We start from the raw sequence: 57,671 nt of genomic DNA, 5'->3' as shown, positions 1-57,671 counted from the left end.
CGGAATAACAATACCTAGTTCTAATGCTAGCTGGCGGCGAATCATGACAACCCGATCTAATAAATCTCCACCTTGTGAAGCATCTACGAGTGGAATTAAGCCGTAGCCAAATTCAAACTCAATTGGATCGACATTTAATAAATTAACAACATTCTCGGGACTTTTCATCGTATCTGTTGCAACTTCTTCCTCTAGTTCAAGCAGCTCTTCTGGGCTTTCCTCCTGTTTACGATCCATTAACCAAGCACCAATCGCTAATGCGCCAGAAATTGGAATCGTAATCCAAAATGGAATTGGCGTAAATAAGCCAAGTAAAAAAATAGTAGCCCCTGCTACGTAAAGCAATTTAGATTGTGCAAATAATTGCCTTGTAATATCCTCGCCTAAATTGCCATCAGATGCTGCACGTGTTACGACAATACCTGTTGCAGTTGAAATTAACAGTGCTGGAATTTGCGATACAAGACCATCCCCCACCGTTAATATGGAGAATTTATTTGCTGCTTCACCAAAGCTTAAACCTAAATTAAGTATTCCGATAATCATCCCAAATAATAGGTTGATAAATACCATAATAATCGAGGCGATCGCATCCCCTTTTACGAACTTTGTGGCACCATCCATCGCTCCGTAAAAGTCCGATTCGCCAGCCACTTTGTCACGTCGTTCACGTGCTTCCTTTTCAGAAATAATGCCAGCATTTAAATCAGCATCAATACTCATCTGCTTACCAGGCATCGCATCCAATGTGAAACGTGCTGCAACTTCAGCTACACGCTCTGCCCCTTTTGTAATAACAATAAATTGAATAATAACTAACAGCATGAAAATAACTAAACCGACTAAAATATTTCCACCTGTTACGAAATTACCGAAGGTTTCTACTACCTCACCGGCATCACCATTCGCTAAGATGGCACGTGTTGTAGAAACACTCAACCCTAAACGAAATAGCGTTAATAACAAGATAACGGATGGGAAAATAGAAAAATCTAAAGCTTCCTTCATATTCATAGCGGTTAATAGCACGAGTAGGGCAAGCGTTATATTAATAATAATAAGAAAGCTTAACAACCACGTTGGTAGAGGGATAATGAGCATCGCTACTACTAAAATAACCGCAGCTAAAACCCCTATATCGCGAATTTTCATTACTTTCCCTCCTGAATCGGTACTTAAATTTTGCGTTTAATACGGTATACGTATGCTAAAATTTCTGCTACTGCTTTAAAAAACTCTTCTGGTACGGCATCACCAATTTCTACTTGGTCATACATCGCACGTGCCAATGGTCGATTTTCCACCATAATGACATCATGCTCTTTTGCAATCATTTTAATTTTTTGTGCTACAAAATCAGTTCCTTTTGCAACAACCCTTGGTGCATCCATGCTATCTTCATCATATTTTAATGCGATAGCATAGTGCGTCGGGTTTGTAATGACGACATCCGCTGATGGTATTTCCTGCATCATACGACGCATCGCCATTTCGCGTTGTCGTTGCTTAATTTTCGATTTAATTAAAGGATCACCTTCACTATTTTTATGTTCATCTTTAATATCTTGCTTAGACATTTTTAACTGCTTTTCATATTCATATTTTTCGTACATATAATCAAGCAATGCGATAAAGACAAGCATTAATGCAGCCGCAAGACCCATAATCCCAGTTAAGTAAGCAACTGTCCCTAAACTTTCCCAAGGGCTCTTAAAAGCTAAAGATAATACTTTTTCTAAATTCATCCAAATTACAATTGTTGTAACAGCACCAATAAAAGACACTTTTAGTAACGATTTAATTAAATTGATAATCGCCCTTAAAGAAATAATTTTTTTTATCCCTTTAATTGGATCCATTTTTTTTAAATCTAATTTTAACGTTTCTGTTGTGAATAACAAGCCAAATTGGAAATAGTTAGCTCCAATACCTGCAACCATCGCAGCTAGCATGATTGGCAAAACAATTTTTGCCATTTCCTTTAAAGATTCGACAAACATCTCCATTGCCACATCTGCGGTTAGTGTATCAATTAATAAGTTACGCTCAAATGTTTGGTTTAAAAAATCGACTAAACCTTTAAACATAGATGGTGCAGCAACAAATAAAAAAATGAACATCAGAAGCAATAAAACTGCAGCTGTTACATCCTGACTTTTTAATACTTGTCCCTTTTTTCTCGCATCTTGCCGCTTTTTAGGGGTCGCTTTCTCCGTTTTTTCACCTGCAAAAAATTGAAGGTCCAACGTTATATAAAGTTTCATGTTAGCCACCACCTAAAAGAACCATTAAATCTCGTAAGTGCACAACCATCATCTCAATCAGCCTTTGCATAACGCCTACCATAACGCCCATCGTCACAATTAACACGATGAAGCCAACTGCAATTTTAATCGGGAAACCGACGACAAAAATATTCATTTGCGGTACAGTTTTTCCTGTTATACCAAGTGCTACTGTAACTAAAAATAATGTTGCAATTATTGGAGCTGACATTTGAAAGGCAATAGCAAATACAGCTGTAAATGTTTTTAAAATAAACTCCACCGTCGCCTCACTGCCGAAATTAGGGAAAAGCTGATCCATTGGTATAAACTGATAGCTATAAAAAATACCATCTAGCAATAGGTGATGCCCATTAATAGCTAACATCGTCAACAAGGCTAGGAAGTTAAAAAATTGACCCATTAATGGACTTTGGGTACCTGTTTGTGGATCAATAATATTGGCCATTGCAAAGCCCATTTGAAAATCGATAAATCCTCCCGCAATTTGGACTGCTGACATAATCATATAAGCGATTAAACCGAGCATTAATCCAATAATTGCTTCTTTTAATACAAGTAGTATGTAAGTACCATCAAATGCAATTGCCTCATTTGGAAATGTATAATACATAATTAATGATAGCGCAAACGCTAAAGCAATCCTCATTTGAGGTGGTATTGTGCGATATGAAAATAACGGAATAGATACAAAAAAGGCAGAAACACGAACAAAAATTAACAGCAGGACAGTTATTTTAGGAACTAATTCTACCATCTTTTATCCTATAAAACGAACTAAATTATTTAAAATATCATGGAAATAATTCGTCATTTGTGAAATCATAAATGGTCCAAAAAAGATAAGTGCGACAAATACAGCAACGATTTTTGGTACAAAAGCTAATGTTTGCTCCTGAATCGATGTTGTTGCTTGGAAAATACTAACTAGCAACCCTGTCGCTAACGCAATTAATAATAGTGGTCCTGAAGTAATCAAGATAACAAACACTGCTCGCTCTGCAACTGAAATGACCATTTCTTGTGTCATTATGTATCATCCCCTAAAAACTTTGAAGTAATGATTTCATTACTAAATACCAGCCATCTACCAATACAAATAATAGAATTTTAAATGGCAATGAAACCATAACAGGCGGTAACATCATCATCCCCATCGACATCAAGGTACTTGCTACAACCATGTCGATTACTAAAAAAGGAATGAAAATCATAAAGCCCATTTGAAATGCTGTTTTTATTTCACTTAACGCAAAGGCGGGTACTAGCATTGTAAGTGGTATTTCCTCAATTGTTGCTGGCCGCTCTGCTTGATTATATGAAATAAATAATTCTAAATCCTTCTGCCTCGTATGCTCTGCCATAAACTCTTTAAAGGGCACTGCGGCACGATCGTATGCTTCCTCAAGCCCGATTTCCTCATTAAACAACGGCTGTAAAGCTTGATCATTCACTTCTTGGAAGGTAGGTGCCATAACAAAAAATGTTAAAAATAACGCTAACCCAATAATTACTTGGTTTGGGGGCATTTGCTGTGTAGCCAGTGCAGTTCTCGTAAAAGATAAAACGATGACGATACGTGTAAACGATGTCATCAAAATTAAAATACTAGGTGCTAAAGACAGTACAGTTAGTAAAAGAAGTAATTTGACGGACGTCGAGACATTTGCTGGATCAAAATCAGAGAATGCAGTAATTAATGACATCATTGCTTATCATGCTCCTTTTCTTTCCATTGCTCTAGTCCATTACTACGTTCTTTTTTTATTTCTGATAGTTTGCTATCAAATATATTGCCAAAGCTTTGTGCTTGTTGCTCCGTTTTTTGCTTTTGTTCCGATTTCCCTTTAAACAACTCTACAATATAAGGCACTGTTGATATCGCTGTTTGTTTCTCATCATAGTGAGATAAAATTTGTTCAATCTCCTCTTCATCTGACACCTCTTTTAAGAGTTGCACATTTTCACCAACACCAACCATATAAAGGCGGTTGCCAACTTGAAGAATTTGAACAGATTTTTGTGCGCCAACAGATATTCCACCAACATTCCGCACAACACTATTTTGTTGATATTTGACATTGCGCTTATTTAAAAATTTGAGCACAGCAATGAGTAGAGCTAATACGAAAATAAAGGCTAAAAATACTTTGATAAACCCCCATAAACTGAAAGATTCAGATGCCGGAGCAATTTCATTCGTATCGGCATCTGTTTCAGTATTATTTATATCCTTATCCTTCTTCTCATCATTTATAGATGGGTAGTTGTCTTTAACAAATCCCTCTACAGCTGCATGTGCTTCAATCGGTATAAAAACGGCAATCAATACAAGCAGCATCACAAAAAAATACGCATGTAATGATTTGTTTTTTAGCATTCTATCAACCTAAAGCTTTTTGGATTGCTTCAATTACACGGTCAGCTTGGAATGGCTTTACGATGAAATCTTTCGCACCAGCTTGAATTGCATCAATTACCATTGCTTGTTGTCCCATTGCAGAGCACATAATAATAATAGCATTTGGATGTGTTCCTTTAATTGCTTTTAGTGCCGCAATACCGTCCATTTCAGGCATTGTAATATCCATTGTTACTAAATCTGGACGTAATTCATTGTATTTCTCTACCGCTTGCGCACCATCCGCTGCTTCTCCTACTACTTCATAACCATTTTTCGTTAAAATATCTTTAATCATCATACGCATGAAAGCAGCATCATCAACAATTAAAATCTTTTTAGACATAATTAATTCCTCCAATTTAAACTATCGTAAGTTATTCAAGCGATCTGCTTGACTTAAAATATCTGTAATACGAACACCGAAATTCTCATCAATAACAACAACTTCACCTTTCGCAATTAAGCGACTATTTACTAAAATATCAACAGGTTCACCTGCTAATTTATCTAGCTCAATAATAGAACCACTTGAAAGCTCCAAAATCTCCTTAACAGAACGCTTCGTTCTTCCAAGCTCCACCGTTACTTGTAACGGAATGTCTAACAGCATATTTAAATTATGCGCCTCTTGCTGTGATAAATTTGCTTGCTCAAAGCTTGCAAATTGTGCTGGCTGTACATTTACCGGTGGCATTTGGTAAGCAGGTTGTTGATACATTGGCTGCTGCTGTTGTACCGGCTGCTCATACATAGGTTGCTGTTGCATCGGCTGCTGTTGTTGTACTGGTTGTTGCTGTACTGGTTGCTGTTGCTGTGCTGGTGTAGAAGCGGACGATGGTGTGGGCTGAGCTACAGCTTCCACTGCTGTCGATGCTTCTTCATCAGTTTCCCCCATTAATGACTTTACTATTTTCTTACTAAAATTTAAAGGCAATAATTGCATAATGTTCGAATCAATTAATTCACCAATGCGTAATTTAAAGGATACACGCACTAATAAATCATCATCAGGCAAATTATCCTTTCCTTCATTTTGAGAGATATTCATTAAATCAATTGTTGGTGGTGAAATATCTACTTTTTGATTAAAGATTGTTGACATGGATGTTGCCGCTGAGCCCATCATTTGATTCATCGCTTCTTGCACAGCACTTAATTGAATTTCACCAAGCTCTGGCTTCGGATTTAATCCATCGCCACCGAGCATCAAATCTGCAATAATTGCTGCATCTGATTGCTTAATAACAAGTAAGTTCATTCCGATTAGACCAATTGTATACTCTACTTGTATCGCTACATAAGGATGAGGAAATTCCTCCTCTAAACGGTTGCGATTAATCATTGAAATGCTAGGTGTTGTAATATCTACTTTTTGACCAAGCAATGCAGATAATGCAGTGGCTGAGCTCCCAAACGAAATATTTCCAATCTCACCTAAAGCATCCTGCTCTATCGGACTAAGATAATCCTCTATTTTAACTTCCTCTGATGCTGCAATGGCATCTTCTGATGTCTCGCTTTTATTTTCTAAAGTTTCACCTCTTAACAAGGCTTCAATCTCTTCTTGGGAGAGCATTTCATCACTCATCTTCGTCTCCTCCTTCCACAGGATCTATAATTTGAGCAGCCATCTTTTTCCCTAATTTACCAGGCTGTATCGTGAATTTCGGTATATCGCCGACCTTCAACATGAGAGGCTCATCAATTTTTTGTTCTAATGGTATAACATCCCCTAGCTGCATTGTTAAGAAATCCTCAACTGAAATTGTTGTGTTCCCAAGCTCCGCTATAACTGGTAATGTCGATTGCTTCACACGAGTTTGTATGAAATTTGTTTGTTCAGGCGAATTTTGCTTCGTATTTGCTTGCATCCAATAGCGTACTGATAAATTAGGTACGATTGGTTCAAGCACAACGTGAGGTAAACAAATATTAATCATCCCGGTCGTTTCACCAATTACAGTATTTAATGAAATAACAACAACCGTCTCATTTGGTGAAATCATTTGTAAAAATTGCGGGTTTACCTCTAATTCAACAAGCATTGGATCAATTTCTACAATGCTTTCCCATGCCTCACGCAAATTGTCAAATGAGCGCTCAAATAGGTTTGTCATAATTTTCGTTTCAATTTCAGTTAAGTTATCTACATTACTATGGCTTGAACCTGCTCCCCCCATTAAACGGTCTAACATCGAATAGGCGATGTTTGGATTGATCTCCATTAAAATATTACCATCTAATGGCGGTACTTCAAATACATTTATTAATGTCATATTCGGTATTGAACGAATAAACTCCTCAAAAGGTATTTGGTCAACAGATACAACTGTGATTTGAACATAGGTTCTTAGCTGTGCAGAAAACGATGTCGTTAATAATCTAGCAAAGTTTTCATGTATTCGGGTCAAACTTCGGATTTGATCTTTTGAAAAACGAAGTGCACGTTTAAAATCATAAACTTTTACTTTTTTCGTTTCATCTTCCTTTTTCATATCATCCGCTGACATTTCACCTGTTGATATCGCCGATAACAGCGCATCAATCTCTGATTGGGATAATACATCTCCTGCCATTTGCCCACCTCCATTTCAAAAGATGTTTCTTTAATTTATTGGCTGATGTAGGCAGTTAGATAAACTTTCGTAACCTCACCATCTTGCATCAATTCATTAACTTTAGTCTTCAATATGTTGCCAAATGCTTCTTTTCCTTGCGAGCCTTCTAAATCTTTTAGCTCCATATCAGATAATTCTTGAATCGCAATATTATTTACTTGGAATAAACGCTTCTCTAATTCGGCAGCTGCTTCTTTACTATCTGTTGTAAGCTTCATTTGCATGATAACAACGTGCTTATCCTTTAAATTGGTTCTAATTTCTGGTACGTCAATAGATGCTTCAACAATTTCATCAATTGTCGGCCCCTTTTCTACAGAGTCTTTATTTGCATTCATATAAACAACAAATAATATTGCTCCTACCAAAATAATCGCTACTAAAATAATAATCATAATCATCAACAGCTTATTACTCTTCATCTTCTTCACCTCGTAGATGCGGATTGGATAATATTTGTATATGTTGATAAAAGGCTTTCACCTTTTGTCGCACTTGCTCTTCATTCTCTAAAACAATTAATTTACTACCAGTTGTTAAGGTAATCGTCGTATCTGGAAAAGATTCGACGGTTTCTATGTATAATGCATTTAATGTGAATCGTTTACCATTTAAACGAGTAAGTTCAATCATTGAATTAGGGCCGGACAAACGAAGTGCCGGCCCGACCCTCCCTTACAATGAATTCCCCCTACTACTTTTAGAAGTAGGAGATTATTGCTAAATTAAATTAACGCTTCAAGTTTACTAGCTCTTGTAAAATCTCATCCGATGTCGTAATAATACGCGTATTCGCTTGGAAACCACGCTGTGCGACAATCATCTCTGTAAACTCTTCAGATAAGTCAACATTGGACATTTCTAAACCACCTGATACTGTTTTACCAATACCAAAGCTAGACCCAGCGCCAAACTGTGTTTCACCAGAGTTAGCTGACACTTGGAAATAGTTATTTCCCATCTTCGTTAATCCTTCAGCATTTGGAAATTTGGCAACCATTATTTGTCCAGCGAATGTTAAAATACCATCAGCACTTACATATGTTACTGTACCATCTTCCCCAATTGAAATTTCCTGTGCATCTGTAGGGATTAAAATACGTCCACCTGCAACATCTTCTCTTTGCAATGCATCTTCAGCCCATTTTAAGTCGGAAATTTCAACTGCATCATCACCTTGTAAAGGAGAATGTGTAATAATTGCACCATCTGGATTTACCATTCCATCTGTAATACCATCTGGCAAATCGCCATCTTCTTGCATCCAACCAATTACATAATCGCCGTTACTGTTTACAAGGAAACCCTCTCGGTCCATGTAGAAGTTACCTGCACGAGTATATGCTGTACCTGTAAATCCTTCAATTAAAGTTTCATCTACATCATCCCCTGCTAGTTTACCAACTACAAAGAACCCTTCACCTTCCATAGCTACATCAAGTACACGACCTGTATTTTGACGAGAACCCGTACCATGAATTGTATCGATTGTCGCCAGTGTTGAACCTAAACCTATTTGTTTTGCGTTCACACCACCAGCGCCCATTGAAGGACCTGAAGCACCTGCTTGTGTTTGAGACATTAAATCTTTAAAAATAACACGACCTTTTTTAAAGCCATGTGTATTTACGTTAGCGATGTTGTTACCGATAACATCCAGCTTAGTTTGGAAGTTTCTTAAACCTGAAATACCCGAGTACATTGAACGTAACATATTGTTTTGTTCTCCCTTCGTCTTCTTAATTTCTCTACTTGCGGATGCCACTTCAATCAGTCAGTAGCATCAATAGGCCTCCTTCTTAGGTCCAGCCTATAATATAATAGTGCCATCAATATTTGTAAAAATTTGCTTTTTTGCTTCTAAACGATCCATTGCTGTAATTACTGTAGCATTTTTAGCGTTAACAATTAATGCTGCTTGTTCCATTAAGACTAATGGCTGACGAACACCTTTGTCATGTGCCTCAAGTACGCTATCTGTCACTTGTTGCCATTCTTCATCAGAAATTAGAATATTTCTTTCTTGTAAACGCTCTGTTGCATGTTTACTTATTTTTAAATGTTGCTTACCAACCGCCGCTTGCAATTGCTCGATAAAAGATGTCGATGTTGCTTGCTTAACTTGCTTTGTCGGCTGCAATGGTGGATGATATGGAATGCGCTGAATCGAATTCATCTGTTTCATCTACACACCACCTTATTTGCCTTCATTTGTAGATTCTTCTTTATCTACTGACTCATCTTTTGATTCTTCCACTACTTCAAACTGATCTTTCGTTAATCGCGTCCCATTATTTAGCAAATAAACAATAGAGCCGTTTTTCATTGTAATCGCTTCAATTAAAGCTTCAATTGCTTGCCCATCAACTTCATAGCGAACAGTTTGTCCAATTAATTTACTCGCCTCTGCAAATGGATTACCTGTACCAGATAAAGAGCCATTGCCAGTAATTGAAGAAATATTCCCTGCTGAAATTGTTTTACCATCATCTAATATGAATTGTGGTTGACCATCAACAAATTTCAATTCAACAATCGTGCCAGCACCTTCAACAGCAATTGGCTTGCCCGTCTCATCTAATTTATCTGTTAACTCATGCCATTTTACCTCTTTACCAATAAAAGTAGTATAGGACATTAATTGTGTTTGTTGTTGTGATTCCACTAGGACCTCTATGGCTTTTGTCATATTCTGCATCTGTTCTAAAGATGAAAATTGAGCCATTTGAGCTATAAACTCGCGGTCGTTCATTGGATTTGTTGGATCTTGGTTTTGCAATTGGGTAATTAGTAGCTTTAAAAAGGCATCTTTCCCCAATGCACTATTTCCAGTTTCTCTGACAGGTGCTTTATAGCTTGAGTAATAAAGATCGTCTGTAACTTTACTTGAAGCGGTATTTGTAGTTGGCGTTGTCGTCATTTTTACACCTCCTCATTTAAAAACTCACTAAATGACTTTTTATCATCATTTTCTTCATCTTTTTGAGCTTCTTGCTCCTGATTTTGCTGTTTAAAGAAGTTATTAAAGAAGCTTTGGTCACGCATATTACGTTCTGCATCTTGTAAAGCCTGTGATACATCAAGACGCTCTACTTGGATGTTTTGAGCAGCAAGCCCTGCTTTTAATTGCTGTAAGTTTGAATCAAGCAATTCTTTCCCTGCTGTAGTTGTTGCAAGTAATCTTGCTGTTAACATGCCATCTTTTTGCATAATTTCGATACGGATAGAGCCCAAATTTTCTGGATAAAGCTTTAGCATTAACTTCATAGTACCTTGTGTGCTAGACAGTTGACTACGATTAATTAAATTTTGTATTTCTTTTATCAATGCCTCTGATTGCGCTGGACGCTCAGCTGGTAACGTCACTGTTACAGTTTTTACAGCTGCTGATGATTGCTGTGATGTAATTGGCGCTGGCTGTGTCGCGTCTGTTTCCTGCTTATTTACTGGCACTTGCTGCAAGACTGCTGCTTTAGGTGCTTGTTGTTGCACTTGTACAGTTTGCTGAAGCTGTGTAGCAACTTGTTGGAATGCTTCTTTTACTTGTATTAACTGAACTTCCTGTGTATAAACAGTGTCTGTTTTAGTAGCAATAACTTCAGCTAATTTTAGTACAGCGATTACTTTTTCAGCTTGCTGTGGTGGCACTTGATGCTCACCTTGCAATGCGCTCATAATTTGCGCTAGTAAATTTGGTGCTTGCTCAAATAGAGTCCAAATATCCTCGATTGGCATTTCTTCTCCAAGTAGCTGCTCAATAAGTGTTACAAGCTCCTCTTTCTCCATGCTTAAAGCTGCTGCTAAATCCTCGAGATTCATCATGTCTTCAACAGCAATTGCATCACCTTCAACTTCAATAAATAACAATGCTGCATCATGAGGAATGCCCAGTATCTCTAATACTTCCTCTAACGAATCTGCTGAAATCAGCTCTCCCACTGCATTTAAATCTGTTGCAGCTGGGGCATTTTGCTGTGTCGCTGGTTGATTTGTTGTTGCTAAAATTTTGTTAAACACAGAGCCGAATTTTTCTTGACTTAGCTGTTCATTTTTACCTGCTGGCACAGTCTGCTTTGGCACTTCCACTTTTGGTGCTAGTTGTTGCATCATTGCGATATTCATTTTTTCACCTCCTCTCAAATTACTGTTGTGCTAGCAATTCTGTATAACGTGCCGCATCCGCTGGCGGCATTTTTGAAAAAATTGCTGCAAGAATGTCTGGCTTCAAATTCGACATAATGCGAAGTGCCTCTTCATCATTCATGTCAATCAAAATAGGTGCTGCTACTTTTGCAGACATTTTCTCATAAGTAGATAAAATTTCTTGGAAATCTTTTTTTATGTCTTCTTGTTCACGCTGTAGTTTCTCAATTTCAAATTGTAATTTCTCTTGCTCTATTAACAATTCATTATTTGCTTCTTTTGAGGCATCAATTTCAGCTTGTAATTGCTCAATCTTCGCTTCTTTTTCTTGAAGCTCTGCTTGTAATGTAACGATTCTTTCCCCTGTCATCGTTGGGTTTTCTGAAGTTCCCTCTTCTTTTTTGTCAAGGAATGGGATTTTTTCTTTCATACTATCTGCAAATTGAAACACGTTTGTATTTGTAAAATAACTTACAATTAATACAAGTGTAACGATAAATAATAATGGGATAATAAACAGCATAAAGAATTTTTGAAAAAACCCCGGCTTCTTGTCATCAAGCTCTTCTGCATTTACATTTTCAACTTGTTTTTTCGCCATGACATCACCTGATTTCTCTTTTGTTATATGCAAGCGATGATAGTTCATCTAATTGCTTTGCTTCAATGCGATTTTGCTCTTCTCTAAAGGCATCGAAGTCTTTTTCACGCATTTTTTCAAACTTGCGAACCTCTAAGTTTTTTTCCAACAGCTTTTGTTCATGCCAATTCATTTTCGAACGGGCTTGTACAACCTTTTGTTGAACATCTGCAATTGTCTTTTCCATACTATCTATGAAATTAGCATAATGACTAATTTCATCAATAGAAGCACCTATAGATAAGCGCTCTTGTTGGTAGACTAGTAAATCTTCTTTCTTTTTTAATAAGTCATAGAGCTTTGTAGCAATTTCCTCAAAGACACGTACAGACTCTTTATAAGCGATTTCAGATTCATTTTTCTCTTGCTCACGCACAACTAATATTTTTTCAAACCGATATGTGTATTGCATTATGATGATACACCACCATTTGCTAGAGTAATTAATTCATTGACAGCTTGCTCGATAGATACATAGTCTTTGTAGCCTTGCTTTAAATATGCTGTAATTAGCGGCTCATATTGAATCGCTTCATCGATTTCACGCGATGTACCTCGCTTATATGCACCAATGTTAATCAAATCCTCAGATTTGTCATACGTATAATACAACTCTCGTAAGCGTTCTGCTGCTTTTACATGCTCAGGTGCTGCAATATGATTCATTAAACGACTGACACTTTTCAAGACGTTAATAGCTGGGTACTGCCCTTTATTCGCTAAAGTTCGATCTAAAACGATATGTCCATCTAAAATACCACGTACAGTATCTGCAATCGGCTCATTCATGTCATCCCCATCTACTAGCACCGTATAAAAGGCTGTGATAGACCCTTTTAAATTCGTTCCTGTACGTTCTAACAATGAAGGGAGAATGGCAAATACAGAAGGCGTATAGCCTCGCGTTGCTGGTGGTTCACCAACGGCTAAACCTACCTCTCTCTGTGCCATTGCAACACGCGTTACAGAATCCATCATTAACATGACATTCATTCCGCGATCTCGGAAATACTCCGCTATTGCTGTTGCAGTAAATGCGGCTTTAATGCGCATTAAAGCCGGTTGATCACTCGTTGCTGCAACAACTATCGAACGACTTAAACCTTCTGGTCCTAAATCTCGTTCAATAAACTCTCGAACTTCTCGACCACGCTCACCTACTAGTGCAATGACATTTAAATCAGCCTTTGTATTACGAGCAATCATCCCAAGTAGCGTACTTTTTCCGACACCTGAACCAGCGAAAATACCAACCCTTTGTCCTGTACCAATTGTCAGCATACCATCAATCGCCTTTACGCCGACTTCCATTCGTTCACTAATAGGTGGACGTGTCATCGGGTTAGGCGGTTGTCGCTCTGTTTGTACAGACACAAGACCTTTTGGTAATGTATAGCCATCATATGGATTGCCCATTGAATCGAGTATTTTTCCAATTAGCTCAGGGCCAACCTTTACTTCCAGCGGTTTTCCAGTTCCTTCGACTAAACAGCCAATTGAAATTTCACGCAACGAGGAGAATGGCATCAAAACAACAATCTCATCTCTGAAGCCTACCACTTCAGCAAGTATTGTTTGCTGTCCATGCTGCACCGTTTGCACATGTATTTTACATACATCTCCTATTGAACTTTCAGGACCCCGTGACTCAATCATTAAGCCTACTACTCTCGTGACGCGTCCAAATTTCTTAAAAGTATTAAGGTTTGGTATTTGTTCAATTAATTGAGTCGCTTTCATCCGTATCAGTCCTTGCTTGTTAAAATTTCATTTAGCTTCAAACGTAGTTCATTGAGCTGTTCATCAATCGATACAACAATACGTCCATGATTCGTTTCAATATAGCTTTCTGTGCTATTTAAATCTTCATTTACAAAAAACAGTAAAGGCACATCTGGTGGGAACATCTCAGCTAGTTCATCATAGTTTTTGGTAATGAGTTGATAATAGGCTGGTGCAACATATACTTTGATTCCTTTCATTTCTCGCGCTTCTTTTAAGCCACGTTTGACGATTTCAGTAAATAGTTCATTGTCTCGTTCAAGTGCTACACCAATAATTCGTTCAGCAGCAGTTAAAGCGAGCTCTAATACAACAAATTCTTGATCATCAATATACTTTTTCGCATTTTGCTGCGCCTGTGTGATTGTTTCATTGGCCATTGTAAGCGACTGTTCCATCGCAGCATTAGCTTTTTGTATCCCTTCTTCATAGCCAGCAGCAAAGCCCTCTTCATGCGCTTGTTGCTCAAGCATGAGCTTTTCCTCTTGCCAAATTTGCTTCAATTGCTCGATAGCTTGTAATTGCTCATCTCGATATTGCTCTAGCTGTTGACGCTCGAACTCAATTTGTTGTCTCGCCTCAGTTAAATACATTTCCCGCTCTGCCTGAATATTTTCTAATGTTAAATTTTCAAGTTCTCCTGCCTGAGCATCTGTTTGAAAAGCTGTTGGCTGAAAAAAATCTTTAATTTCGATTTTAACGCCCTGCTCTGCTTCAGTTGACTGTGCTTGTATAGAGCGAATAATTCTAGACAATGACGTCATCTCCTCCACCGCGAGCTATAATGATTTCTCCAGCATCTTCTAAGCGTCGAATAACCGCTACGATGCGAGACTGTGCGTCCTCTACATCTCGTAAGCGTACTGGCCCCATAATTTCCATCTCTTCTTTAAACGTTTCTGCCATACGCTGTGACATATTACGGAAAATAATATCTTTTACTTCATCAGAAGAAACTTTCATTGATAATAGTAAGTCTTCATTTTCGCAGTCGCGAATAACACGTTGGATTGAACGGTTATCAAGCGTAACGATATCTTCGAATACGAACATGCGCTTCTTGATTTCTTCTGCCAATTCTGGATCTTGAATTTCGAGTGCATCCAAAATTGTTTTTTCCGTTTGACGGTCCACTCCGCTAAGTACTTCTACGACAGCGTCAACGCCACCAGTTTCAGTGTAATCTTGCGTTACAGTAGAAGATAGCTTGCGCTCTAAAACAGATTCAATTTCACTAATTACTTCTGGTGATGTTGAATCCATCATTGCAATACGCTTTGCAATATCCGCTTGGACCTCTTGAGGTAATGAAGATAAAATAATTCCTGCTTGCCCTGCTTCTAAATAAGATAAAATTAAAGCGATTGTTTGTGGATGCTCATTTTGAATAAAGTTGAAAATTTGAGCTGGATCTGCTTTACGTGCAAAATCAAACGGTCTCACTTGAAGCGATGACGTTAAGCGATTTAAAATTGCTTGCGCTTGGTCACTGCCTAATGCTTTTTCTAAAACTGTTTTTGCATAGCCAATACCGCCTTGTGTAATGTAATCTTGCGCTAATGCAATATTGTGAAATTCCTCAATAATTTCTTCCTTCATATGTGACTCTACTTTTTTAACACTGGAAATTTCTAAAGTTAAGCGTTCAATTTCCTCTTCACTTAAATGTTTATATACTGAAGCTGACACTTCTGGTCCCAATGAAATTAAGAGTAGGGCAGCTTTTTGCTTCCCTGATAATTCCTTGTCTTTCTTAGACATAGCCACCCCTCCAATCAATTACGCCTCGGCGTAATTGCGTCCAGATTTTTTCGAGTGAGCCGTCACACCCTGTGACAACGGTTAACTGGCCTGCTTAGTGCAGGCCTCTCTTCAAAATCTATGACATCCGCCGGAGGCTTTATTTTGATTCAGTGAGCCTTCGGATGCCCACTGAATTACATGCTACTTAAATATTCATATTGCTATCAATAGAAATTGACGTCTACCGAGTCAAAATTAATCCTCAGCAATCCAACTACGTAACAACTTGGCAAAATCATCTGGTTTTTCTTTTGCCATTTTTTCTAGCTGCTTACGACGCACTGTTGCTTCTGTTTCTTTTTCATCAGCAATATCATCAACAATAATTTGTTCTTGTTGTTCTTCAATCGCTGATAGTTCCGCCTCTTCTTTACGTTTGCGAGAACGTAAAATATAGAATACTAAAAGTACAATTGCAACTAATAATACGCCGCCAATTACCCAAACCCACCAAGGAATTGCTGTTGTTTCTGTATCTACTGCAACGTCTTTTCCATAGAATTGCTGTACTGTAACAACAACTTTACTTGCAAGCTCTTCATCTGTTAAATCACCTACTGCATCTTTATTAAGCGATGTGCTAATAATAGATGCTACCATTTCTCGAATCGCCGCCACACTTTCATCTGGCAATGATGCTAAATCTTCTGGGTTTGGTGGCTCTACACCAACTTGAATACCAATATCGCGAATTTTATAAGGTGACTCCTGAATATCTTTGCGAATACGATTTACATCGCTATTTACTTTTTCTTCGATTCGTTCATAATCACCATTTCCTGCAGCACCCTCTACATAATCTGTAAAATTATCTGTCTGTTGTCCTGCTTCTGGTGTACCAGTTGCCGCAGCTCCAGTTCCAGTATATGTTTCTGTAATAGTTTGGGCGCTAATCGCAATTCCTGACATATTTTCTTCATCAACAGGCTCTACAAGATCTTCTTGACGATTTTCCTTTTTAAAGTCAATATCCGTTGTCACAGATACAAACACTTTATCTTGTCCCATCAATGTACCTAACATATTTTGGACTTGACGCTGTAAATCACGTTCAACCGTTTTCTTCAGCTGCATTTGCCCTTCTGGAGTCGCTACTGAACCACCAGACGTAGCTGATTCCAAATCATAATATTCCATATGCTGATTTGAAATTTCAATGTTTTCTAATGGTAAATTAGGCACGCTTTTTGCTACTAAGCTGTATAATGTTTTAATTTGAGTTTCTGTAAATTGATGTCCAGGTGCTGTAGTTAACATTACAGCCGCTGTTGCTTCTCCTTGTCCATCCTGTAAAAAGACACCTTGCTTTGGCATTGTAATATTTACACGGGCACCTTCTACCCCATCAACTTGTTTTAATAAATTTACAATAGCTGTTTGCATTGTCTCGTTTTTCAACACTTCGAATTCATTATCAGTCATCCCAAACCCTGCATTTTCAGCAAAAAATGATGTGTCAATTCCACCGGTTTTCGGAAATCCTTGATTTGCCAAAGATACTTTTAATGCATCTGCTTGCTTTGCTGGCACTAAAATATTTGTACCACCTGCTGTAATTTCGTATGTAACACCATCCGCCTCTAAAACATCTCTAATTTGCCCAACTTCAGCCTGTGATAAATTCGTATACATCGGGACCATTTCTGTGCGTGTTAAAAGATATGTAAGGATGCTTGCAAATGCAATAATTACTACCAGTGCACCGACCATCGCGCCTTTTTGCTTTTTTGTACGACTTGACCAAAAATTGGTCGAATCGGTTTTTACTTTTGTTAATCGTTCATTCATTATGGATCCTCCGGTAATAGTGAATGCTATAAACAATTACGCCTTTGCGAATATTTGTTCAATTTTTAACCTGTGCTTTTTATCAGGAACTTTAACTTGATTGAGCTAAATTTAAATGCCTGCTGAAATGCGCTAGTTTTGTCACTCTACAAGCTTAGGCTTTATGTACTTAACGCATCCATTTCGACATAAAATCATGTGCTAAATCAAGACGATTTTTTTCGTCATAATTGTTTTTTGATTCAACAATGTATTTTGTACTGAAAGCATAGCAATAGGTACAGAAAGCTTTGACCTCGAAAAATGACGAGATACATATTTCATTAGCATTTACTTCAGCAGATATTTAAACATTTGCTGAATCAAAATAAATCTTTTGGTGAATGTCACAAATTTTGAAAAGAACCTGTACGACGCAGACTACTTTCTGCGCCGTTAGCTCCAAAAATTTGAAAAATCATTAACCGAGGCGTAATTGATTATACACTCATTCGCATAATTTCTTGGTAAGCTTCAACCACTTTATTTCGAACTTCCATTGTGGCATTTAGTGTGATACTCGCTTTTTGTGAAGCTATCATTACCTCGTGTAAATCCACATCGCCACCATTAATTAATTTATTCGTCAATGTGTCGGATTGAATTTGTTGCGCATTCACTTGTGCAATTGCGTCCTTTAATGTTGCCGCAAAGTTTTGCTGCGCCTCGTAAGGTGTTACTGTTAACTTATTAGGTTGCTGTACTCCTTGTGTTGGAGTAAACATTGATATGGAGTTAATCATCGCCATGTGTAATCACAGTTCCTTTCAAATTTGTTATTTGCCGATTTCTAAAGCTTTTGACAGCATCGATTTATTGGCATTGAACACCGTTACATTCGCTTCATAGGAGCGCGTTGCAGAAATTAAATCAACCATTTCTTTTAATGGGTCTACATTTGCCATTCTTACATAACCATTCTCATCTGCATCAATATGTGTTGGATTATAAACAAGCTTAAACGGTGTTTCATTATCTTCGTTAATGCGTGATACCTTCACACCATTCCCGACACCATGTTTCACAGTTTTCCCCATTGCTACATTTAAAAAGTTTGAAAACTGACCTTCTTTTGCTGTTAAAGTGACTGTTTTACGACGGTACGGCTCCCACTCACCATTCACTTGCTTTGCTCTTGTCGTATCAATATTTGCCATATTTGAAGAAATTACATCCATACGTAAACGTTGTGCTGTTAAAGCGGAGGCAGTTGTATTCATACTATGAAAGATTGTCATACTTATTTCCCTCCTTTAATTACTGTATTTAGTGTATTTAATTTTCCATTTACACGGTCAATAAGCGCATTATAATAGATTGTATTTTCAGCCAGTTTAGCTTGCTCTGCATCCATATTTACACCATTTCCATTATGACGAGCTCTTAAATTTGCATAATCAAATACGCCTGATTTAAATTGCTCTGCATCGAAATCATAATGTCGAACATCGTTTTTATTTGCCGCAATTGATGTTTGTTTAGCACCTTCTAACATACTTCTAAAACTGACATCTTTCGCCTTATAGTTTGGCGTATCGACATTTGCAATATTGTTAGCAATTGTTTTATGTTTTAAAGTCGCATAAGAAAGGCCATTTTCTATATTGCGAATTGTTCCACCGAATAAATCCACACTATCCACCTCTTTTAATATATAGGGTATTCGTCACATTTCGATAATAGTTTTGTTAGTTTAATTGTAATTAAGTTAATCCATAGTGTCTATTGTCTTTTAGCTTTTTTAGATAGTCTATAAGAACTATTTTATTCTATTTCTTTCTCTTCATTGTCGAAAAATCAAAATGGATTTTTATGTAAAATATCATTTTTTTACTTCGTTACGATAAATATTACCAAAAAATCTACATTAATCACTATGTTTCATTTAAAAAATAAATCAATAAGACTATTTTTAGCACCAGACTGTTAGGACTATGTAAAAAATAATTTATATTAAAATGTATAAAATCTTTTCTTCTTTTAATAGAACAATAAAAGTGGCTGTTTAAAAGTGATATCACTTTTAAACAGCCTATAACGAAAACGCTTTTTATTTCATTTTAATTTCAGCTAATGCAACTAAAAATTTATCGTTCAATACTTTAATATAAGTACCTTTCATCCCAAGTGAGCGCGACTCGATTACACCAGCAGATTCTAGCTTGCGTAATGCATTGACAATAACTGAACGAGTAATACCTACGCGGTCTGCAATTTTTGAAGCAACAAGCAGCCCTTCGTGACCATCTAACTCCTCGAAAATATGCTCAATCGCTTCAAGCTCAGAGTATGATAATGAATTAATCGCCATTTGCACAACAGCTTTTGAACGAGCCTCCTCTTCAATTTCCTCAGCTTTTTCACGTAAAATTTCCATGCCGACTACTGTTGCACCATACTCAGCTAAAATTAAATCATCATCGCTAAATTGATCGTTAATACGTGCAAGGATTAACGTCCCTAAACGCTCTCCACCACCAATAATTGGAACAATCGTTGTTAAACCAGATGCAAATAAATCTTTATTTTCAACAGGGAACGCTGTATGTTCATTATTTACATCTAAGTTTGGCGATGTTTCTGTAATATTAAATAAGTTTTGTGTATACTCTTCTGGGAATTGGCGCTCCGCAAACATTTTTTTAATACGCTCATTTTCGATTTGCTGGTGAATTGATAAACCTAAAAGCTTCCCTTTACGACTTACGATAAAGACGTTAGAGTCGATAATGTCACCTAACGTATCCGCCATTTCTTTAAAGTTTACTGGCTTACCAGCAGTCGCTTGAAGCATTGCGTTAATTTTTCTTGTTTTTGATAATAAATTCATTTTCTATAGTCCTCCTAAGGCTATTTCTGTATTTACGTAATATTCTAAAGGTTTTTATAATTTATAGCAATTATCTATGTTTTAAATATTGTAAAGACTTCTACATTTTTTCATGAAATAACATTTGCTATAAAATAAATTGTGATAAATCTTTATTTTTCACGATATTTCCTAGTTTTTGCTCAACATATGCAGGGGTAATTTCAATATGTGCTGGTGCAATTTCAGAAGCTTCAAATGATAGCTCCTCTAATAAGCGCTCTAAAATTGTATGCAAGCGTCGTGCACCAATGTTATCTGTTTCTTGATTAACTTCTGTTGCAATTTCAGCAATGCAATCAATCGCTTCATCTGAAAATTCAATTGTTACATTTTCCGTTTCTAGCAAGGCTTTATATTGCAAAATAAGCGATTGGTCTGGCTCTTGTAAAATGCGGACAAAATCTTCCTTCGTTAACTTTTCCAGTTCCACACGAATTGGGAAACGCCCTTGCAATTCGGGAATTAAATCGCTCGGCTTTGACATATGAAAAGCACCTGCTGCAATAAATAGCATATAATCTGTTTTTACAGGACCATATTTCGTCGTTACAGTAGAACCTTCTACGATTGGCAAAATATCGCGCTGTACACCCTCGCGTGAAACATTTGCTGAAGAGCCGCTGTCTTTGCTTGCAATTTTATCAATTTCATCAATAAAGATGATACCTGTCTGTTCAGCGCGCTGAATCGCTTCTGCTGTTAGTTCATCTGTATCGATTAATTTATTGGCCTCTTCCAACGTTAAAATACGACGTGCATCTTTTACTTGCACTTTGCGCTTCTTTGTTTTCTTTGGCATTAAATTCGCCAACATATCCTGCATGCCGCTCATTTGCATTTCCATTCCTGGCATATCCATTAATGGTGCTGCTTGCTCCATGACCTCGATTGTTACCCACTGGTTTTCAAGCTTACCTTGCGCTAAATCCGTTGCAATCTGACTGCGACGGGAGCTTATTTCTGCTTCTTCCGCTGGATTTTCCTGCTCAGCTTGCTCTTGCTTTTGTCCAAAAAGCATTTCAAATGGATTTTGCTGCATTTTCGCCTTCTTTTTTGAAGGTGCTAGCAATTTCACAATCGCTTGATCTGCCAGCTTTTCTGCCTCTTCCTGTACAGTTGCTAACATTTCTTCTTTAACAAGGCGTAATGAAGCCTCTACCAAGTCCCGTACCATTGATTCTACATCGCGTCCAACATAGCCTACTTCTGTGAACTTTGTTGCTTCCACTTTAACAAATGGCGCTTTTGTCAGCTTCGCAATACGTCTTGCGATTTCCGTTTTTCCAACACCTGTTGGACCAATCATTAAGATGTTTTTCGGGATAATTTCACTTTTCATTTCATCGTTCAGTAAAGAACGGCGATAGCGATTACGCAGTGCAATTGCTACTGCACGCTTTGCCTCATTTTGCCCAACAATGTGACGATTTAAATGCTCCGTAATTTGTCTTGGCGTTAAGTTTGTCGTCATTATAGCGCCTCCACGATAATATTATGATTTGTAAATACACAAATATCAGCAGCTGTCGTTAAAGCTGCCTCTGCAATTTGCTGTGCCGTTAAATGCTCCCCTGCATGTTGCTTCAATGCGCGACCCGCAGATAATGCATAATTACCACCTGAGCCAATCGCTAAAATACCATCATCTGGCTCAATGACTTCTCCTGTCCCTGAAACAAGAAGCAAAGTAGATTTATCCATTACAAGCAACATTGCCTCTAATTGACGCAACATTTTATCACCGCGCCATTGCTTAGCTACCTCAACAGCTGCACGTTGTAAATTACCATTATACTCGTTTAACTTACCTTCAAACATTTCAAATAAAGTAAAAGCATCTGCTACTGACCCAGCAAAGCCTGCTAATACGTTGCCATTAAACAGACGTCTGACCTTTCTTGCTGTATGTTTCATCACAACTGCATTTCCTAACGTTACTTGACCATCACCAGCCATTGCACAACCACCTTTATGATGGATTGCAAAAATCGTCGTTGCATGTATTTGCCCCAAATAGATTCCTCCTTAAGCTCTTGGATGTGTATTCATATACGTTTTACGTAAATGCTCCTTCGTCACATGTGTATATACTTGTGTCGAGGAAAGATGTGCATGTCCTAATAGCTCTTGTACAGTACGCATATCTGCACCGTTATTTAATAAATGTGTAGCAAATGAATGTCTTAGCATATGCGGATAAAGCTTCGTATGCAAGCTAGCTTTATTTACCATCTCATTTAGTATATGACGTACACCTCGTGGCGTAAGTTCGCCACCTCGCATATTGACAAAAAGATAAGAATGCTCCGTCTTTTTCATTATATGTGGTCGCGCTTCCTCAATATAGGTTTGCAGCGCTGTACGCGCATATTCACCAAACGGTACAATGCGCTCCTTACGCCCTTTCCCCATAACGCGAAGTATCGAATAATGGAAATCGATATGAGATAGTTCCAATGTCGTACACTCGCTTACTCGAATACCTGTTGCATAAAGCAGCTCCAGCAAAGCGATATTGCGCAGCGATTGAAAATCTTGCCCTTGATTCGCTTCAAATAGTTGTGTCAGCTCTTCCTCATAAAAAAAGTTTGGAAGTCGCTCCTCTTTTTTCGGGTGATACAATGATCGAAAAGATGAATCGTCCAAATCAAATTCTCTATGCAAAAAGCGGAAGAAGGAGCGAATTGCAGATATTTTTCTTGAAATAGATGCTCTTGCTTTTTTCTCATCATAAAGCTTTGTCACATACAATCTTGCATGAATATATTCAACATCTTGTAAACTTTTAATACCTTCCGTTTGTAAAAACGTCAAAAAATGCTGAATATCAGTCTCATATTCCCGCACTGTATGTACAGAAAAGTTTTTTTCAATTTGCACATAGCGAATAAACTGATGCAGCCACTCATTTTGCTGATTTGACATAACATAGCCTCCTTAAGCGGAGCAAATTAATTACATACTGACACTATACCGTAACTCCAAAATTAGCAAGTAAAATATGCGTAAATTTTAAAAAATCAATGGATTTTGTCAATTGCATGACAAGCAGTCGTAAGACACCATAATTTTTTACATATCATCTAAATCAATTACGCCTCCGCGTAATTGCGTCCAAATTTTCCCAAACTTGTTTGCAGTAGAAGTTCCCCTAAAGCCGTCACTTCCTGTGACAACGGTGAACTGACCTGCATCGTGCAGGCCTCCTTTTCAAAATCTGTGACCTCCACCGAAGGCTTTATCTCGGTGCAGTGGGTATCCAACCACCCACTGCACTAAGTAAACATATGGCATTCATCCCCTCTCTACTGAGGAAAGGGGTTTCTGCTGAACCAAGGTAAAAGCCCTTCAAATTATACAATTCAAAGGGCTTTTCTGCAATTAAATTGTTCTCGAATTCACAAAATTACGAATTGTTTCCAATGCTCGGTTCGCATGGCGCTCCGCACGCTCTGCTTTTGATTTAATACGCTCACCTAGCTCTGGGAACAGACCGAAATTGACATTCATCGGCTGGAAGTTTTTCGAAGCTGCTTCCGTAATATAGCGTGCCATTGAGCCAAGCGCTGTTTCTTCTGGGAAGTATAATAGCTCCTCACCTTTTGCTAAACGCGCTGCATTAATACCGGCAATTAAGCCGCTTCCTGCTGATTCAACATAGCCTTCAACACCTGTCATTTGACCTGCAAAGAAAATCGTTGGCTGTGCTTTTAATTGATATGTTTTTGCCAATACTTTCGGCGAGTTAATAAATGTATTACGATGCATCACACCATAACGTACAATTTCAACGTTTTCTAACCCTGGAATTAGCTGCAATACTTCCTTTTGTGGACCCCATTTTAAATGCGTTTGGAAGCCAACAATATTGTATAATGTGCCGGCCGCATCATCTTGGCGCAATTGCACAACCGCATATGGACGCTTACCTGTTTTCGGATCTTCCAATCCAACTGGCTTCATTGGTCCAAACAACATTGTTTTTTCACCGCGTGCTGCCATAACTTCAATCGGCATACAGCCTTCAAAATAAATTTCCTTTTCAAACTCTTTTAGTGGTACAACTTCTGCCTCAATTAATGCTTGACGGAAACGATCGAATTCTTCCTTTGTCATCGGGCAATTTAAATAAGCTGCTTCCCCTTTATCATAGCGCGATTTTAAATACACTTTGTCCATATCAATCGAATCTTTTTCGATGATAGGCGCTGCCGCATCATAAAAGTATAAATATTCCTCACCTGTTAATGCTTGAATTTTCTCTGCTAATGCCTTTGATGTTAAAGGACCTGTTGCAATAACAGTAATGCCTTCTGGAATTTCTGTTACTTCCTCATGAATGACCTCTACTAATGGATGGTTTTTCACCGCTTCCGTTACATAGCCTGCAAATTCATGACGGTCTACCGCTAACGCTCCACCTGCTGGGACTGAACAATTATCCGCCGCCTTCATAATGACAGAATCCAGCATCCGCATTTCTTCTTTAATGACGCCTACCGCATTTGTTAACGTATTCGCACGTAAAGAGTTAGAGCATACCAACTCCGCAAATTTATCTGTATGGTGCGCGGGCGTTTGCTTGACAGGTCGCATTTCATAAAGGCGTACCTTGATACCACGCTTTGCGATTTGCCATGCTGCTTCACTGCCAGCTAAGCCTGCCCCAATAACGTTTACTATTTTCTCTGACATTTACTTTACCAACTTTCTATTGTGATGGTGTTTCCTCGTAATCACAATCTGTATTTGTACATTGAATTTGTACACCTTTTTTCAATTTCTTTTCAACTAATAATGAGCTACATTTTGGACATGGACGGTTAATCGGCTTATCCCATGACACAAATTCACATTCTGGGTAGCGATTGCAGCCGTAGAACAGACGCTTCGTTTTACTTTTACGCTCAACAATTTCGCCTTCCTTACATGTAGGACATTGTACACCAATCGGCTTGACAATCGCCTTTGTATTGCGGCAGTCTGGGAAATTCGAACAAGCCATGAATTTGCCATAACGTCCAAGCTTGAATACCATTGGCGCGCCACATTTTTCGCAATCCTCGCCGGCAGGCTCATCTTTGATTTCGATTTTTTCCATCGCTTCGTCCGCATATTCTACACGTTTTTCAAAATCTTTATAGAAGGCATCGATAACTTGTACCCAATTGGTCATACCTTCTTCTACACCATCTAAATCCTGCTCCATTTTTGCTGTAAACTCAATGTTCAGTATTTCTGGGAAAAATTCAAGCACAAGCTGATGAACAATGCCGCCTAACTCAGTAGGAACAAAACGTTTCGCATCAAGCTGTACATAGCCACGTTTTTGGATTGTATCTAACGTAGGTGCATATGTGGAAGGTCGACCAATACCTAGCTCTTCCAAAGTTTTTACTAAGCGTGCCTCTGAGTAACGAGGAGGTGGCTGTGTAAAATGTTGCTTCGGCTCAATTGATACCGTTTTTACTTTATCGCCAATTTCCATCTCTGGTAGGAGCTTTGCCGTTTCTTCGGTTTGATCATCTGTACCTTCTATATAAAGCTTCATAAAGCCAGGAAACTTCACATGAGAACCGTTTGCTCGAAATTTTACATTTTCATTTAATAAATCGACAGAAACTGTGTCTAAAATAGCAGGTGCCATTTGGCTAGCAATAAATCGCTCCCAAATTAGTCGATATAAGCGCAGCTGGTCACGACTTAATACTGCCTTTAACTCATCTGGTGTACGCATTGCGCTCGTAGGACGAATTGCTTCATGCGCATCCTGTGCATTCGATTGTTTCTTCGCTTGCTTTGGCTCTGTCGCAATATAGTCTTTGCCATATTTTGTATCGATATATTGCATTGCTTCGGCCTTTGCCGTTTCAGAAATACGTGTCGAATCTGTACGCATATACGTAATTAAACCGACCGTTCCTTCTTTTTTGCCGATATCAATACCTTCATATAGCTGCTGTGCAAGCATCATCGTTTTCTTCGCGCGGAAATTTAGCTTACGTGCTGCCTCTTGTTGTAGTGAGGAAGTTGTGAACGCTGGTGCTGCATTGCGTTTACGTTCCTTTTTCGTAACATCCGTTACAGTGAAGTGGTCGCCTTTAATATTTTTCAATATTGCCTTCACTTGCTCTTCGTTTGTTAGCTTAATTTTCTCGGCTCCATCACCATAATAAAGTGCGTCAAATTGCTTTTTACTTTTTTCAAATAGCCCTTCAACTGTCCAATATTCCTCTGGCACAAAGTTCGTAATTTCATTTTCTCGATCGATGATTAAGCGTAGCGCAACAGATTGCACTCGCCCAGCAGATAAGCCTTTTTTTACTTTCTTCCATAAAATTGGGCTAATATTGTAGCCAACAAGGCGGTCTAAAATTCGTCTCGCTTGCTGTGCGTCTACTAAATCTAAATTAATTGGGCGCGGATGTTTAAATGATTCTAAAATTGCGTCCTTCGTAATTTCATTAAACACAACGCGACAATCTGATTCGATATCGATATTTAAAGCTGTTGCTAAATGCCATGCAATCGCTTCACCTTCGCGATCGGGATCGGCCGCTAGATAAATCTTTTTCACTTTTTTAGCAGCTGTTTTTAATTCTTGTAAAACAGGCCCTTTACCACGAATTGTAATATACTTAGGCTCATAATTATTTTCAGTATCAATGCCCATTTGACTACGCGGTAAATCACGTACATGTCCTATTGAAGCCTTTACTTTATATTTTTTACCTAAGTATCGCTCAATTGTTTTTGCCTTTGCAGGCGATTCCACTATTACTAAATAATCTGCCATTCATTTCTTCCCCCTTAGAGAGGTTACTTATTTTATATTTTAATACGCCACGGTATTTCCATTCCCTTTTAATTGGCGTTAAATTGCTTTGTGAAATAAAGCCTCCACGGATAATATAGGTGCTCAGGCGCAAACACCTAATTTGGTTTAACCAAAGCTTAATTGATTACACAATTTTTGTGAAATACAAAGCATACCTGTTGCAAAATGTATAACAGATTGACACAGAATGCAACTTTTTTTCAATATTTCATTTGAAACATTTGTAATTCGTCCACAATTTGCTGCCCGTTCCATATCGGAATTGCCCCTTCTTTTAATAAATTATTCGTTCCTTTTGACTGCTCTGAATCAATTGGTCCAGGGACAACAAAAATATCTTTTCCATGCTCTAGGGCATGGTCTGTTGTAATCAATGTACCACTTTTAGCTGCAGCTTCTGTCACAACTAATGCACAGCTTAAACCGCTAATAATTCGATTACGCATTGGAAAATGCCATTTCTTCGGCCCCATGTATGGTGGGTATTCTGTCAATAATAAATGCTTATTGGCGATTTCTGTAGCAAGCTGTCGATTTTCCTTTGGATATATATATGAAAAACCATGCCCAATAACCGCAATTGTATGGCCTCCTAATTCTATTGTCATGCGATGAGCGAGTGTATCTGCGCCCTTTGCTAGACCACTTACAATGACATATCGCTCGGCAATTAAAGGTGGCAATATTGATTGTAAAGCTATAATTGAATAATTTGTCGCATTGCGTGAGCCAATACAGGCAATTTTTCTTGGATATTGTAATAAATCAAGCTGCCCTTTCGCATAAATGACTGTAGGAGCGTCTCTAAGCTGTAATAAGCTTTTTGGGTAGTATTTACTCATAAAAGGTATTGCACGTATATGACATCGCTCATAATACGTCTGAAACGGTGTTTTAACTGCCTTTATATAATTTTGCTGTAATGTTTGAGCTGTTTGGAGTTGGACTTGAAGTGCTTGTGCAAGCTCTCTTGCTGAAATGGTTGGCAATTGTTGCAATGTACCTATTTCACTTAATAAGCGCTGAAGTTTATTTAATGGTAGAGGGTAAACATAGTGTAACGCTAATAATTGCTGTATTTCATTTTGCATGTCATCTCTCCTTATTGAAAGTTAGTATGACCGCATAGCAAATTTTTTGCGACGAGTAACCGCAGGAGCACAATTTTTCTGCAACGAGCAACCACAGGAGTAAACGATAGCTTATAGGGATCGCTATATAGAAAAAAGTGTAGCATAAAATATGCTACACCTTCCACAACAATCGAAATTAATGTGTTTTACATTTGTCGTAAAGACCTTTTTCTTTGATGACACGAATTAATGTTTCGCCGATAACAGATGGTGTATCTGCTACTTCAATACCTGCTGCGTTCATCGCTTTGATTTTTTCAGCGGCTGTACCTTTACCGCCTGAAATAATCGCACCAGCATGTCCCATACGTTTACCTGGAGGTGCTGTTTGACCACCGATAAAGCCAACAACTGGTTTTGTCATGTTCGCTTTTACCCACTCAGCCGCTTCTTCTTCAGCTGTACCACCGATTTCACCAATCATAACTACCGCATATGTGTCTGGGTCGTCATTGAACGCTGATAATACATCGATAAAGTTTGTCCCGTTTACAGGGTCACCACCGATACCAACCGCTGTTGATTGACCGATACCTTCTTGTGATAATTGGTGTACTGCTTCATACGTTAATGTACCTGAGCGTGATACAACACCAACATGACCTTTTGTATGGATGTAGCCTGGCATAATACCAATTTTACATTCATCAGATGTAATAACACCTGGACAGTTTGGTCCTACTAAACGTGTTTTCTTGCCTTCCATATAACGTTTTACTTTCACCATATCAAGAACAGGGATATGCTCTGTAATACAGATTGCCATATCTAAGCCTGCATCTACTGCTTCCATAATTGCATCTGCTGCAAATGGTGCTGGTACGTAGATAACAGATACGTTAGCGCCTGTTGCATTTACTGCGTCTTGAACAGTATTGAATACTGGTACTCCTTCTACTTCTAAGCCGCCTTTACCCGGTGTAACACCAGCTACGATTTTTGTACCGTATTCAAGCATTTGCTTTGTATGGAAAAGTGCTGTTTCCCCAGTAATCCCTTGTACGATTACTTTCGTGTCTTTATTAATATAAACACTCATTAATTCTCCCTACCTTCCTTAGCCTACAAGTCCTACGATTTTTTGTGCGCCATCAGCCATAGAATCTGCTGCGACAATATTTAAACCAGATTCGTTTAATAATTTTTTACCAAGCTCTACGTTTGTACCTTCTAAACGCACTACTAATGGAATTGTTAACCCTACTTGCTTCGTTGCTTCAATAACACCCTCTGCAATAACGTCACACTTCATAATTCCACCGAAAATATTAACGAAAATACCTTTTACATTCACGTCAGATAGGATGATTTTAAATGCTTCTGTTACTTTTTCTGCTGTAGCGCCGCCCCCAACGTCAAGGAAGTTCGCCGGTTGACCGCCGTAATAGCTGATTGTATCCATTGTTGCCATTGCTAAACCAGCACCGTTAACCATACAGCCGATGTTACCATCTAAAGAGATGTAGCTTAAATCATATTTAGAAGCTTCGATTTCTTTTGCATCTTCCTCATCAAAGTCACGTAATTCAACGATGTCTTTATGACGGTATAATGCGTTTGCATCGAAGTTAAATTTCGCATCAAGTGCTACTACTTCATCGTCACCTGTTACAACTAATGGGTTGATTTCAACGATTGATGCATCTTTTTCAACGAATGCTTGGTATAAGCCTAGCATTAATTTAACTGCTTTGTTTACTAATTTCGCTGGAATATTCATATTGAATGCCATGCGACGTGCTTGGAAGCCTGTTAAGCCTGTTACAGGATCAATCACTTCTTTGAAGATTTTTTCAGGCGTATTCTCTGCCACTTCTTCAATATCCATACCGCCTTCTTCAGAGCCCATTAAAGTGACACGAGAAGTCGCACGGTCAAGTACTAAACCTAAGTAGTATTCTTTACGAATATCTGATCCTTCTTCAATGTAAAGACGTTTTACTTCTTTACCCTCTGGACCAGTTTGGTGTGTTACCAATATTTTACCAAGTAGTTCTTTTGCGTAAGTACGTACCTCGTCAAGATTTTTGGCAATCTTAACACCGCCCGCCTTACCTCGACCACCTGCGTGGATTTGTGCTTTTACAACTGTTACGTTAGCGCCTAATTCTTTCGCTACTTTCACAGCTTCATCTGGAGAAAACGCTACTTTTCCTTTCGGTACAGCAACGCCATACTTTCTCAAGATTTCCTTCCCTTGATACTCATGGATATTCATAATCCATCCTCCTATCAGACAATTTGGATATTATTTTAATTACCATCATCTATTTTATACAAACAATCTGACAATGTCTATAATTGTCTTTTATGCGGAATTTTCAATTAATTATACTGTATTATTCTCGGAAAAATGTTGTTTTTTGTTATAAAACAGCAAAACGACGCTAATCGCGTCGTTTTAATTCATTATGCTGACGATCCAAATGATAAATAAAGGCGAATACTTCCGCTACTGCTTGATATAGCTGCTCTGGTATTGTTTCGTTTAAATCAAGCTGTCCTAACAATTCGACAAGATTCGAGTCCTCATGAATCGGGACATTATGGAGTGATGCCTGTTCTAAAATATTTTCAGCGATTTTCCCTTTACCCTTTGCTACTACTTTTGGACCTGTATTTTCACCAGGGTTATAGGAAAGCGCAATCGCTTCTTTTCTGACATATCTTTTTTCACTCATACGCGAATATCCACCCCGCTATGCTCCTCTGCTTGTTCTGATATAGGGCGGTCGCTTTGTTGTTGTACTGAGCTTTCAAATTGCTTAATAAAGACAGCTGATAATTGATAATCCTTGCTTAACAAGCCTTCCTTCAACGATTTTTTTAATGGCTCTGCTAATGGTGCCAATCCTTCATTATCGTTAAAAAGTGTTACTGTAACAACACGATTTTGCACTTGCATATCGATAACTGTTTCTTGCAAAGACTCCATATGCAAATAGAAAAGAACTCGCGCATAGTTGGCATCAATTTTGCCATCTTCTTTCATGCGACCATTCCACTGCAAAGTGGCATCCATTTTTTTACCGAAAAATTCTAACGGTACTTGCATAACGAGCTGATGCTGATGCCCATTTTCACCTGATAACAACTGCATACCATTCATACGTGCCATCACCGTTTCAGCAGCGTCACGTAGTGCAGGTGGTGTTGTCATATCTTGAATCAGTGCTAATAACTGTGGCTTTAGCTGTCCTGCAACAGCTTGCATATCTACCGCTTTATTTTGCAGCGTTGCCTCATAACTTATCCCTAATCCTTTTAATACGGTTTTCATTGCTTGTTCCACTGCCTTGCTGTCCATGCTCGATTGAAGCTGTGCATCTGCCTGTGTTAGCTGTGATTGAATCGCAGGCTGTGGTATATTTTTAGCTTCTTGTACAATATTTTTCAGCAATGTGTCCTGTTGATGTGCCGTCAGCTCAGGCTTTAGCATGGATAAAATTTGTTCTTTTGCTGATAAGCCATGCTCATTCATCGTAAATTGCTGTGTTGCTGTGTTATTGGCATAGGCTTTTAATAGTTCCGTTTGCAGTTGCTGTCCAAATGCTGTGAGTGTCTGCTTGCTTTGAGGTAGCTGTGAAAAGCGTTCAACAAGCTGCTGTAAGTGCTCCTTTTGTGTTGTCGTTAATAGCGTATCATTTGCGATAAAGGCACGTGCTTGCTCTACAATAGCACTACTTTGCTCTGGTCTAGCTTGCAGTATTTGTGCGATAAGCTGTCCTGCGCTATTTGCGGGTGCTTGTCCTTGCGCTTGCTGTCCTTGCCAATTAGCTAATGTTGCATTTTGTGGTACTACTCCTGCCTGCTTTAGCAACTGCAATGCTTGTAACCGCTCACTAACATTCGATGCTGAATCACTTAGTAGCTGCACTGCTTTACCAAGCATCATTCCACCAAGCTCTGCATCAAACGGCTTAGCAAGCGATTGAAGCTGCCCTATAATAGAGGATTTTAATTGCTCATTGCCACCTATTGTAGCTGCTAATTGCTGCAATAAATTTTGCAGGGCTGTGGACATACCATCTGTTTTTGCTCCTTGTACTAACGCTTGAAATACTTGATTGGTAAAGGGCATTTTGTATTCCACCATGCGCTGTATTGCGAGGAGAGCATCTTGCTTCGAAATCCCTTCAGGCAAGCTTTTCATCCATTGCTCCGCCTGTATCAACTGCTCTCTTGAAATGGGCATTTGCTGCTTCATAAAATGACCTAACACCTGTTGCATATCTGCTGTTTTTGGCAAATTCATCGCTTCTAAAAGCTGTGTCATTTGCTGTGCTGGTGTCAAGGTTGCCGACATTGGATTAGAGACGACCTTTAATTCCGCTTGTGCCCCTACCGTATTCGTCACTTGAAAGAAGTGTGCATCCCCGACCTTTAACGGCACCTCTAATTTTGCAACTAATTTATTATTACCAACTTGTATTTCTGCCATTTGATCTGGGTAAAGCTGCTTAATTGTGCCATGAAATATTTGTCCTTGCTTTAATGTAAGCGGCTGATTTGCTGTCATAACTTGCGCTTGAGCTTGCGTTGTAATTGGATTAAATGATGTAGATGTCATGCAATCACCCCTTCATCATAGATTTGATTGGCTCAAAGCTTGCTCGATGGTGCAACGTAGGCCCATATGCTGAAAGTGCCTCTAAATGCTGCTTCGTTCCATAGCCTGCATGCTGTTCAAAGCCGTATTGTGGGAACTGTTGTGCAAGCTCCTCCATATATTGATCACGTGCTGTTTTTGCTAAAATAGAGGCTGCTGCTATCGCTAAGCTTTTTGCATCACCTTTTATGATAGACTGCTGTGGAATTTTAATCGGCAATGTCATTGCATCTACTATAACAAAATTAGGTTTGATTTTTAATGTTTCCACACTGGTCGCCATCGATTGCTTCGTCGCCTCGTATATATTAAGTTCATCAATTATTTTTGCACTTTGAAAATGAATGCTGTAGCTAAGTGCGTGCTTCTTCACAAGCGTACACATATACTCTCTCGCTTCCTTAGACAATTGCTTTGAATCATTTAAGCCTAGCAATGCTTGACAGTTTTCAGGTAAGATAACAGCCGCCGTCACAACAGGACCTGCTAATGGTCCGCGCCCTGCCTCATCAACACCTGCTACTAGCTGACCAAACTGTGCATCAAAAGCAATTTTAGCCTCATGCTCTTGCTGTAGCTTTTGCTTTTTGTCCATGCGTTTTAAAAATTGCTGCCATGCCTTTTGTACACCTGTGCGCTCATCTTGCTGGATTTCCTCCATCCAAGCCTCATATTGTGTTGCAGCTTTCAAAGCTGCTGCAATTTCTTTTATCGTTTGCATCTTATATAACCTCATCTCTATTACCTATATCGGCTTGTTTTGCGCCATTTTTATTTCCATTTATCAGAATTCGGCAGAAAATGCCCACTTCTACTGAAAGCATTTGGTGGATGTCAGAGCTTAATTGATAGAGAGTGATAAAATGAAGCTGTATCAATAGTTCATGCTTAAATAAATAGCTGTATAGACATAGCTTGTTAATCTATTGTCCATACAGCTTTATTTTTTTTATTTTGTTAAGGCTTCTTTTTCTAATTCTTCAGCTACAAAATCAAATGTCAGCTTTCCTAAATGCTGACTGCGAATATCACGTACAATAAGCTCTGCTACTTGATCATAGTCAATTTCTCCACCTTGCCCAAAGACACGTCGAAGCTTACCGATATGGTCGAATGTTTCCACTAAGTCATCATGGACAAAAGTTAATTTGTAACGCTCTTCCATTCGTGCTGGGTAGTGTAGTGATAAGAAACGTAAGCCATATACAGCTAAGTCTTCCATATTCGTAATTGTGTCTTTAATCGCACCTGTCAAAGCAAGCTTATAGCCAATTTCTTGGTCCTCGAATTTCGGCCATAAAATGCCTGGTGTATCGAGTAATTCTAATTCTTTTGCAACTTTAATCCATTGCTGTGCCTTCGTAACACCTGGTGTATTGCCTGTTTTTGCGATATTTTTTTTCGCTAAGCGATTAATTAATGTTGATTTCCCTACATTCGGAATGCCGACAATCATTGCACGAATAGCACGGGGTTTCATACCTTTTGCCTTCATACGTGCCCATTTATCTGCTAAAATTGCTTGTGCTGCCTTTGTGACAGCCTGTAGACCTTTGCCTTCAAGTGAATTAATCGCTACTGCTTTCTGCCCTTGCTCTTCAAAATAGTGCAGCCATTTGCGTGTTTCAGCTTCATCTGCCATATCTTGTTTATTTAAAATAAGCAGCCTTGGTTTTTGATGAATGACTTGGTCAATCATCGGGTTGCGTGATGATAGCGGAAGTCTTGCATCCACTAGCTCAAACACGATATCTACAAGCTTTAAATTTTCTGACACTTCTCGGCGTGCCTTCGCCATATGCCCTGGAAACCATTGAATTGTCACAACCAAATCCTCCTATTTAAAAGGGGGCGTCTTTAATTTTTTAGACGCCCCCTTAGCCTATTATTTCACTATCTTTATGTCACTTACTGGCCAAAAGATAAGATTTGTATTTCCGATAATTTCTTTTTGATCTACAAGACCGATATGACGGCTATCTTTGCTAAAGCGACGATTATCACCCATGACAAAAACATAACCTTCTGGAATTACATCTGTTTGTACAATGTCTTGTAGTTTAAAATTACCTGTTAAATTACCATCTACAATTTCTGCTTTATATTGGTCTAAGTAAGGCTCATCAATTGGTTCACCGTTAATATAGAGCTGATCATCCTTATATTCTACATGATCACCTGGCAATCCAATCACGCGTTTTATATAATCTTTTTGCTCTGGTGCATGGAATACAACAATATCAAAACGATCAGGGCTACCGATTTTATAACCTATCTTATTCACAATCATGCGATCGCCATTTTCAAGGGTTGGCATCATCGAATCTCCATCTACAACGATTGGTGTAAATAAAAAATAACGAATGATAGCTGCAACAGCAAATGCGATGAGTAACGCCTTCGCCCATTCAAAGAGCTCATTTTTTTCTTTTTTTGTTTGTTCCAAGCGAATATCCCCCTCGTTCTTTCATTACCATTGTATACGAAATTGTAGCGACAAGCAAAAGAACAACCTACTTCTTAAGACAAAGAAAAAGAGCTTGTCATCACAAGCCCCTTCCTTGAAATAAATATTAGCGACGTTCTTTAATACGAGCTTTTTTACCACGTAATTCACGTAGGTAGTAAAGTTTCGCACGACGTACTTTACCGCGACGAGAAACTTCTAATTTAGCGATTTTTGGTGTGTGTACTGGGAAAGTACGTTCAACACCTACACCGTAAGAAATTTTACGAACTGTGAAAGTTTCGCTAATTCCGCCACCACGACGTTTAATAACTACACCTTCGAATAACTGGATACGCTCACGTGTACCCTCAACAACTTTTACGTGTACCTTTACTGTGTCACCAGGACGGAATGAAGGTAAATCTGAACGAAGTTGTTCTTTTGTGATTTCTGTAATAATGTTTGACATTGTTTTCTCTCCTTGGACAGATGCTCATGCACGCTCATTTTAGGCCACAGCGGAACACCGTAATTCAGTGCTTACATAAAAGCACAGATTGAATATTATCATAAATAAAATAGAGTTGCAAGCTTTTTTACTTTACATTTCATTCTTTAATTTTTCGACTACTTTTTGCTGCTTCGGTGTTAATTCCATAGCATCTAATAAATCAGGACGGCGCAACAATGTGCGCTTTAAAGATTGCTCCTCACGCCATTCATCGATTTTTGCATGATTGCCTGACGTTAATACTTCAGGCACTTTCATTCCTCTAAAATCGGCTGGGCGCGTGTAGTGTGGATGCTCTAATAGGCCTGTTGAAAAGGAGTCCTGTATGTGAGAGTCCTCTTTACCTAACACACCTGGCAACAGACGCACAATGGCATCAATTACCGTCATTGCGGGTAACTCCCCGCCTGTTAGCACAAAATCACCAATCGATATTTCATCCGTTACGAGATGTTCACGTATGCGTTCATCATAGCCTTCATAATGCCCACACAAAAATACAAGCTCTTCTTCCTGTGCTAGCTCCTCCGCCTTTTTTTGCGTGAAGCGCTCACCTTGAGGACACATTAAAATGATGCGAGGCTTGCGTCCTGCTGTAATAGCTTCAACAGCCTGAAACATCGGCTCTGGCTTCAATACCATACCTGCGCCACCGCCATATGGATAGTCGTCTACTTGTTTATGACGATTATCGCTAAAATTGCGAATATCCGATACAGCTAATGTAACAGCCTCTTTTTCCTGTGCCTTTTTCAAAATTGACGCGTTAAACACACCCTCAAACATTTCTGGAAACAGGCTTAACACATGGATATTCATCATAATAAGCCTTCCATTACATGGATTGTAATTTTTTTATTATCTACATCAATTTCTTTGACAACGTCCTCGATATAAGGAATATAATGCATTTTTTTAGCACCCTTTACTTCCCATACATCATTAGCTCCTGTTTGCAAAATATCTGTAATAACGCCAATGCGCTCGCCTTCTTCTGAAAAGACTTCACAATCTTTAATTTCAAAGTAATAATATTCATTTTCTTCAAGTTCATCTTCTGCTAGCTGATCCATCGTCACTTTTAGTAATCCTTCTTTAAACGGTTCCACTAAATTAATATTGTGCATGCCTTCAAATGTTAATAAAATAAAGTTTTTATGGCGACGCATATTTTCGACTGTCACCCAAATTGGGCGCTTATCATCTTTTTTGAAAGCTGCTAGCTTGCTACCTATAGCAAAGCGCGCATCCTCAAAATCCGTCGTTGAAATGACGCGAACTTCACCGCGAATCCCATGCGTATTGACGATACGCCCTACATTAAACCATTCCATTTTTGTACACCTCTTATATCATCATCTTCATTTATCCCGTATTAACAGGCTGTAAGACCCCCACTTCAAAACATCAGATAAAATGGAGAGGTTTAAGTGGGGGATCAACAGCCTGTAAAAACCCGATTGGTGAAACTACCAATCAGTGGGGATGAGGAAACCTCCACTGATTGAAGGTTCACTTTATTATAACAAAAAATAGCTTGTTGAATACGAAAAAACGACTGTCGGAAAAGATAGGGTGCACCCTGCTTTTCTGACAGCCGTCTTTTAATCATCCAATATATCGACGTAAGTCTTTTTCTGACGATGACTGCTCGCCGCTGAATAAACAATTGTTCGAATCGCCTTTGCGACACGACCTTGCTTGCCTATGACTTTTCCTCGATCCTCTGGATGAACAAAAAGCTTATAAACAATTCGATTTGCATTTTCGTCCGTCTCAATACGAACGTCCTCTGGGTAATCGACTAACGGTTTAACGATTGTTTCAATCAGTTGCTGCATATAACGTCACCTCAGATTATTTACTGAATTTTTGGTTATGGAATTTCTCCATAATGCCTTGTTCTGAGAACAAGTTACGAACAGTATCAGATGGTTTTGCGCCATCAGCTAACCATTTAAGAGCTTTCTCTTCATCGATTGCTACTGTAGCTGGTGTTGTAAGTGGGTTGTAAGTACCTACTGTTTCAATTTGACGGCCGTCACGTGGTGAACGAGCGTCAGCTACTACGATACGATAGAAAGGAGATTTTTTAGCTCCCATACGTTTTAAGCGAATTTTAACTGCCATTTTCAAAGCACCTCCGAATAAGTTTCACACAAGATAGTATATTATCAATGATTGTGTTGTTTGTAAAGTGTTTTTTCTTAACACCTAAAAATTTTATTTAAATAATGAGTCTAAGCCAGGTAATTTCATCTTTTTCTTGCCTTTTCCAGAGCTCATACCAGTCATTTGCTTCATCATTTTTTTCATATCTTCAAATTGCTTTAACAAGCGATTGACTTCTTGAATGGACGTCCCTGACCCTTGTGCAATACGCTTTTTACGGCTTGAATTAATAATTTCAGGGTTGGTTTTTTCAGCTGGTGTCATCGAGTAAATAATTGCCTCAATGCGTCCCATTTGCTTCTCATCGACCTTTACATTATCCATACCCTTCATTTTGTTCATACCAGGAATCATTTTCAATAATTCATCAAGCGGCCCCATTTTTTTCAATGCTTGAATTTGCTCAATGAAATCATCAAATGTAAAGCTTTGCGTTAAAAATTTCTCTTCAAGCTCCTTCGCCTTTTCCATATCAACATTTGCCTGTGCTTTTTCAATTAATGATAACACATCACCCATGCCTAAAATACGGCTTGCCATACGCTCTGGATGGAATGACTCTAATGCATCCATCTTTTCACCCATACCGACAAATTTGATTGGCTTTTGTGTGACAGCACGAATTGACAATGCCGCACCACCACGCGTGTCACCATCAAGCTTTGTTAAAACAACGCCAGTAATACCAACAGCCTCATTAAAGCTTTCTGCAACATTGACTGCATCTTGCCCTGTCATGGCATCCACAACTAAAAAGACTTCATCTGGCTCTTTTAATGCGCGAATATCCTTTAATTCCTGCATCAAGGCTTCATCGATATGTAGACGACCTGCTGTATCGATGATCACAACATCCAAATGCTCTTCTTTAGCATGCGCTAATGCTTGACGCGCAATTTCCACAGGGGAAATATCTGTACCTAAAGAAAAGACAGGTAATGCCAGTTGCTTTCCTAATGTTTCAAGCTGTTGTACCGCTGCTGGACGATAAACGTCAGCCGCCACCAACAAAGGCTTACGGTTGTATTTTTTGCGTAAAACGTTGGCGAGCTTCCCTGTCGTTGTCGTTTTACCAGCACCTTGCAAGCCGACCATCATAATAACAGTTGGCGGTCTTGAATTAAATTTAATCGGGCTTTGCTCCCCGCCCATTAACTCTGTTAATTCATCTTGTACGATTTTAATAACTTGCTGACCTGGTGTTAAGCTTTTCATTACTTCTGAGCCAACTGCGCGCTCGCTGACTTTTTTCACAAATTCTTTTACAACTTTTAAGTTAACGTCCGCCTCAATTAATGCCATACGGACTTCGCGCATCATTTCTTTTACGTCTTGCTCCGTTACTTTCCCTTTACCTGTAATCTTTTGAATCGTTCCTTGGAGCCGTTCTGCTAATCCTTCAAATGCCATTCGCTGTTGCCCCCTACTCTACTTCTTTCAGTTGCTCAATAAGTGCTAATTGCTCTTCCAGCGCTGCATCTTGCTGTAGCGCCGCTGTTAGCTGCTCAAGCACTCGTTGACGTTGTTGGAACTTCTCCAACAACTGTAACTTATCCTCATATTCTTCAAGCATCGCTTCTGTGCGACGTATATTATCGTAAACCGCTTGACGTGATACTTCATAGGATTCTGCAATTTCTCCTAATGAATGGTCGTCTAAATAATATAGCTCCATATAGCTGCGCTGTTTATCCGTTAATAATGCTTGATAAAAGTCGAAGAGAAAATTCATGCGTGTCGTTTTTTCCAATAGCATTTTACTCTCTCCATTCATAATTTCTCTCTTGTATCATATGACGTTTCCTATAGTCCGTCAAGGGAAATCCCTTTATATCAGCCAATCTATCGCTACTTTTATTTGAGTTGGACAAATTTAATATTTAATGGGCGAATTTAGCGATTAGTTGGGCAAATCATTACTTTTGAACTAGTAAATTTAATTTTTTCCTTATAAATAATCACAAAAATTGTCGGGCAAAGCTTTGCCCGACAACCTCTTAATCTTCCACTCGTTCTAATTCTTTTTCTAAGCCTTCTGCAAATAGTCCATAAACATAGCGCTCTGCATCGAATGGCTGCAGGTCATCCATTTTCTCTCCTAAGCCGACAAGCTTCACAGGGATATGTAGCTTGTTACGGATAGCTAGAACGATACCACCCTTCGCTGTACCGTCTAGCTTCGTTAAAACGATACCTGTCACATTTGTTGCTTCTTTAAACATTTGCGCCTGAACAAGTGCGTTTTGACCTGTTGTAGCATCAAGTGCTAGTAACACTTCATGTGGTGCATCAGGAATTTCACGTGAAATCACACGATGTACTTTCTCTAATTCATTCATTAAGTTCACTTTGTTTTGTAGACGGCCTGCTGTATCACAAATTAATACATCCGCATTGCGGTTTTTCGCTGCGCGAATTGCATCATACATCACTGCTGCTGGGTCTGAGCCCTCTGCCTGTTTAATCACTTCACAGCCAACGCGATCGCCCCATACTTGTAGTTGGTCAATTGCACCCGCACGGAATGTATCACCTGCTGCTAGCACAACTGTTTTGCCTTCTGATTTTAGGCGATGTGCAAGCTTGCCAATTGTTGTTGTTTTCCCAACGCCGTTTACACCGACAAATAAAATAACTGTTAGCTCACCTTTTGGTTGAATATTAATTGTTGTTAAATTTTCTTCGCCTGCTTCATAAATTTCAACAAGCTTTTCTGAAATAATTGCTTGAATGCCATCTGTATCTTTAATATTTTTGCGCTGTACCTCAAAGCGTAGCTTATCCATCAGTTCCATTACCGTTTCAAAGCCAACATCCGCCTGCAACAGCACATCCTCTAATTCCTCAAAGAAATCTTCATCAACTTTGCGGTAGCGTGCAACTAAATCATTTACTTTAGAAGTAAAGGAGTTGCGCGTTTTTTCAAGACCCGCTTTAAATTTTTGAGTAATCGACCAAGCTGATGGCTTTTGCTCTTCAGCAGGTAATTCTTCTACAATCGCTACTTCTTGTGATTGCTCAATGACTTCCTCTTGCTGTTCTTCAATAATAGGCTCTACTACATCCATTGCAACAGGTTGCTCCTGTTGAATGGCAGTTTCCTCCAATACCTCAGGCTGCTGCTCTTCATCTACTATTTCAAGGTCAGCCTGCTCCTCCGCTTGTTGCTCTAATTGCTGTTGCTCTTCTTCTGTATTGCCCATTAATTTTTCTTTTAATCGTTTAAAAAAACTCATAATTACGCCTCGCTCCTTTGACCTACTAATTCAACTTCTTCCAGTTTCACCGACACAAGCTTAGAAACACCAGATTCTTGCATCGTAATACCATACAATACATCTGCCCCTTCCATCGTACCTTTACGATGTGTGATGACAATGAATTGCGTTTGCTCACTGAATTTTTTTAAATATTGACTATAGCGCATTACATTCGATTCATCAAGCGCTGCTTCTACTTCATCTAAAATACAAAACGGTACTGGACGTGTTTTTAAAATAGCAAATAGTAGTGCAATCGCTGTTAATGCACGTTCTCCGCCAGATAACAGGCTTAAAGTTTGCAGTTTTTTTCCTGGTGGCTGTGCAACAATGTCAATACCTGTTTCAAGTAAATTGTTTTCGTCAAATAATATTAAATCAGCTTGCCCTCCGCCAAATAGCTCACGGAAAACAATTTTAAATTGTGTACGAATCGCTGCAAATGAGCTTGCAAAACGCGTCTTCATTTCTTCATCCATTTCCTTAATCGCTTCCTGCAATGTTTCCTGTGCCTCCACTAAATCATTGCGCTGCTCTGTTAAAAATGAATGACGCTCCTGTACACGTTCATATTCTTCAATTGCTGTTATATTGACTGGTCCAAGCTCTTCAATAGATAGCTTTAATAAGCGAACTGTTCGACGCAACTGTTCAATATCATCAATTGCTATCGCTATTTCTGTCGCCTCTGTATAGCTTAGCTCGTATTGTTCCTCTAATTGCTGCTCTAAAGCTTCTAGCTCATATTGTGTGCGATTGCGTTTCAACTCTAATGTACGCAATGCATCCACAAAGCTTTTATGAATACGTGATAATTCTTGTATATTTTGCTCCAGTGTCGTTGATTGTTGTTGATATGTGGCCCTTGTCTCTCGCTCCACCTGAATAGCATTTGTCACGTTTTGCTTTTGCATTGTCCAATCAACTAATGCTTTTTCAATTTCCTCTACGGTTGGACCTGAACCCTCTTCAGATTGCAGCCAATTTATTTCTTGGGAAATATTTTCACACTGTTGCTGCAATTTTGAGCGTTTTAATGTAATATCCGCAGCGGTTGCTTGTAGCTGTGTAAGCTGTTCACTCGCTACAGCTAACTGTGAACGCTTTTCAGCAGATTGTTCACGTAAAGCATCTTTTTGTGTATCACTATAAACTTTCGCCTCTGTTAACTGTTCTACTTGCTCATTAATCACCGTAAGCTCAGTTGTAATTTGCTTTAGGCGCTCCTGTGCTTGCTGCTGCTGAGTTATCAGCTGGTCTTTGCGTGAAGCAGCTGAGCTATGCTCTGAAGTAGATAATGCAACGGTTTGCTGTAAATTTTTCTCTTGCACTTCAAGTTCAACAATTTTCGTTTTATGCTCCTGCAGTATGCTTTGCAAAGTGTCTTGTGCAAGCTTCAAGCTTATCGCCTGCTCATTTAATGTTGTAGCTTGTGCTTTGAGCTTTGTCACATTTTGTTCAGCTACCACAATATTTTTATCAAGCTCTGCCAATTTTTCAATAAGTGTATCAAGCTCTAGCTTACGAGAAAATACAGATGATTGCTGTTTCATTGCACCACCTGTTAAAGAGCCTCCTGCATTGACAATATCACCATCTAATGTCACAACACGATATTTATAATTGCATAGACGTGCAATTTGACTAGCACCTTGCAAATGCTTCGCTACAATAACGTTACCCAACAAATTTTGGATAATGATTTGATTGGAATGCTCAAACTGTACTAATTCATCCGCAAACGCAATAAAAGCGGGATGCTCCACTGCTTGTGGTAGCTGCTGCGCATATATTTTACGTGACTTCATCACTGTTTTAGGTAAAAATGTCGCGCGTCCTGCTCTACGTTGCTTAAGCCAGCCAATTGCTTGCTGTGCATCCTGCTCATTTTCCGTCACAATATGCTGTGATGCTGCCCCTAAAGCCGTTTCAATTGCAGCCGTATACTGCCCTTCAATCTGTACTAATTCCGCAACAGCGCCAACAATTCCTGTTAATTGGCTGCGTTCACGTGCTAATAAAATTTCTTTAACACCTTGGAAAAAGCCTGAAAAATCAGCTTCAAGCTCAGCTAATGTTTCCTTGCGAGATTTTAATTGCTGCTGATGCTGATATGCTTTATAAAGTAAGGATTGCTTTTCGTCTAGCTGTGTCGTCGTTGTATGAATTTGAGCTTGCAATGCTTCAAGCTGTCTAGCTTGTTCATGATATGTTGTATTTAACTGTGTTAATTGTCCAACTTCACTTCTTTTTAATGCCTGTATTTGCTGAAGCTCTTTTTCTGCTTCTGCAGAGCGACCTGTCATGCGTAAAGCAGTTTCCTGATGCTGTGTTAGCTGCTGATCAAGATGCTTTAATTCATTTTTGACAGTCGCCTCTTCATTCAATAAATCAATATAATGGTTTTTGGCTTGCTCGATATCTGCTTCAATTTCGGCTACCGATTTTGTCAATGATTGCTCTAGCTGTTTAATCATTTGCTTTAGCTGCTGTACTTGCTGCTGCTTTAATGTAAATTGCTCTTTATTTTTCTCTTGCTGTTGCGCAAGCTGTTGTTGCTCTTCTGTCGCCTCTGTTAAAGCAAATTGCAATTGCTGCAAATGCTTCTCCGCATTTTGGCGCTTTTCGTTGACAAGCGCTTTACGCCCTTCCCAGCGTTCAACTTCTGTACTCGCTTCAATTAATTTTTCTTGTGATTGATCTAGCGTTTCATCAATTTGCTTTAATTGTGCACGAATATCCCGTAGCAGTTTTTCTTTTTCAGCAATTTCACCTGCATGCTGCTGCTCCGTTTGTGATAACTTCTCATATTCTATATTCGTTGCTTGCAATGAAGCGTAGCTTGCTGTTAAGTCATGCGCAATTAATGCAATATCTGCATCCTTTAATTCAGCTGTCATACGCAAATAGTCTTTCGCTGCTGAGGCTTGTATTTGCAACGGCTCTAAACGGCTATTTAATTCATGTAAAATATCTAACACGCGATGCAAATTTTCATCTGTTTCAACAAGCTTATATTCTGCCTTCTTTTTGCGTTGCTTGTACTTCAACACACCTGCTGCTTCTTCAAAAATAAGGCGACGGTCTTCGGGACGACTATTTAAAATTTCATCCACTCGTCCTTGCGAAATAATGGAAAATGCTTCTTTTCCTAAACCTGAATCCATAAACAAGTCCGTAATATCCTTCAGGCGACATTGCTGTTTATTTAGCAAATACTCACTCTCACCTGAACGATACACACGTCTCGTTACACTAATTTCTGTGTAAGGGATGGCAATTCGTTCATCTTGATTATCTAAAATTAATGTTACTTCGGCAAAATTTAATGGCTTTCTTGAGTCGCTTCCTGAAAAAATGACATCTTCCATTTTTGCACCACGTAAAGACTTAGCAGATTGCTCTCCTAATACCCAGCGAATTGAATCTATAACATTGCTTTTTCCGCTTCCGTTTGGACCGACAACTGCTGTAACACCTGGTACAAAATCAATGCCTATACGCTCAGCAAAAGATTTAAAGCCGATTACTTCTAGTCGCTTCAGAAACACGTTATGCCTCCTCCTGCTCTAGCTGCTTAAACGCATTCATTGCACTTTGAGCTGCTTGCTGCTCCGCCTCTTTTTTCGACTTTCCACAGCCAATTCCTAGTTCCTGATCATTCAATAGTACTCGAGAAACGAAAGTACGGTTATGGGCTGGTCCTTTTTCATCTACAATTTCATAATGAAGTGGTCCATTATTTGTTTGCTGAACCATTTCTTGAAGCTGGCTTTTAAAATCCATCACATGCGAAAAAGCACCGACTTCTATTTTCGGAAATACGACACGCTCTAAAAATGTGACAACATTGTCTAAACCTTGATCTAAATAAAGTGCACCTACAAATGATTCAAAAACATCTGCTAAAAGTGCAGGGCGCTCACGACCTCCCGTTAGCTCCTCTCCTTTGCCCAATAAGACGAACTGCCCGAATTGTAGCTCGTTGGCAAAAACAACAAGAGAAGGTTCACATACGATAGAGGCACGTAGCTTTGTCAGCTCTCCCTCGCTCATTTGTGGATATTTTTCAAATAAATATTTTGAGACGGAAAGCTCTAATACAGCATCTCCTAAAAATTCTAAGCGTTCGTTGTCCGTGTATAGCTTGCGTCGATGTTCATTCACATAGGATGAATGGGTAAATGCTTGGTACAATAATGCGGTATTTTGAAATGAAATGTTGAGCTCTTGCTGTAAAACTTGGAATTGATTTTTTATTTTCTCTGAAAATGTGCCTGCTTTATGCTGGCTTCCTTTTTTTCTTATCGTCATTCATAATCTGCCTTCCTAGTAGTTTCTACTCTTAAGTGTACAATGGAATAGCTGTTTTTTCAAAGGGGGGCTATAATTATTTTCCTTTCTTTACGAAAAGAAAAAGAGATATGTTTGCCTATGACAAACATATCTCCGTATTCGTTAGTTAACTTTGCTTTCAATATAGCTGATCGCATCACCAACTGTTCCGATTTTTTCCGCATCTTCATCAGAAATTTCCATATCGAACTCATCTTCTAATTCCATAACAAGCTCAACTACGTCTAATGAGTCAGCACCTAAATCATCACGGAAAGAGGCTTCTAATTTTACTTCGCTCTCTTCAACGCCTAAACGATCAACTACTACTTTTGTTACACGCTCTAAAACTGTAGACACATTGGTCACCTCCCCTCAAAGTAAAGTGTAAAATAAGTCTTACATGACCATACCGCCATCTACATGTAGCGTTTGTCCTGTAATATAATTTGCTGCATCTGAAGCGAAAAATACAACCGTTTTCGCAATATCCTCAGGCTGCCCAAGCTTCGCTAAAGGAATTTGTGCAAGCATTGCCTGTTTTAATTCCTCAGATAGCTCATCCGTCATATCTGTTGTAATAAAGCCTGGTGCAATAGCATTCACTAAAATATTGCGGCTTGCTAGCTCCTTCGCTGTCGTTTTCGTCAAGCCGATGACACCAGCTTTTGCTGCAACATAGTTTGCTTGTCCTGCGTTACCAGATACCCCTACGATAGATGAAATATTAATAATGCGTCCACTGCGCTGCTTCATCATTTGACGTGTCACAGCCTTCGTGCATAAAAAGACGCCCTTTAAGTTTGTGTTCATCACATCATCCCATTCGTCTTCCTTCATGCGCATTAATAAATTATCACGCGTAATACCTGCATTATTTACTAATATATCAATTGAGCCGAATGTTTCCAACGCTTTATTCATTAATTGTGCAACAGATTCTGAATCTGCTACGTTTGCCTGTACTGCAATTGCTTCGCCACCAGCTGCTTGAATTTGCTCTACAACTTGCTGTGCACGCGCCTCACTGCCGCTATAATTCACAACTACTTTTGCGCCCTGTTTAGCAAGCTCTAATGCAATAGCTTGACCAATACCACGTGATGCACCTGTTACAACAGCCGTTTTATTTTGTAATGTCATTATGCCCACTCCTTCGCAGCATCTACTAATGCTTGTAATGATTCTTCATCATAGACACAATACACTTGTGCTGTGCGGTCGATTTTTTTCACTAAGCCTGATAAGACTTTACCTGGTCCACATTCCACAAAAATAGTAACACCTTGCTCTAATAGTGTACGCACATTTTGCTCCCATAGAACAGGGCTCACGACTTGCTCAACCATTTCACGACGAATTGCTACCGCATCTGTCAGTAGTGTAGAAGTAACATTGCTGACAACAGGAATTGTTGGTGGCTGCACATTTAATTGTTCAACAGTTTCTGCTAATTTATCTGCTGCTGGTTGCATTAGGCTTGAATGGAAAGGTCCGCTTACAACTAATGGAATCGCACGTTTTGCGCCTGCTTCCTTCGCTGCTACACATGCTTTTTCAACGCCCTCTTTTGTACCAGAAATGACGATTTGCCCTGGACAGTTTAAATTTGCTAGTTGTACGGCGTCACCTTGTGCTGAAACCGTATCACAAACTGCTTTTAAAGGCTCTGCATCTAATCCTAAAATCGCTGCCATTGCTCCTTGCCCTGCTGGTACTGCCTCGTCCATATAAAGGCCGCGCTTATGCACTATCGCTACCGCCTCGTCAAATGTTAACACACCAGAGGCAACAAATGCACTATATTCCCCTAATGAGTGGCCTGCTGTAAAATCTGGGCGAATTCCTGCCTCGATAATTTTATTAGCAACCATTACACCTGTTGTCAGTAATGCAGGCTGTGCATGATATGTTAATGTTAGCTCCTCTTGCGGGCCGCTTAACATTAAATTTGATAGAGAAAAGCCTAACACTTCGTCTGCACGTTCATACAAGGCTTTGCTTGCTGTTGTTGTTTCGACAAATTGTGCGCCCATTCCTACTTGCTGTGAGCCTTGTCCAGGAAAAATAAAAGCGATTTTCGTCATTAGTCGTTCTCCTTTACTTGTTGCTGTTTTGCAATTGCTTCTTTAATCGTTGCACAAACATCATGCTCTACCATCATATGCGCTTGTTTAATGGCGCTATAAATCGCCTTTGCATTCGATGAACCATGTGCTTTAATAACAGGTGCCTGCAAGCCGAAAAGCGCTGCACCACCATATTCCGTATAATCCATTTTATCTTTTAACGATTTTAAATCATTTTTCACAAGCATTGCCGCAAATTTTGATTTTGTCGTTGCCATTAATGCACCTTTTAGCATCGAAAAAATTGTACCCGCCGTGCCTTCTAATGATTTTAATACCATATTGCCTGTAAAGCCATCCGTTACAACAACGTCAGCGACACCATTTAATAGCTCTCGCGCCTCAACATTGCCTTCAAAGCGAAGCTCTGTTTCTTTTAATAGAGTAAATGCGGCTTTTGTTAATTCATTGCCCTTATTATCTTCCGTTCCGATATTTAGTAGCCCAACGCGTGGTGCTTTTTGTGCACGTACTTTTTTGACATAAATATCACCCATAATGGCATATTGCTGTAAATGCTCTGGCTTTGCCTCTGCATTCGCTCCTAAATCAAGCATTAAAAAGCCTTGTCCATCAACTGTTGGCAATGTTGTTGCTAAAGCTGGTCGAGCAACACCTTCAATGCGTCCTACCTTGTATAAACCGCCAGCCATTAAAGCACCTGTATTTCCTGCTGATAAACAAGCATCTGCCTCATTTGCCACAACAGCATCCAAAATCTTTGCCATGGAAGAGTCCTTTTTACGACGTACAGCGCGTGCTGGATCATCGTCTCCACCTACCACTTCTGAGCAATCAATCACTGTCAAACGCGGATGCTCCTTTAAATAGGGAGCCATTTTTTCCTGCTGACCGTATAATTGAATTTCAATTGTCGGGAAATCATCTAAAGCTAATAATACCCCTTCAATAATCGATTGCGGTGCGTGATCGCCACCCATACCATCTACTGCTAATCTCATGTTGCTTCACCTACACCTTTCGTACGGTACATTTCAAATTCACCTATAAATACTACCTCATTATCTACTGTTGATTGCACATCAACATATGTACGATTTTTTATTTTATCCTCAGCACGAACTGTTGCCTTTGTAACAACGCGATCACCTGCTTTTACAGGCTTAACAAACACAACGCTCGACTTAACCGTCAAAGCCAGTTCATCATTAATAACTGCAACAGCTAATGAGTTTGCCTGTGCAAACAAATGATGTCCACGCGCAATCCCATTACGCTGAAAGACATGCTCCTCCCTAACATCAAAAATGGAAAGAGCACGCTTATCTAATTCAATATCTATAATTTCACCAATTACTTCGTCTAAAGGTAAAGATTTCACTTCGTTTTCATAGTTTTTTGCTGCGACATCTTTAATGCGCTCACGCAGCTCTGGAATCGCCAGCTCCATGCGATCTAAGCGGATTGTTTGTACACTAACACTAAATTTAGCAGCTAACTGGTCATCTGTGACGAATGGGTTATCTGCGATTGTTTCTATTAGTAATTGTTGGCGTTCTTTTTTCGTTCTTTTCATCGTCACTTGTCACCTACTTTTTAGTATTAGAACTTGGTACTAATACCAGTATACATTTTCAAAAATAAGAACGCAACCATTTTTAATCAATGCGCTCCCCTTGCAATACACCAGATGCTTCAAGGCGATGACGAAGCGGTGCATATGCCTCTTCCTCCCAAAACGACTCACTATGCACAAGACGCTCCGCATCCCGCCTTGCTACATCTAGCGCACGATAATCATGTACAAGATCCGCCATTTTAAATTCAGGTAGGCCGCTTTGCTTTTTACCAAAGAAATCACCAGGACCACGTAACTCTAAATCTTTTTCTGCTAATTTAAAGCCATCATTCGTTTCCGTCATGGAGCGCATACGCTCCTGTCCTTCATCGGATTTAGGGTCCGCAATTAAAACACAGTACGATTGGTGCTCACCACGTCCAACTCGTCCACGTAGCTGATGGAGCTGCGCTAGACCAAAGCGCTCCGCATCATAGATCGTCATAAATGTTGCATTCGGTACATTCACCCCAACCTCTACAACAGTCGTTGACACGAGCACATGTACCTCACCGTTACTGAATGCACGCATAATTTCATCTTTTTCGGTCGGATGCAGACGTCCATGCATGAGGCCGACTGTAAAGCTCCCTGCAAAATATGCTGTTAAATGATTATAGGCATCTACCGCATTTTGTACATCTAGCTTGTCAGATTCCTCAATCAATGGACAAATGACATATGCTTGTCTTCCCTTGGCAAGCTCTGTCTGCATTTTAGAAAGCACGGCACCAAGCTGCTCCTCCTTCATCCAGTGCGTTTCGATTTCCTTACGCCCCGCTGGTAGCTCGTCAATAATGGATACATCCATTTCACCAAATGCGGTAATGGCTAACGTTCTAGGGATTGGTGTCGCTGTCATAAAGAGCACATCTGGATGCTCTCCTTTATCACGCAAAATGCGGCGCTGTTCTACGCCAAAGCGATGTTGCTCATCCGTAATAACAAAGCCAAGCTTATGGAATGTCACATCGGGCTGTATTAATGCATGTGTACCAATTAAAATATCAATCTCTCCCGCAGCTAATTGCTCCAATAAAAGGCGACGCTCTTTCGTTTTTGTTGAACCTGATAAAATCGCAACACGCACACCAATTGGCTCAAACCAGCCCTTCAGTGACTCCACATGTTGCTCTGCTAAAATTTCAGTTGGCGCCATCAATGCTCCTTGATAGCCTGCTGTGACTGCTGCATATAAGCCGATTGCCGCAACGACCGTTTTCCCTGAACCAACATCTCCCTGTAGAAGGCGATTCATCCGCTGTGGCAATTTCAAGTCTTTACATATTTCATTAACGACACGCTTTTGCGCAGCTGTTAGCTCATATGGCAATGTTTGAATAAAGGCACGCAGTTTGTCAATATCATAAGCAATTTCAAGCCCTTGCTCCGCCTCCTTACGACTTTTACGCAATGCTTGAATGCGCAATTGAAATTCAAGCAGCTCCTCGTAAACAAAGCGGCGACGAGCTTGCTTTGCATGCGTGGCATCCTTTGGAAAATGCACGCCCTCTAACGCTTCTTGAATATCAACTAGCTGATAGTCTAAACGTAATTGTGGTGGTAAAATATCCTCTACATCCCCCACTATATCAAGTGCCTGTCGCATATATTTACGGAAGCGCTTTTGTTGAATTAAGCCTCGCAAGCTATAAACTGGCTCAAAATCTATTTGCTCCGTTTTTGGTCCAAATGTGACGGAGGAGCCAACGATTACTTGACGCCCTCGATCCCATTTTCCTGTTACTGTAACAAGCGTGCCTGGCAATAGCCGTTGTCGCAAATAGCCTTGATTGAAAAATACCGCTTTTACTAAATGTCGCCCTGCACGCACAGCTACCGTTAAACGCTGTTTATTTTTCCCTAAAAAAATGACGGAGGGTATCGATTCAACCGTTGCCTCAATTGTAACGCGCTCATTATGTGGCGTTTCAGCTAAATCCTTCAATCGAAAATCCTCATGCCGATAAGGAAATGTCCAAATTAAATCGCCAATTGTTTCAATATGTAATGATTGTAGATGCTCTGCTGTTTCCTTGCCGATTCCCTTCAATGTCGTTACAGGTTCTGTACAGCTTGTCATATTATATCCCTCCTTTTACATGTGTCGTTGTTATTCATCGTACATTGAATATTTTGATAGCTGCGCATTTGTACTCGTTCTACAAGCTGTATTACTTTATAAAAAGTCCATACGATTGCGAATTTCAATAATATTCCCAAAGCCTTTAAATCGGCAAATATTATGTAATAGTCTTGTACAGAAATTTTCTCCCAAAAAATCTTATCCAATAAACACTGTTTCGTCTGGAAAAAGGTTCACCTCTAACATACAATCTTCTATGCTATAGCATTCGCATCCACTAAATTGTCAAGCCCATGTTTCATCAATCAAATCTACAAAAATAGTATATAAATGCTTGCCATAGCTATTCAGAATTTCAAAACGGACACCTTTCATACGTGTTCATCTTCTCTTCATGTATAATTATTATATTACATTGATAAAGGAGGAGATTCCAATGAACGACACTTTCCAACGAATTGCAGCAACCTTTTGGGGTATTGAGATGGCATCGTGCGACGTAATCCGTGATAGCGCTAAAAAGCTCGCTGTCATTACCGCAACGGATGGCAAGCGCTATATGTTAAAAGGCGAGCTGTATAATAGCGATAAGATGCAGCATATCTGCGCCTTTGCAAATAAGCTTTCTGCAATTTTGCCTGTCACCACTTATTTAAAAATAGGTGATAGTGGCTATACAGTAACAGAGCAAAATATTGTCTATACGCTTGAACATATGGTTTCAGGTATCGCTATTAACTGTTTGACAAATATACATATTGAAGAAATCGGCACTGCATTAGGCAAAATGCATCTTTTCTCACTGGAACATACCATTTTATTAAATCAAGCAACTTCTTGGGCGATGTTTGGTGGCAATGTGAGCGATGCACTTGGTGATTATGATGAAAACGAGCTAAGCTTTCGTGATTTTGCAACCGCATTTGCACAAGAGCCACATATGCAGGACATCGCTTCGCTTTATACAGGGTATCGTAAGCAATTAGAAGACGTGTGGAGAGAGCTACCAATAGCGGCAACACAAGGCGATTTTTGCTATTACAATATGCTTTTTGATGAGCAACAACAAATTAGTGGTATTTTCGATTTTAATTTAGCAGGTGATGAAGTTTTACTAAATGAATGTGTAGCAGTAGGTGTTTACTTATGCTGGCATGTAGATTATCAAGGCGAGCTGTCTTCTACGCAACGATTTCAGCAATTTATGCAAGCATATGAAAAGCAAAGAACTTTGAATGTATTGGAGAAAAAGATGTTTCCTGCGTTATTCGCTATTATTCGTGCGTTCCGCTATGACCGTGTAGAGAATGGAATTAAAAATAGTGAAGCAAAAGGGGCATTTTTGAATGAGACATTGGAGATTTTGCGTAATTGCTAGTAAAAAAATAAAGCTCTCGAGAAATTGGACTACTATCCACATTTCTCGAAAGCTTTTTTACTGCCCTTGTACAACTGCACCACCAAAGATTTTGGCAGCTAATGCCTTACCTGTTGGCGTTGCAGCTAGTCCACCACGTGCCGTTTCTTTTAAGTCTGGATTCATTGATTCACCAATGCGATACATAGCACCGATAACCTCATCGCAAGGAATGCGGCTCGTTACTCCTGCTAACGCCATATCTGCTGCAACAATCGCATTTGCTGCGCCCATCGCATTACGTTTCACACATGGCACTTCTACTAAGCCTGCAACAGGGTCACAAACAAGCCCTAGCATATTTTTCAATGTAATCGCAAAGCCTTCTGCACATTGCTGTGGCGTGCCCCCAGCCATTTCCACAATAGCCGCCGCCGCCATACCAGCCGCTGAGCCGACTTCTGCTTGACATCCACCTGCCGCACCAGAAATTGATGCATTGTTCGCTACAACGAAACCAAATGCACCTGATGTGAATAAGAAGTTAATCATTTGCTCACGTGTCGGGTTCAATTTATGCTGAATCGCAAACAACGTCCCTGGTACAACGCCTGCTGAGCCTGCTGTTGGTGTTGCACAAATTGTGCCCATCGCTGCATTTACTTCGTTTGTTGCCACTGCTTTACTAACAGCATCCAACAATAAATCGCCAGCTAGCGACTTGCCTGAAGCAATATATTTTTGCAATAATACTGCATCGCCACCTGTTAAGCCAGTAACAGAATGTACACCTTTGATGCCGCGCTCTACCGCTTCCTCCATTACTGTTAAATTACGATCCATTTGCGCCATAATATCCTCACGCGAACGTCCCGTCATTTGTATTTCCTGCTCAATCATAATTTCAGAAATGAGCTTTCCTTCTTGCTCTGCACGCTCTACTAATTCTCGTACATTTTGAAATAATACGTCCATTATGCTCACTCCTTAGTTGTTAATTTTCGATACTTTCGTAATATGTGGTATATAGGAAATTTGCTGTAACACACGTTCCTCTATATTTTGATCAACTTCAATAACCATTAATGCTGTTAACCCACGCTCAATACGCGACACTTCCATATGTCCAATATTGACATCGTGCATCGCCAAACAATTTGCTACATTCGCAATACAGCCTGCACGGTCATCATGCACAACTAAAATCGCTGGCATTCCACCTGTTAAGCGAAGTTTGAAACCGTTTACTTCACTAATTTCAATTTTCCCTCCACCAATTGAAACACCTTCGACGCTCATTTCACCTTCATCATCACCCATGACGATACGTGTTGTATTTGGATGCTCCTTATGCGCCTCTTCTGGAATAAACTCGAAAGATAAGCCTGCTTTTTCAGCATCCTCAAATGCTGTTTTAATGCGCTCATCATACGTATCATAATCTAATAAGCCGCCTACAATCGCCACATCTGTGCCATGTCCGCGATACGTTTCTGCAAACGAGCCATATAAATGAATTTTTGCCCACTTCGGCTGACGACCAAATAAATCACGCGCTACACGTCCAATTCTTGCCGCACCTGCTGTATGTGAAGATGAAGGTCCAATCATTACAGGACCAATAATATCAAAAACGGAAGTAAACTTCATACCCGTTCCTCCTAAAAAAATCTCTTATTTACTATTTAGTGTATCAGAATTGTCGCTTGGACACAAAATTTACTTATATAAAAAGCTGCATAGAAAGTGGCATATTTATCCTATCTTTCATGCAGCTCTTTATATTTTAGAGGTATTGCCCTTTAATGTAGCAATATTCTTATGAAAATTTCAAGTAAAATGGTTATTTTCCACTTGTCTACTGTCTATCAAATTTTAAAAAACGATTTACTCATAAATACCATTCTCCAAATTTTGAATAAATTCAGGTGAAGCTAAATGAAGCGATAGCCATAAATTCTGATTAGCGTCATATTTTATTGTCAGCATTTGCAAAGTGTCTTTCACATACAAATGCGTCGTACCATCTTCATTAATAAATTTATCCCCACTATATGAATTTAAAAGTGCCTCCAAAGCATCTTTATCTACATAATTCATCGTGATTGATACTACTCGACCTTCACTTAATTGGAAAGTAAGATTCAAATCTTTATATGTTAATATTGATGCATCTTTTAATTTTTCCCCATATACTTCGGGAGTATTATCTTCTATATAATTTTCTCCTAATTTTTCTATAACTTGTGATTTTAAATCAAAAATTGTTATATCATAAAGATAATATTGATCATTTTTCATTTGAAAGAATGTTTCAGAATTATGAGATTGAAATGACATTTCTTGCAACAAAAATAGTCCTGTACCAATAAATAAAAAGATTGTTATAATTGCGGGAATTAAATAAATTTTTTTCTTATGCTGTTTTTTTTCAAATTGGAGCATACGTTCCCTCATTACTGGTGTAGGTAACTGTTCAAAAAGCACATTAAAACTATTTTTTATCAAATCATTCATCACGAAACACCTCCGTCTTATTTTTCAGCTGATTTCTAGCCCTTATTAACCTCGTTTTAATTGTATTGACTGACAATTGTAATAAATTAGCTATTTCATTGACATCATAATCATGATAATAATAAAGAAATATAACTTCTCTATACTTCGGCTTTAGTGTTAAAATAATCTTAGCTAATTCGGCATTGTCATTAGCTAAAATAACGACATCTTCGGCGGATTTACCAAAGCGGAAGAGATTTGTAATCACATCACTTACGACAATATGGCGATATGACCAGCTTCGTAGCATATCATGACTACGATTAATTGTCATTTTAATTAAATAAGTTTTGTAATTCGCTTCACCTCGAAACTGTTCTTGCCGTTCAAATGCTTTCAAAAACACATCCTGTACAATATCTTCAGCAAGCTGTTCATTTTTCACATAGGTATAGGCAACGCGAAACAATACATCCACATACTCTGTTGCTAACTGATTAAAGTTCATTAAGTTCTCCTTTCCCATTATTCTTCTCTATTTATTAGACGGATGTCAAACATTTCAAGGTTCAAAATAATAAAAAACAAAAAATCTATAATTCAATTTTTTATGTAATGTAAAAAGAGTACATTCTAGATGACAAGTCATAACAAGAACATACTCTATATACAAAAATAATTATAATCACAAAATACCTTTTATGATACTTCTATTCAAAAATTTGATATGGATCTGGGTACCCAATTTCAATTCTTTCTTCTGGTGTCATATTCTTAATTTCATTATAAGTGAACCAATTTTCTCCTTCTACATCCAAATTACTAGATGTATCCTCAAAATTTATAACATTATAAAATAATGGTTGAGGACCACCACCATAATCATTTAAAAATGACAAAGGGTTTGTTGCACTGCTTGAACTGCAAGTCGAAGTTGAACAATATCTAGTTTCAAAATGAAGATGGACACCATACGAACCATTAGCTCCCGGATTCCCTGAATTTCCCATTTCACCAATTTTAGTACCTCTACTTACAATTTGACCAGGAGAAACTGCTATATTAGATTTTAAATGTGCATATCTTGTTTGCACATCTGAAGAAGAAATACGATAACTTCCTGTATGGTTAATAAAAATTACCCAGCCATATCCCCCAACTGACGAGTGATAGTATGCACTTTGCACAACTCCACTTTGCGCTGCCATAACTTTATCTCCAGAGACACCTGCAGTTTTTCCTCCAATATCTATTCCATAATGAAACGCTGTTACACCATTAATAGTACGCATACCATAATCTGAAGTAATTCTTTGCGATTCTGTTGGCCATGACATTAAAGGAGCTGCTGAAGCTTTATTAAAATTAAAAAATGAAACAGATATAAGTAGTATTACAGCAATAAAAATAGATTTTCTTTTCATATTAGTGACCTCCGATTTATATTTTTTTACCTTTGATGATAGACTATTTTTTATATACTAATTTGCTTTTAAAGATATGATTTGAATATCTTATTGACCTCCCGTCCCAATAAACCACACTTCTAAAATTGATATCAATACATCTAGCATTCCCATCACCTCCTAAAACTATAAAACTAACAGTATAATAGCAATATTGTAATATTTTATATTAAAATATTCCTATTATAATATTTTATGAGGTGATAATTTTATATGAAGAACTACGGATTAGTTGTAAAAGATATTCGTAACGGAAAGGGATATACTCAAAAATATGTTATTAAAAACCATTTAACTCAAGGGGGATTTCCAAAATTTGAGAATGGTTTATCTGATATCAGTTTAAGAAATATGGAGTTTATACTTAATCAGCTAGATGTAACTTTTGAAGAATTTTTTTTTATAACGCATGATTATCATTACAGAAAAAAAAATGATTTGTTACAACAATTTATTAATCTAACTTACAATGATAAATTAAGTTTAAAAAAAATACCACTAGCGTCGCATTAAAATAATTCAACGCATCGTATTAAACTGAATTTTCTGTAATATAATCCAAGCATAAAAAAATCCTTTATACTGGTTGAGCGGTAGGTAACCATCCAAATCCAATACAAAGGACCATAAGCATGGATAAGTTTACACGAAAAACATCATTTGAACAATGGTTTACACCGATTTCTTCAACGAAATTAGAAGAATTAGTGGAAACCCATCATTTAAATACCTATACAAAGAAGCTACACATCACTTCATTCTTGAAATTACTCGTATTTGCACAACTCAACGAAATCGAAAGTTTACGTGCTGTCAGTGAGACATTGTTTTCAGACGACCTTCAAAAAGCAACGGATTTAGAATCGATTAGCTT

The 57,671-nt window shown here is 38.8% G+C and carries 62 protein-coding genes (1 of these 62 running past the window's edge); 3 read left to right on the top strand and 59 right to left on the bottom strand.

Features of this window, described 5'->3' with window-relative positions; all coding sequences use genetic code 11:
* The 54 genes from flhA to recG form a co-directional block, all read right to left on the bottom strand.
* Positions 1 to 1,152, bottom strand: partial view of a flagellar biosynthesis protein FlhA gene (gene flhA / locus M3Z76_RS05180; RefSeq protein ID WP_293921319.1) — the 5' portion only. Its footprint begins 882 nt before the window's first position; the window shows 1,152 of its 2,034 coding nt (coding positions 1–1,152); the start codon lies at positions 1,150 to 1,152; the stop codon falls past the left edge of the window.
* Positions 1,153 to 1,175: 23 nt separating this feature from the next.
* Complete coding sequence (flhB, locus tag M3Z76_RS05175; RefSeq protein WP_293921320.1) at positions 1,176 to 2,264, bottom strand: flagellar biosynthesis protein FlhB; 1,089 nt, start codon at positions 2,262 to 2,264, stop codon at positions 1,176 to 1,178.
* Between the two features lies 1 nt (position 2,265).
* Positions 2,266 to 3,042 (bottom strand): flagellar biosynthetic protein FliR, encoded by a 777-nt coding sequence (fliR, locus tag M3Z76_RS05170; protein ID WP_293921321.1) that lies wholly within the window; start codon positions 3,040 to 3,042, stop codon positions 2,266 to 2,268.
* A gap of 3 nt (positions 3,043 to 3,045) precedes the next feature.
* Positions 3,046 to 3,315, bottom strand: a complete 270-nt coding sequence (gene fliQ, locus M3Z76_RS05165) for a flagellar biosynthesis protein FliQ (RefSeq protein WP_293921322.1) — start codon at positions 3,313 to 3,315, stop codon at positions 3,046 to 3,048.
* A gap of 13 nt (positions 3,316 to 3,328) precedes the next feature.
* A complete protein-coding gene (gene fliP / locus M3Z76_RS05160) occupies positions 3,329 to 3,994 on the bottom strand; it encodes a flagellar type III secretion system pore protein FliP (RefSeq protein ID WP_293921323.1) in 666 nt (221 codons plus the stop codon).
* Positions 3,991 to 4,665, bottom strand: a complete 675-nt coding sequence (locus tag M3Z76_RS05155; protein ID WP_293921324.1) for a flagellar biosynthetic protein FliO — start codon at positions 4,663 to 4,665, stop codon at positions 3,991 to 3,993. Before M3Z76_RS05155 ends, fliP begins: the two co-directional genes overlap by 4 nt.
* Positions 4,666 to 4,669: 4 nt before the next feature.
* The gene (locus tag M3Z76_RS05150) at positions 4,670 to 5,032 is read right to left on the bottom strand and encodes a response regulator (RefSeq protein WP_293921326.1); all 363 of its coding nucleotides are present in this window, start codon (positions 5,030 to 5,032) and stop codon (positions 4,670 to 4,672) included.
* Between the two features lie 21 nt (positions 5,033 to 5,053).
* Positions 5,054 to 6,277: a flagellar motor switch phosphatase FliY gene (gene fliY / locus M3Z76_RS05145; RefSeq protein WP_293921327.1), complete on the bottom strand. Its 1,224-nt coding sequence runs from the start codon at positions 6,275 to 6,277 to the stop codon at positions 5,054 to 5,056.
* Positions 6,270 to 7,265, bottom strand: a complete 996-nt coding sequence (fliM, locus tag M3Z76_RS05140; RefSeq protein ID WP_293921328.1) for a flagellar motor switch protein FliM — start codon at positions 7,263 to 7,265, stop codon at positions 6,270 to 6,272. Before fliM ends, fliY begins: the two co-directional genes overlap by 8 nt.
* A 35-nt stretch (positions 7,266 to 7,300) precedes the next feature.
* On the bottom strand, positions 7,301 to 7,729 hold the full coding sequence (fliL, locus tag M3Z76_RS05135; protein WP_293921329.1) for a flagellar basal body-associated protein FliL: 429 nt from the start codon (positions 7,727 to 7,729) through the stop codon (positions 7,301 to 7,303).
* The gene (locus M3Z76_RS05130) at positions 7,719 to 7,940 is read right to left on the bottom strand and encodes a flagellar FlbD family protein (protein WP_293921330.1); all 222 of its coding nucleotides are present in this window, start codon (positions 7,938 to 7,940) and stop codon (positions 7,719 to 7,721) included. Before M3Z76_RS05130 ends, fliL begins: the two co-directional genes overlap by 11 nt.
* A 97-nt stretch (positions 7,941 to 8,037) precedes the next feature.
* Positions 8,038 to 9,021, bottom strand: a complete 984-nt coding sequence (locus M3Z76_RS05125) for a flagellar hook-basal body complex protein (RefSeq protein WP_293921331.1) — start codon at positions 9,019 to 9,021, stop codon at positions 8,038 to 8,040.
* 96 nt (positions 9,022 to 9,117) lie between these two features.
* Positions 9,118 to 9,483, bottom strand: coding sequence for a TIGR02530 family flagellar biosynthesis protein (locus tag M3Z76_RS05120; protein ID WP_293921384.1), 366 nt, complete (start codon positions 9,481 to 9,483; stop codon positions 9,118 to 9,120).
* A 21-nt stretch (positions 9,484 to 9,504) separates the two neighbouring features.
* Positions 9,505 to 10,227, bottom strand: coding sequence for a flagellar hook assembly protein FlgD (flgD, locus tag M3Z76_RS05115; protein ID WP_293921332.1), 723 nt, complete (start codon positions 10,225 to 10,227; stop codon positions 9,505 to 9,507).
* 2 nt (positions 10,228 to 10,229) lie between these two features.
* Complete coding sequence (locus M3Z76_RS05110; RefSeq protein ID WP_293921333.1) at positions 10,230 to 11,429, bottom strand: flagellar hook-length control protein FliK; 1,200 nt, start codon at positions 11,427 to 11,429, stop codon at positions 10,230 to 10,232.
* Positions 11,430 to 11,448: 19 nt separating this feature from the next.
* Positions 11,449 to 12,051, bottom strand: coding sequence for a MotE family protein (locus M3Z76_RS05105; RefSeq protein ID WP_293921334.1), 603 nt, complete (start codon positions 12,049 to 12,051; stop codon positions 11,449 to 11,451).
* 4 nt (positions 12,052 to 12,055) lie between these two features.
* Positions 12,056 to 12,505, bottom strand: coding sequence for a flagellar export protein FliJ (gene fliJ / locus M3Z76_RS05100; RefSeq protein WP_293921385.1), 450 nt, complete (start codon positions 12,503 to 12,505; stop codon positions 12,056 to 12,058).
* Complete coding sequence (fliI, locus tag M3Z76_RS05095) at positions 12,502 to 13,830, bottom strand: flagellar protein export ATPase FliI (protein WP_293921335.1); 1,329 nt, start codon at positions 13,828 to 13,830, stop codon at positions 12,502 to 12,504. The genes fliJ and fliI overlap by 4 nt, the downstream gene beginning before the upstream one ends.
* Before the next feature lie 5 nt (positions 13,831 to 13,835).
* On the bottom strand, positions 13,836 to 14,636 hold the full coding sequence (fliH, locus tag M3Z76_RS05090; RefSeq protein WP_363319835.1) for a flagellar assembly protein FliH: 801 nt from the start codon (positions 14,634 to 14,636) through the stop codon (positions 13,836 to 13,838).
* Positions 14,620 to 15,633, bottom strand: coding sequence for a flagellar motor switch protein FliG (gene fliG / locus M3Z76_RS05085; RefSeq protein WP_293921337.1), 1,014 nt, complete (start codon positions 15,631 to 15,633; stop codon positions 14,620 to 14,622). Before fliG ends, fliH begins: the two co-directional genes overlap by 17 nt.
* Before the next feature lie 237 nt (positions 15,634 to 15,870).
* On the bottom strand, positions 15,871 to 17,463 hold the full coding sequence (gene fliF, locus M3Z76_RS05080) for a flagellar basal-body MS-ring/collar protein FliF (protein ID WP_293921339.1): 1,593 nt from the start codon (positions 17,461 to 17,463) through the stop codon (positions 15,871 to 15,873).
* 479 nt (positions 17,464 to 17,942) lie between these two features.
* Positions 17,943 to 18,245, bottom strand: a complete 303-nt coding sequence (fliE, locus tag M3Z76_RS05075) for a flagellar hook-basal body complex protein FliE (protein ID WP_293921386.1) — start codon at positions 18,243 to 18,245, stop codon at positions 17,943 to 17,945.
* A gap of 33 nt (positions 18,246 to 18,278) precedes the next feature.
* On the bottom strand, positions 18,279 to 18,740 hold the full coding sequence (gene flgC, locus M3Z76_RS05070) for a flagellar basal body rod protein FlgC (RefSeq protein WP_293921340.1): 462 nt from the start codon (positions 18,738 to 18,740) through the stop codon (positions 18,279 to 18,281).
* Between the two features lie 2 nt (positions 18,741 to 18,742).
* A complete protein-coding gene (gene flgB, locus M3Z76_RS05065) occupies positions 18,743 to 19,135 on the bottom strand; it encodes a flagellar basal body rod protein FlgB (protein WP_293921341.1) in 393 nt (130 codons plus the stop codon).
* A 417-nt stretch (positions 19,136 to 19,552) separates the two neighbouring features.
* Positions 19,553 to 20,332: a GTP-sensing pleiotropic transcriptional regulator CodY gene (gene codY / locus M3Z76_RS05060; RefSeq protein ID WP_293921342.1), complete on the bottom strand. Its 780-nt coding sequence runs from the start codon at positions 20,330 to 20,332 to the stop codon at positions 19,553 to 19,555.
* 127 nt (positions 20,333 to 20,459) lie between these two features.
* A complete protein-coding gene (gene hslU / locus M3Z76_RS05055; RefSeq protein ID WP_293921387.1) occupies positions 20,460 to 21,848 on the bottom strand; it encodes an ATP-dependent protease ATPase subunit HslU in 1,389 nt (462 codons plus the stop codon).
* On the bottom strand, positions 21,845 to 22,387 hold the full coding sequence (gene hslV / locus M3Z76_RS05050) for an ATP-dependent protease subunit HslV (protein ID WP_293921343.1): 543 nt from the start codon (positions 22,385 to 22,387) through the stop codon (positions 21,845 to 21,847). Before hslV ends, hslU begins: the two co-directional genes overlap by 4 nt.
* 12 nt (positions 22,388 to 22,399) lie before the next feature.
* Positions 22,400 to 23,299, bottom strand: a complete 900-nt coding sequence (gene xerC, locus M3Z76_RS05045) for a tyrosine recombinase XerC (RefSeq protein WP_293921344.1) — start codon at positions 23,297 to 23,299, stop codon at positions 22,400 to 22,402.
* Positions 23,300 to 23,755: 456 nt separating this feature from the next.
* Entirely contained in the window at positions 23,756 to 25,069 is a 1,314-nt protein-coding gene (gene trmFO, locus M3Z76_RS05040; RefSeq protein ID WP_293921345.1) for an FADH(2)-oxidizing methylenetetrahydrofolate--tRNA-(uracil(54)-C(5))-methyltransferase TrmFO, read from the bottom strand.
* 16 nt (positions 25,070 to 25,085) lie between these two features.
* Positions 25,086 to 27,170: a type I DNA topoisomerase gene (gene topA, locus M3Z76_RS05035; protein WP_293921347.1), complete on the bottom strand. Its 2,085-nt coding sequence runs from the start codon at positions 27,168 to 27,170 to the stop codon at positions 25,086 to 25,088.
* A 242-nt stretch (positions 27,171 to 27,412) separates the two neighbouring features.
* On the bottom strand, positions 27,413 to 28,303 hold the full coding sequence (gene dprA, locus M3Z76_RS05030; protein WP_293921349.1) for a DNA-processing protein DprA: 891 nt from the start codon (positions 28,301 to 28,303) through the stop codon (positions 27,413 to 27,415).
* Between the two features lie 178 nt (positions 28,304 to 28,481).
* Positions 28,482 to 29,384, bottom strand: coding sequence for a succinate--CoA ligase subunit alpha (sucD, locus tag M3Z76_RS05025; protein ID WP_293921350.1), 903 nt, complete (start codon positions 29,382 to 29,384; stop codon positions 28,482 to 28,484).
* A gap of 18 nt (positions 29,385 to 29,402) precedes the next feature.
* The gene (gene sucC / locus M3Z76_RS05020; RefSeq protein WP_293921351.1) at positions 29,403 to 30,563 is read right to left on the bottom strand and encodes an ADP-forming succinate--CoA ligase subunit beta; all 1,161 of its coding nucleotides are present in this window, start codon (positions 30,561 to 30,563) and stop codon (positions 29,403 to 29,405) included.
* A 169-nt stretch (positions 30,564 to 30,732) separates the two neighbouring features.
* Positions 30,733 to 31,026, bottom strand: coding sequence for an EscU/YscU/HrcU family type III secretion system export apparatus switch protein (locus M3Z76_RS05015; RefSeq protein WP_293921352.1), 294 nt, complete (start codon positions 31,024 to 31,026; stop codon positions 30,733 to 30,735).
* On the bottom strand, positions 31,023 to 32,915 hold the full coding sequence (locus tag M3Z76_RS05010; RefSeq protein ID WP_293921353.1) for a hypothetical protein: 1,893 nt from the start codon (positions 32,913 to 32,915) through the stop codon (positions 31,023 to 31,025). The genes M3Z76_RS05015 and M3Z76_RS05010 overlap by 4 nt, the downstream gene beginning before the upstream one ends.
* 4 nt (positions 32,916 to 32,919) lie before the next feature.
* A complete protein-coding gene (locus M3Z76_RS05005; protein WP_293921354.1) occupies positions 32,920 to 33,675 on the bottom strand; it encodes a ribonuclease HII in 756 nt (251 codons plus the stop codon).
* Between the two features lie 228 nt (positions 33,676 to 33,903).
* On the bottom strand, positions 33,904 to 34,779 hold the full coding sequence (ylqF, locus tag M3Z76_RS05000; protein WP_293921355.1) for a ribosome biogenesis GTPase YlqF: 876 nt from the start codon (positions 34,777 to 34,779) through the stop codon (positions 33,904 to 33,906).
* A gap of 60 nt (positions 34,780 to 34,839) precedes the next feature.
* Positions 34,840 to 35,400: a signal peptidase I gene (gene lepB / locus M3Z76_RS04995; RefSeq protein WP_293921356.1), complete on the bottom strand. Its 561-nt coding sequence runs from the start codon at positions 35,398 to 35,400 to the stop codon at positions 34,840 to 34,842.
* A gap of 127 nt (positions 35,401 to 35,527) precedes the next feature.
* Positions 35,528 to 35,872 carry a 50S ribosomal protein L19 gene (rplS, locus tag M3Z76_RS04990; RefSeq protein WP_293921357.1) on the bottom strand — a complete coding sequence of 115 codons (345 nt, stop codon included), beginning with the start codon at positions 35,870 to 35,872 and terminating at the stop codon, positions 35,528 to 35,530.
* Positions 35,873 to 36,004: 132 nt separating this feature from the next.
* Positions 36,005 to 36,733, bottom strand: coding sequence for a tRNA (guanosine(37)-N1)-methyltransferase TrmD (gene trmD, locus M3Z76_RS04985; RefSeq protein ID WP_293921388.1), 729 nt, complete (start codon positions 36,731 to 36,733; stop codon positions 36,005 to 36,007).
* Entirely contained in the window at positions 36,733 to 37,248 is a 516-nt protein-coding gene (gene rimM / locus M3Z76_RS04980) for a ribosome maturation factor RimM (RefSeq protein ID WP_293921358.1), read from the bottom strand. The genes trmD and rimM overlap by 1 nt, the downstream gene beginning before the upstream one ends.
* 270 nt (positions 37,249 to 37,518) lie before the next feature.
* A complete protein-coding gene (locus M3Z76_RS04975) occupies positions 37,519 to 37,755 on the bottom strand; it encodes a KH domain-containing protein (protein WP_293921359.1) in 237 nt (78 codons plus the stop codon).
* Between the two features lie 16 nt (positions 37,756 to 37,771).
* Entirely contained in the window at positions 37,772 to 38,044 is a 273-nt protein-coding gene (gene rpsP, locus M3Z76_RS04970; protein WP_042471867.1) for a 30S ribosomal protein S16, read from the bottom strand.
* A gap of 93 nt (positions 38,045 to 38,137) precedes the next feature.
* Positions 38,138 to 39,496: a signal recognition particle protein gene (gene ffh, locus M3Z76_RS04965; RefSeq protein WP_293921360.1), complete on the bottom strand. Its 1,359-nt coding sequence runs from the start codon at positions 39,494 to 39,496 to the stop codon at positions 38,138 to 38,140.
* Between the two features lie 13 nt (positions 39,497 to 39,509).
* Positions 39,510 to 39,842: a putative DNA-binding protein gene (locus tag M3Z76_RS04960; protein WP_293921361.1), complete on the bottom strand. Its 333-nt coding sequence runs from the start codon at positions 39,840 to 39,842 to the stop codon at positions 39,510 to 39,512.
* Positions 39,843 to 40,083: 241 nt separating this feature from the next.
* Complete coding sequence (gene ftsY, locus M3Z76_RS04955) at positions 40,084 to 41,322, bottom strand: signal recognition particle-docking protein FtsY (protein ID WP_293921362.1); 1,239 nt, start codon at positions 41,320 to 41,322, stop codon at positions 40,084 to 40,086.
* 2 nt (positions 41,323 to 41,324) lie between these two features.
* Complete coding sequence (gene smc, locus M3Z76_RS04950; RefSeq protein WP_293921364.1) at positions 41,325 to 44,897, bottom strand: chromosome segregation protein SMC; 3,573 nt, start codon at positions 44,895 to 44,897, stop codon at positions 41,325 to 41,327.
* Position 44,898: 1 nt separating this feature from the next.
* Positions 44,899 to 45,660, bottom strand: coding sequence for a ribonuclease III (gene rnc, locus M3Z76_RS04945; protein WP_293921365.1), 762 nt, complete (start codon positions 45,658 to 45,660; stop codon positions 44,899 to 44,901).
* Positions 45,661 to 45,804: 144 nt separating this feature from the next.
* On the bottom strand, positions 45,805 to 46,041 hold the full coding sequence (acpP, locus tag M3Z76_RS04940) for an acyl carrier protein (RefSeq protein WP_107837916.1): 237 nt from the start codon (positions 46,039 to 46,041) through the stop codon (positions 45,805 to 45,807).
* A 39-nt stretch (positions 46,042 to 46,080) separates the two neighbouring features.
* On the bottom strand, positions 46,081 to 46,824 hold the full coding sequence (gene fabG, locus M3Z76_RS04935) for a 3-oxoacyl-[acyl-carrier-protein] reductase (RefSeq protein ID WP_293921367.1): 744 nt from the start codon (positions 46,822 to 46,824) through the stop codon (positions 46,081 to 46,083).
* Entirely contained in the window at positions 46,824 to 47,768 is a 945-nt protein-coding gene (fabD, locus tag M3Z76_RS04930) for an ACP S-malonyltransferase (RefSeq protein ID WP_293921368.1), read from the bottom strand. The genes fabG and fabD overlap by 1 nt, the downstream gene beginning before the upstream one ends.
* Positions 47,768 to 48,772: a phosphate acyltransferase PlsX gene (gene plsX / locus M3Z76_RS04925; RefSeq protein WP_293921369.1), complete on the bottom strand. Its 1,005-nt coding sequence runs from the start codon at positions 48,770 to 48,772 to the stop codon at positions 47,768 to 47,770. The genes fabD and plsX overlap by 1 nt, the downstream gene beginning before the upstream one ends.
* On the bottom strand, positions 48,769 to 49,347 hold the full coding sequence (gene fapR, locus M3Z76_RS04920) for a transcription factor FapR (RefSeq protein WP_293921370.1): 579 nt from the start codon (positions 49,345 to 49,347) through the stop codon (positions 48,769 to 48,771). The genes plsX and fapR overlap by 4 nt, the downstream gene beginning before the upstream one ends.
* A gap of 82 nt (positions 49,348 to 49,429) precedes the next feature.
* A complete protein-coding gene (recG, locus tag M3Z76_RS04915) occupies positions 49,430 to 51,472 on the bottom strand; it encodes an ATP-dependent DNA helicase RecG (protein WP_293921371.1) in 2,043 nt (680 codons plus the stop codon).
* 439 nt (positions 51,473 to 51,911) lie between these two features.
* Here recG and M3Z76_RS04910 point away from each other — a divergent pair, with 439 nt between their 5' ends.
* On the top strand, positions 51,912 to 52,853 hold the full coding sequence (locus M3Z76_RS04910) for a phosphotransferase enzyme family protein (protein ID WP_293921372.1): 942 nt from the start codon (positions 51,912 to 51,914) through the stop codon (positions 52,851 to 52,853).
* Between the two features lie 57 nt (positions 52,854 to 52,910).
* Here M3Z76_RS04910 and sdaAA read toward each other — a convergent pair whose 3' ends face one another.
* The 5 genes from sdaAA to M3Z76_RS04885 form a co-directional block, all read right to left on the bottom strand.
* Positions 52,911 to 53,807: an L-serine ammonia-lyase, iron-sulfur-dependent, subunit alpha gene (gene sdaAA / locus M3Z76_RS04905; protein WP_293921373.1), complete on the bottom strand. Its 897-nt coding sequence runs from the start codon at positions 53,805 to 53,807 to the stop codon at positions 52,911 to 52,913.
* Positions 53,808 to 53,819: 12 nt separating this feature from the next.
* Positions 53,820 to 54,482 carry an L-serine ammonia-lyase, iron-sulfur-dependent subunit beta gene (sdaAB, locus tag M3Z76_RS04900; protein WP_293921374.1) on the bottom strand — a complete coding sequence of 221 codons (663 nt, stop codon included), beginning with the start codon at positions 54,480 to 54,482 and terminating at the stop codon, positions 53,820 to 53,822.
* A gap of 237 nt (positions 54,483 to 54,719) precedes the next feature.
* Positions 54,720 to 55,349 carry a hypothetical protein gene (locus M3Z76_RS04895; protein WP_293921375.1) on the bottom strand — a complete coding sequence of 210 codons (630 nt, stop codon included), beginning with the start codon at positions 55,347 to 55,349 and terminating at the stop codon, positions 54,720 to 54,722.
* Entirely contained in the window at positions 55,342 to 55,839 is a 498-nt protein-coding gene (locus M3Z76_RS04890; protein ID WP_107837928.1) for a sigma-70 family RNA polymerase sigma factor, read from the bottom strand. Before M3Z76_RS04890 ends, M3Z76_RS04895 begins: the two co-directional genes overlap by 8 nt.
* 202 nt (positions 55,840 to 56,041) lie before the next feature.
* Positions 56,042 to 56,755, bottom strand: a complete 714-nt coding sequence (locus M3Z76_RS04885; protein WP_293921376.1) for a M23 family metallopeptidase — start codon at positions 56,753 to 56,755, stop codon at positions 56,042 to 56,044.
* Between the two features lie 255 nt (positions 56,756 to 57,010).
* On the opposite strand from M3Z76_RS04885, the gene M3Z76_RS04880 reads away from it, so the two are divergent.
* Together M3Z76_RS04880 and M3Z76_RS04875 are read left to right on the top strand one after the other, a co-directional pair.
* Positions 57,011 to 57,310 (top strand): helix-turn-helix domain-containing protein, encoded by a 300-nt coding sequence (locus tag M3Z76_RS04880; protein ID WP_293921377.1) that lies wholly within the window; start codon positions 57,011 to 57,013, stop codon positions 57,308 to 57,310.
* Between the two features lie 119 nt (positions 57,311 to 57,429).
* Positions 57,430 to 57,671 (top strand): DUF4372 domain-containing protein (locus tag M3Z76_RS04875; protein ID WP_295655767.1); only part of this gene is annotated, 242 nt, incomplete at its 3' end.

Origin of the sequence: Metasolibacillus sp., from assembly GCF_025291715.1 — a bacterium.
GTDB classification, from domain to species: Bacteria; Bacillota; Bacilli; order Bacillales_A; family Planococcaceae; genus Metasolibacillus; species Metasolibacillus louembei.
The sequence above is the reverse complement of the archived record's forward strand: the minus strand, read 5'-3'. Positions and strand labels throughout refer to the sequence as shown.

Excerpts from the sequence above, each read along its gene's own strand:
- M3Z76_RS05130 (WP_293921330.1), bottom strand. The coding sequence starts at position 7,940 with ATGATTGAACTTACTCGTTTAAATGGTAAACGATTCACATTAAATGCA.
- M3Z76_RS04910 (WP_293921372.1), top strand. The coding sequence starts at position 51,912 with ATGAACGACACTTTCCAACGAATTGCAGCAACCTTTTGGGGTATTGAG.
- fliF (WP_293921339.1), bottom strand. The coding sequence starts at position 17,463 with ATGAATGAACGATTAACAAAAGTAAAAACCGATTCGACCAATTTTTGG.
- fliQ (WP_293921322.1), bottom strand. The coding sequence starts at position 3,315 with ATGACACAAGAAATGGTCATTTCAGTTGCAGAGCGAGCAGTGTTTGTT.
- dprA (WP_293921349.1), bottom strand. The coding sequence starts at position 28,303 with ATGCAAAATGAAATACAGCAATTATTAGCGTTACACTATGTTTACCCT.
- M3Z76_RS05105 (WP_293921334.1), bottom strand. The coding sequence starts at position 12,051 with ATGGCGAAAAAACAAGTTGAAAATGTAAATGCAGAAGAGCTTGATGAC.
- M3Z76_RS04975 (WP_293921359.1), bottom strand. The coding sequence starts at position 37,755 with ATGCAGCAACTGATTGAAACAATCGTTAAACCGTTAGTCGATTACCCA.
- M3Z76_RS05150 (WP_293921326.1), bottom strand. The coding sequence starts at position 5,032 with ATGTCTAAAAAGATTTTAATTGTTGATGATGCTGCTTTCATGCGTATG.
- M3Z76_RS04885 (WP_293921376.1), bottom strand. The coding sequence starts at position 56,755 with ATGAAAAGAAAATCTATTTTTATTGCTGTAATACTACTTATATCTGTT.
- codY (WP_293921342.1), bottom strand. The coding sequence starts at position 20,332 with ATGAATTTATTATCAAAAACAAGAAAAATTAACGCAATGCTTCAAGCG.
- topA (WP_293921347.1), bottom strand. The coding sequence starts at position 27,170 with ATGGCAGATTATTTAGTAATAGTGGAATCGCCTGCAAAGGCAAAAACA.
- fapR (WP_293921370.1), bottom strand. The coding sequence starts at position 49,347 with ATGAAAAGAACGAAAAAAGAACGCCAACAATTACTAATAGAAACAATC.
- recG (WP_293921371.1), bottom strand. The coding sequence starts at position 51,472 with ATGACAAGCTGTACAGAACCTGTAACGACATTGAAGGGAATCGGCAAG.
- fliG (WP_293921337.1), bottom strand. The coding sequence starts at position 15,633 with ATGTCTAAGAAAGACAAGGAATTATCAGGGAAGCAAAAAGCTGCCCTA.
- ftsY (WP_293921362.1), bottom strand. The coding sequence starts at position 41,322 with ATGAGTTTTTTTAAACGATTAAAAGAAAAATTAATGGGCAATACAGAA.
- M3Z76_RS05010 (WP_293921353.1), bottom strand. The coding sequence starts at position 32,915 with ATGACATCTACATCATTTAATCCAATTACAACGCAAGCTCAAGCGCAA.
- fliY (WP_293921327.1), bottom strand. The coding sequence starts at position 6,277 with ATGAGTGATGAAATGCTCTCCCAAGAAGAGATTGAAGCCTTGTTAAGA.
- fabG (WP_293921367.1), bottom strand. The coding sequence starts at position 46,824 with ATGACATTACAAAATAAAACGGCTGTTGTAACAGGTGCATCACGTGGT.
- M3Z76_RS04880 (WP_293921377.1), top strand. The coding sequence starts at position 57,011 with ATGAAGAACTACGGATTAGTTGTAAAAGATATTCGTAACGGAAAGGGA.
- sucC (WP_293921351.1), bottom strand. The coding sequence starts at position 30,563 with ATGAATATCCATGAGTATCAAGGGAAGGAAATCTTGAGAAAGTATGGC.
- fliR (WP_293921321.1), bottom strand. The coding sequence starts at position 3,042 with ATGGTAGAATTAGTTCCTAAAATAACTGTCCTGCTGTTAATTTTTGTT.
- fliM (WP_293921328.1), bottom strand. The coding sequence starts at position 7,265 with ATGGCAGGAGATGTATTATCCCAATCAGAGATTGATGCGCTGTTATCG.
- sucD (WP_293921350.1), bottom strand. The coding sequence starts at position 29,384 with ATGAGTGTTTATATTAATAAAGACACGAAAGTAATCGTACAAGGGATT.
- ffh (WP_293921360.1), bottom strand. The coding sequence starts at position 39,496 with ATGGCATTTGAAGGATTAGCAGAACGGCTCCAAGGAACGATTCAAAAG.
- M3Z76_RS05110 (WP_293921333.1), bottom strand. The coding sequence starts at position 11,429 with ATGAATATCGCAATGATGCAACAACTAGCACCAAAAGTGGAAGTGCCA.
- M3Z76_RS04895 (WP_293921375.1), bottom strand. The coding sequence starts at position 55,349 with ATGAATGATTTGATAAAAAATAGTTTTAATGTGCTTTTTGAACAGTTA.
- rimM (WP_293921358.1), bottom strand. The coding sequence starts at position 37,248 with ATGGAATGGTTTAATGTAGGGCGTATCGTCAATACGCATGGGATTCGC.
- fliP (WP_293921323.1), bottom strand. The coding sequence starts at position 3,994 with ATGATGTCATTAATTACTGCATTCTCTGATTTTGATCCAGCAAATGTC.
- fliH (WP_363319835.1), bottom strand. The coding sequence starts at position 14,636 with ATGACGTCATTGTCTAGAATTATTCGCTCTATACAAGCACAGTCAACT.
- rnc (WP_293921365.1), bottom strand. The coding sequence starts at position 45,660 with ATGACGATAAGAAAAAAAGGAAGCCAGCATAAAGCAGGCACATTTTCA.
- plsX (WP_293921369.1), bottom strand. The coding sequence starts at position 48,772 with ATGAGATTAGCAGTAGATGGTATGGGTGGCGATCACGCACCGCAATCG.
- M3Z76_RS04890 (WP_107837928.1), bottom strand. The coding sequence starts at position 55,839 with ATGAACTTTAATCAGTTAGCAACAGAGTATGTGGATGTATTGTTTCGC.
- flhB (WP_293921320.1), bottom strand. The coding sequence starts at position 2,264 with ATGAAACTTTATATAACGTTGGACCTTCAATTTTTTGCAGGTGAAAAA.
- M3Z76_RS05125 (WP_293921331.1), bottom strand. The coding sequence starts at position 9,021 with ATGTTACGTTCAATGTACTCGGGTATTTCAGGTTTAAGAAACTTCCAA.
- flgC (WP_293921340.1), bottom strand. The coding sequence starts at position 18,740 with ATGACAATCTTTCATAGTATGAATACAACTGCCTCCGCTTTAACAGCA.
- M3Z76_RS04960 (WP_293921361.1), bottom strand. The coding sequence starts at position 39,842 with ATGCTATTGGAAAAAACGACACGCATGAATTTTCTCTTCGACTTTTAT.
- xerC (WP_293921344.1), bottom strand. The coding sequence starts at position 23,299 with ATGTCAAATCAGCAAAATGAGTGGCTGCATCAGTTTATTCGCTATGTG.
- flgD (WP_293921332.1), bottom strand. The coding sequence starts at position 10,227 with ATGACGACAACGCCAACTACAAATACCGCTTCAAGTAAAGTTACAGAC.
- fabD (WP_293921368.1), bottom strand. The coding sequence starts at position 47,768 with ATGACGAAAATCGCTTTTATTTTTCCTGGACAAGGCTCACAGCAAGTA.
- fliL (WP_293921329.1), bottom strand. The coding sequence starts at position 7,729 with ATGAAGAGTAATAAGCTGTTGATGATTATGATTATTATTTTAGTAGCG.
- M3Z76_RS05120 (WP_293921384.1), bottom strand. The coding sequence starts at position 9,483 with ATGAATTCGATTCAGCGCATTCCATATCATCCACCATTGCAGCCGACA.
- fliI (WP_293921335.1), bottom strand. The coding sequence starts at position 13,830 with ATGAAAGCGACTCAATTAATTGAACAAATACCAAACCTTAATACTTTT.
- sdaAB (WP_293921374.1), bottom strand. The coding sequence starts at position 54,482 with ATGAAGTTTACTTCCGTTTTTGATATTATTGGTCCTGTAATGATTGGA.
- rpsP (WP_042471867.1), bottom strand. The coding sequence starts at position 38,044 with ATGGCAGTTAAAATTCGCTTAAAACGTATGGGAGCTAAAAAATCTCCT.
- fliE (WP_293921386.1), bottom strand. The coding sequence starts at position 18,245 with ATGATTAACTCCATATCAATGTTTACTCCAACACAAGGAGTACAGCAA.
- M3Z76_RS05155 (WP_293921324.1), bottom strand. The coding sequence starts at position 4,665 with ATGCTAAAAAACAAATCATTACATGCGTATTTTTTTGTGATGCTGCTT.
- M3Z76_RS05015 (WP_293921352.1), bottom strand. The coding sequence starts at position 31,026 with ATGAGTGAAAAAAGATATGTCAGAAAAGAAGCGATTGCGCTTTCCTAT.
- trmFO (WP_293921345.1), bottom strand. The coding sequence starts at position 25,069 with ATGTCAGAGAAAATAGTAAACGTTATTGGGGCAGGCTTAGCTGGCAGT.
- trmD (WP_293921388.1), bottom strand. The coding sequence starts at position 36,733 with ATGAATATCCATGTGTTAAGCCTGTTTCCAGAAATGTTTGAGGGTGTG.
- rplS (WP_293921357.1), bottom strand. The coding sequence starts at position 35,872 with ATGTCAAACATTATTACAGAAATCACAAAAGAACAACTTCGTTCAGAT.
- sdaAA (WP_293921373.1), bottom strand. The coding sequence starts at position 53,807 with ATGGACGTATTATTTCAAAATGTACGAGAATTAGTAGAGCGTGCAGAG.
- M3Z76_RS05005 (WP_293921354.1), bottom strand. The coding sequence starts at position 33,675 with ATGCAAACGATAAAAGAAATTGCAGCAGCTTTGAAAGCTGCAACACAA.